A 57,671-nucleotide genomic window follows, 5' to 3' on the forward strand; every position below is an offset into this window, starting at 1 on the left:
TAATAAAAACATCGTCCATTTTGAACAGGTTAAATAACAGGAAAGCATTATGCTGTTAAATCTTGAAAACTCGAAACACCCTATGAAAATTGTCTATCTTCTTTCAGAAGAACTCAGAGGGAACCCTGATCAAGTGGCTTTAACGCAGGCTCTGACTCTCGATCCATCAAGACCAGCCATGGGCCTGAAGGGAGCCAATGGTCTTTTTGGCTCATCCGAGTGGTGGAGTAGCATTGAACAGGGAAAAATGCGTTTACTGCACCGATCTGGCACGATCACAAGAACCTATGTAGCAGGACAAGATCCCTCTCCAGTAGATAACTGTTTCAGTTTGCGGCTGGATGATGGCTCTGTCATTGAAGAAAGCATTTATAGCCATATCGATGATGAAGATAAAAAGCTGTTCCGCCCGGGAGCCAGGGTAGATATCGTTTATGCACTTGATGAACTTAAGAGAACATCAGCCAACGGCGATAAATGCTATTCTGATATCGTGCTGGAAATAGCGATTTCTTTACAACCAATTAAATGATAACGAAATACGCTAATTAAAATAATGACGCCTTTATCATATTGCACTCCCCACCTCTGGTGGGGAGCTGTTAGTCTTAAAAAACTAAGCGCAGCGTTACTGTAAAATACTCATTACTTTTCAAACCCATTAGGAATGAAACAAGTGAAAAAGTTACTGCGAAATAATCTGGCAATGATAACACTCCTCTCTTCAGGCTGTTCGATTATGCCAAACAACTCTTTTTTCATTCCGCCCCATGAAACCAATAACTCCCCGTGGGTACGTATCGTAGATAACACAGAACAGACGAGTATTTACCAGACGTTAAACGGCAAACGCACTGGCGGTCTTATTCGTTCCAGTGAATGGGTATTACAAAACACCCAGGATCGCGGAATGCCGAAAGTATCTGGAGAGAAATACGATATTGACTACTACGAAACACCATTAGTGCCCGATGTTGAAACAGCAATTATCAACGTTTATGTTGAAAGCAAATACACCTGCCTTATTACCACCCGCTTTATTCCGGAAAAAGGCAAAAAATATGAATTCCAGCTGGAGACCGATACGCTGCATTATCAATGTCGTGCGATTGCCAGCGAAATCGTGCAGGACAGCAATGGCCAGTGGCAGCGCATACCACTGCAAAACGTGCGCTACAGCGCGAAAGAAGGAAATGGCTGGCATCCAATGCACAGTGGGATCGGATCATAGAGATTGCAGCGAAAAAACAGCGCGACATTATCCACTCTCGACTCAAGTCGTACGGTGGATAATGTCAGCGAAAGCGTATAACCGATGACAAATTACAGGTGACGAAAGCGGTTTTGGACGCCAAACGTATCCGAGGTGACATAGCGTTCAATGTTGCGCAGGCGCTGTTCGCTGGCCTGCAACGTCGCATCAGCTTCATTTAGCAATTGGCTAGGGGTACGAGCCGTCTTTTCATCCTCAAATTCCATTCCCGCTGGAGCCGGATCGAGCATAAAAGTCAGGATGATGTAAGCCACCACGGTGAAAAAGAACAGGCCGAAAAATATCGACAGCACCGTAATCAGCCGTACGAGCTTCACTGGCACGTCAAAATAGCGTGCTAAACCAGCGCAAACCCCCTTCAGCATACCTTCTTCCGGCAAACGGTATAATTTTTTACCTGACCACGTATTTTTCATTACGATTTTCTCCAGTCCGGGTGTTCTGCATCCAGAATGTCTTCCAGCGCTCTGATACGCTCGCGCATACGGGTAGACTCTTCCGTTAAACGCGTCAGACGTTGTATATCGTTTTGTCCCAGTTGAGCACTGTTTTTACGCTGACTGTAATGTAGCCAAAGCCATATCGGTGCCACAAACAACATGAAAATGGTCAGCGGAATGGCAAGAAACAACGCACTCATTGTGTCTCCTTAGTTATTATTTACACGCCCTATGGCGGCTGCCGTTTTCTCACGACAGCCATCCGATGGCGTTTACGCGCTTATGACTCTTTACTCTGCTGGCTTAACTTTAGCCTTAAGTGCCGCCAGCTGCGCGCTGATTTCATCGTCCGCTTTCAGCTCGGCAAACTGCTGATCCAGCGATTTTTGTTTCCCCAGCCCGTGGCTTTCCGCTTCCGCCTCCATCGTGTCGATACGACGTTCGAACTGATCGAAACGCGCCATGGCTTCATCCAGCTTACCGCTATCCAACTGGCGGCGTACATCACGTGACGATGCCGCAGCCTGATGACGCAGCGTCAGCGCCTGCTGGCGAGCACGGGTTTCGCTTAATTTGTTTTCCAGCTCGCCGATTTCACGCTTCATGCGCTCCAGCGTTTCATCCACGCTTTCGGCTTCATACTGCAACACCGCGATCAGGTCGGTCAGCTTCTGCTTTTCAATCAGCGCCGCACGGGCCAGATCGTCTTTATCTTTACGCAGCGCCAGCTCGGCTTTTTCCTGCCACTGCTCCTGCTGACCGTGCGCTTGTTCAATACGACGGGCAATCTGTTTCTTTTCTGCCAGCGCCCGCGCCGAGGTTGAACGCACTTCAACCAGCGTATCTTCCATTTCCTGAATCATCAGCCGCACCAATTTCTGCGGATCTTCAGCCTTATCCAGCAATGAATTGATGTTGGCGTTCACGATGTCGGCAAAACGAGAAAAAATACCCATAATTACATCCTCTTCATGATTTCCAGCGTCTGATTACGCCTGATTTATCACCGGGACCAGCCGAGCCAGTCGCGATCTCCCTATAGGTATATCAATAAGCATGCCAACTTTTAATCCTATTTAACTCACTGAAAATAAAAGAATAGATAATTTTGACTATTTTTCCCTTTCCGTTAGATTAGTCAAATACGCTAACAGTTAGTAAAAATAACACGGTGGAACATCATGCTTCAGGAAAAAGAGAACCTGCTCGGCGAAGCCAACAGCTTTCTGGAGGTACTGGAACAGGTGTCGCAACTGGCACAACTGAATAAACCCGTGCTGGTGATTGGCGAACGCGGTACCGGTAAAGAGCTGATCGCCAGCCGTCTGCATTACCTTTCCCCGCGTTGGCAAGGGCCGTTCGTTTCTCTCAACTGTGCGGCGCTCAACGAGAATCTGCTCGACTCCGAGCTATTTGGTCATGAAGCTGGTGCCTTTACCGGAGCGCAGAAACGCCATCTTGGGCGCTTCGAACGCGCCGACGGCGGAACGCTGTTTTTGGATGAGCTGGCTACCGCACCGATGCTGGTGCAGGAAAAATTATTGCGGGTGATCGAATACGGCATGCTGGAGCGCGTCGGCGGCAGAGATCAGCTACAGGTTGACGTGCGCCTGGTGTGTGCGACTAACGACGATCTGCCTGCGCTTGCCGCCAGCGGTAAATTCCGTGCGGACCTGCTCGACCGTTTGGCTTTTGACGTTGTCCAGCTCCCGCCGCTGCGGGAACGCCAGCAGGACATCATGTTGCTGGCAGATAACTTTGCGATTCAGATGTGCCGCGAATTGCATCTGCCGCTCTTTCCCGGTTTTACGCCAGCCGCGCGCGAGACGTTGCTGAATTACGACTGGCCGGGCAATATTCGTGAGCTGAAAAACGTGGTTGAACGCTCGGTGTATCGCCACGGCGACAGCGATCGGCCCCTTGATGCCATCATTTTGAATCCTTTCCGCCGCACTCCCGCCGTTCAGGAAACACCGCCGCGTGCGGCAACCGGCCAGCCGGATTTACCGCTGGAGATGAAACCGTGGCTGCTGGAACAGGAGAAAAGCTTGATCGATCGGGCATTGAATCAGGCAAAATTTAACCAGCGTAAGGCTGCCGAACTGCTGGGATTAACCTATCACCAACTGCGTGGATTGCTGAAGAAACACGATATTGCGGTGAATGAGTGACGGTCTGGAAAGAAAATGCGGGCGAATTAACGCCCGCACGATAATCAATAGCTTAATAAGTTAACAACTCACGATTACGGTTCCACACCCCATACCAACGTGCCTTTATCGTGCACGGTGATCTTATCCCAGTTAGCGTAGCTCGTGACGTTAGCGCCGTATGAATAGTCATTCGTTTCATTCACGTTGCTCCAGTCACCCGCGTGGATACGCACCTGCACTTCACCGGTTTCCGCGCCCGGCTGAAGGGAGCCGGCTCCGCTGCTGAAGGTCACCAGAACATAGCGATTAGCCTTATCAGTGCTGGCGGCTGGCGTCCCCGTGCTGGTCACGATGTTGTTAGGGCCGACGTTTGCCCAGTCAACAAAGAGGTTCGCGCCAGGTTTGCCATCATCATGGAAGTAGTAACGTACTTGCAGATCGCTCAGTTTGATCGGTGTACTTCCGGTATTTTTGATGTTGACGGCCATACGAATCGCATCATCGGACGGGTTGTTATCCACATTGCGATATTGCAGCACGACGTCACCCGTTGTTCCGTTACCCGGGTTGGTCGGTTCCGTTGGTGTGGTCGGGGTAGTCGGCGTATCGCCATTACTCAGATCCGCACCTGCACGAATCTGCTCTCTGACAAATTTCCCTGACGTAGACAGATTTTGCTCCGTCCAGCCGCCTGATTTGCTCGCCCCCGGTGCCAGCGCGGCGGACGCCTCTGACTTATCGGTAAGCGACCAGTTCACCCAGCTTACGCCACGGTTATTCAGGAAATCGATCCAGGTCTGCGATTCTGGCAGGAACGGTCCGCCGTTGCCGGACGCATCGCTGGTGCCCCACTCGCTGACGAAAATCGCCGCGCCGCGACTTTGTGCATAATCAATGCGGTCGCGCAGGAACTGCCCGTGCGTACCCGCATAGAAATGCAGCGCGTACATCGTATTCGGATCGGGCAGCTGATTATCCGCTGCATCGTGGATATCCTGACTCCAGGTACCCGTACCGACGATGATGAGGTTATCGGGATCTTTGCTACGGATGGTGTCAGTCACTTCCAGCGCATAAGGCCGAATCTGCCCGTTCCAAGTCACGCCGCCGTTTGGCTCATTGGCGATTTCATAAATCACGTTCGGTGAGCTGCCATACAGCCCAGCCATTTCGGCAAAGAAGGTTTTTGCCTGTGCTTTATAAATATTAGGATCGTTATCCGACAAGATATGCCAGTCGATGATGATGTAAACGCCGAGGCTTTGCGCCGCCGCAACGGCCTCTTTTACCTTATTGGCGAGGGAGGGATTGGAAATATAGCCATCCGCCGCCGTGTACATGGCGACGCGGAATACGTTAATCCCCCAGTCATCACGCAGCCACTTCATCGAGTCTTTGTTGACATAGTCGCCAAACCACTGCAAACCGTGCGAACTGACCCCTCTCAGTTGCACCCTTTTCCCCTGTTCATCCACCAGCCGCCCGTTTTCGATGGACAGCTGACCATGCGTTTCTACTGGCGTGGCGGATAATGCTGAAAAACTGAGTGACATCCCCAGCACTGTTGTTACCACACCTAACGTCAATTTCCTGACGATTTGATTCCTTCTCATCCACATATTCCTTATCTCCATTGTGAACCCATGATCTTGGGTATAGGCATGATAAGGGAGATTTATGTTCCCGCAAACAATTTAGGACATATCCCAACCATATTGATTTTATTAATTATTTACATGGAAATAGAAAGCAAGGTAAGTATCTGGCGAGGTCATTTTTCAGGCAAAAAAAAGCCAGCACATCGGCTGGCTAAAATAATACTGGAAGCAATGTGAGCAATGTCGTGCTCTCCTTCAGTGCCTGCGAGAAGCCACTGCCGAAGTGCGAAAGTGATGATAATAGTTATCAGTATCATCTGTAAAGCACTTTGTTGAGAATTTTTCTCATTACCATACTGACTATGGGGTTCCTGTCATTGCAATCCACAGCGAAAATGCCGTTCAGGATACGATGATCTCTGCTAATCACCTTTCTACTGACACATCGGATGCCTTAAGCGGTTGGAAAGTCGCCAGACGCGCATAACAAGAGTGGGGAGGATGCCAAGAGTGCGATACACTCTGTATATAACCGTCTTGACTGAAAAATCCCGTATGTTCGGAAAAACCTGTTTCGCACTGGCACTCACCTGGCTGGCTTTGCCTGCACTGGCCGCACCACCGTCCGTGCCAACGCCGCCTGCTCCGCTGGAAAATATTCGCCAGAGCGGTTTTGTCTATTGCGTCAATGATGTCCTGAACACGTTTAACCCGCAGATGGCGCGCAGCGGTGTCACCATTGATACGCTGGCGGCGCAGCTTTACGATCGCCTGCTGGATGTCGATCCTTATACCTATCGTCTGATGCCAGAACTGGCTCAGCGTTGGGAAGTCTTGGACAACGGTTCGACATACCGTTTCTACCTGCGCCGCGATGTGCCGTTTCAGCACACCGCCTGGTTCAGCCCAACCCGCAATATGAACGCCGACGACGTGATATTCAGCTTCCAGCGCATGCTGGACGAAAAGCACCCGTATCATGATGTCAACGGCGGCGAATATCCCTACTTCGACAGCCTGCAATTCGCCGATTCGGTGCAAAGCATCCGCAAGCTGGGCGAATACAGCATTGAGATCCGGCTCAACAGCCCAGATGCCTCTTTCCTCTGGCATCTGGCCACGCACTACGCGCCGATTCTGTCCGCAGAATACGCGCAACGTCTGACGAAAGAAGATAAGAAAGAGCTGCTGGATCGCGAGCCGGTCGGCACCGGCCCTTATCTGCTCAATGAATACCGCAACGGGCAATATATCCGGCTGACGCGCAACAGTGATTATTGGCGTGGCCTGCCACGCATGCAGCAGGTAGTTGTCGATCTCGGATCCGGCGGTACGGGCCGCTTATCCAAACTGCTGACCGGTGAATGTGATGTCCTCGCTTATCCGGCGGCCAGCCAATTGACGATCCTGCGTAACGACCCGCGTCTGCGTCTCTCGCTACGCCCCGGCATGAACGTCGCCTATCTGGCCTTCAACGTGCGAAAACCGCCGCTGGACGACAGGCGTGTGCGGGAAGCCATCGCGCTGGCGATCAATAACGACAGGCTGATGCAGTCGATCTATTACGGTACAGCGGAAACGGCGGCGTCTATTTTGCCCCGTGCGTCGTGGGCGTACGACAATGAATCGCAGATTACGGAATATAACCCGCAAAAAGCGCGACAAATTTTGCAGGAACTGGGGCTGACTAACCTCAACCTGCGCCTGTGGGTGCCCAGCGCGTCACAGTCCTACAACCCCAGTCCGCTGAAAACGGCAGAGCTGATACAGGCCGATTTGGCGCAAATTGGCGTCACCGTGACCATCGTCCCGGTGGAAGGTCGTTTTCAGGAAGCGCGGCTGATGGAACTCAGCCACGATTTAACGCTGGCAGGATGGGCAACGGACAGTAACGACCCGGACAGCTTTTTCCGACCGCTGTTAAGCTGCGCGGCTATTCGCTCCCAGAGCAACTACGCGCACTGGTGCGATCCTACGTTTGATGAAGTGTTGCAAAACGCGCTCTCGTCACAGCAGCTTTCTAAGCGGATTGACTATTATCAGCAGGCACAGCGTATTCTGGCAGAACAGTTACCCGTTCTGCCGCTGGCGTCGTCATTACGGCTGCTGGCCTACCGCTATGACATGAAAGGGCTGGTCTTGAGTCCATTCGGCAATGCCTCGTTCGCGGGCGTCTTCCGCGAGGACCAACAGGCGCAGCAGAAGCCTTCTGCACCGGAAACCGTGGAGGAAGCACAGCCGTGATTATCTTTACCTTGCGACGTCTGGTGTTACTGATAGTGACCTTGTCACTGCTGACGCTGGTTGGCTTTAGCCTCAGTTACTACACGCCCAACGCTCCGCTCAACGGCGCGGCGCTGTTTGATGCCTATCACTTTTATCTCACCAGCCTGCTTCAGGGAGATTTCGGTCGCTCCAGTATTAACGGACAGGCTATCAGCGAATTGCTGAAAGAAGTGTTCCCGGCCACGATTGAACTTTGTCTGCTGGCGTTTGCGCTCTCGCTGCTGGTCGGCATTCCACTGGGGATTACCGCTGGCGTAATGCAGAATCGCGGCGCGGACATTGTGATCAGCACGCTGGCGCTCATCGGTTTTTCCCTGCCGGTGTTCTGGCTGGCACTACTGCTGACGCTCTTCTTCTCGCTGCACCTCGGTTGGCTGCCCGTTTCAGGCCGCTTCGACCTGCTCTATCAGGTGAAAACCGTCACTGGGTTTGCGCTGATTGACGCCTGGCTGTCAGATTCGCCACATCGCGGCGAAATGATCGCCAGTGCCATCCGCCACCTGATTCTGCCGATTACCGTGCTGGCCGTCGGGCCGACCACCGAAGTGATTCGCCTGATGCGCGTCAGTACCACGGAAATTATCAGCAAAAATTACATTAAGGCAGCGGCAACGCGTGGGCTATCACGCTTTACGATCATTCGTCGTCACCTGATTCACAACGCGCTACCGCCGATTATTCCCAAACTGGGATTACAATTTTCCACCATGCTGACGCTGACAATGATTACCGAAGTGGTCTTTAACTGGCCGGGCGTCGGTCGCTGGCTGGTGAACGCTATTCGCCAGCAGGATTACGCGGCCATTTCTGCGGGCGTGATGGTGGTTGGCGCGATGGTCATCACGGTCAACATCCTGTCCGATATTTGGGGCGCTATGGCAAATCCGTTGAAACACAAGGAATGGTATGCCCTTCGATAACGTTTATAGCGAAAAGCGGCTGCCTAGCCGACTAGGCGATACCTGGCGGGCATTCCATCAGGATATGCTGGCGATGATCGGACTATACGGCTTTCTGATCCTGATCGGCCTGTGCCTGTTTGGAAAGTTTCTCGCGCCTTATGAAGTTGACCAGCAATTTTTGGGCTATCAATTGCTGCCCCCCTCTTGGTCACACTACGGTGAAGTCTCGTTCTTTCTCGGCACCGACGATTTAGGTCGCGACCAGCTAAGCCGCCTGCTAAGCGGTGCGGCACCGACCGTTGGCGCGTCGCTCATCGTCACCTACGCAGCAGCACTGTGCGGCATCGTGCTGGGCGTTTTCGCGGGCGTCACACGTGGGCTTCGCTCTGCGATGCTCAATCATATTCTGGATACGCTGCTGTCCATTCCGTCGCTGCTGCTGGCGATTGTGGTCATCGCTTTTATTGGCCCTAAGCTCGAACACGCCATGCTCGCCGTCTGGCTAGCGCTGTTGCCGCGTATGGTGCGCACCATCTACAACGCCGTACACGATGAAATGGATAAAGAGTACGTGATCGCGGCTCGCCTCGACGGCGCTTCCACGTTTTATTTGGTCTGGTACGTGGTGCTGCCCAACATCGCCGCGCTGCTGGTTTCCGAATTTACCCGCGCGTTGTCGATCGCCATTCTGGATATCGCGGCGCTGGGCTTTCTCGATTTGGGCGCACAACTGCCGACCACCGAATGGGGTGCCCTGCTTGGCAACTCGCTGGAGCTGGTTTATGCGGCACCGTGGACCGTGATGCTGCCCGGCGCGGCTATTGCACTGAGCGTGTTAATCGTCAACCTGCTGGGCGACGGCATCCGCCGCGCGCTCGTCGCGGAAACGGAATAAGAGGCGACGACTCCCTATGCCATTACTTGATATCCGTAACCTGACGATTGAATTTCTGACTCCCGACGGCGCCGTTAAAGCCGTTGACCGCGTCAGTATGACGCTGAGCGAAGGCGAGATTCGCGGTCTGGTGGGCGAATCCGGATCCGGTAAAAGCCTGATTGCTAAAGCCATCTGCGGGATCACCAAAGAGAACTGGCGCGTAACCGCCGATCGCTTCCGCTTCGATGACATCGACCTGCTGCAACTGTCGTCGCGCGAGCGACGTAAGCTGGTCGGCCATAACGTCTCCATGATTTTCCAGGAACCGCAATCCTGTCTCGATCCGTCCGAAAGTGTAGGTCGGCAACTGGTGCAGGCGATCCCCGGCTGGACGTATAAAGGCCGCTGGTGGCAGCGATTTAACTGGCGCAAGCGCCGCGCGATCGAACTGCTGCACCGCGTCGGAATTAAAGATCACAAAGATATTATGGGTAGCTATCCCTATGAGCTGAGCGACGGCGAGTGTCAGAAAGTGATGATTGCCATCGCGCTGGCAAATCAGCCGCGCCTGCTGATTGCCGATGAGCCGACCAATGCGATGGAATCGACCACGCAGGCGCAGATTTTCCGCCTGCTGTCGCGCCTGAACCAGAACAATAACACCACAATTCTGCTCATCAGCCATGACCTGCAAACCATGAGCAAATGGGCTGATAGGATCAACGTACTCTATTGCGGTCAAACGGTGGAAAGCGCCACCAGTGAAGATCTGATCACCGCACCGCATCATCCTTATACGCAGGCGCTGATTCGCGCAATGCCCGATTTCGGCCGTTCGCTGCCGCACAAAAGCCGGTTAAACACCCTGAACGGGGCGATTCCCTCACTGGAACATCTGCCGATTGGCTGCCGACTGGGCCCGCGCTGCCCTTATTCACAAAAACAGTGTATGCAAACGCCGCCGCTGCTCTCCGTTAAGAACCACTTATATGCCTGCCACTTTCCGCTCAACATGGAGGAACCGTGATGGTTGAGATGCTGCTTGAAGCCCGCAACCTGACCAAGACGTTCCGCTACCGGACCGGGCTGTTCCGTCGTCAGCATGTTGAGGCGGTAAAATCCGTCAGCTTTACGCTGCGTGAGCGGCAAACGCTCGCCATCATCGGCGAGAACGGTTCAGGGAAATCGACGCTGGCTAAAATGCTGTCAGGCATGATTGCCCCGACGTCCGGCGAGCTGGTTATTGACGATCATCCGCTGCACTACGGCGATTACCGCTACCGCAGCCAGCGTATCCGCATGATCTTTCAGGATGCGAGCAATGCGCTCAATCCGCGCCAGCGCATCGGGCAACTGCTGGATGTCCCGCTGCGACTGAATACCGATCTCAGCGCCGAAGCGCGTGAAAGAGCGATTAATCAGGCGCTGCATCAGGTCGGGCTACGTCCCGATCACGCCTATTACTATCCGCATGCGCTCGCGCCGGGGCAAAAACAGCGCGTCGGTCTGGCGCGTGCGCTGATCCTGCAACCGAAAGTGATTGTCGCCGATGAGGCGCTGGCGTCACTGGATATGTCTATGCGGTCACAGATTATTAATCTGATGCTGGAGTTACAGGAAAAGCACGGTATCTCTTATATTTACGTGACGCAGCATCTGGGCATGATGAAGCACATCAGCGACCAGATTCTGGTGATGCAGGCAGGCGAAGTGGTCGAACGCGGCAGTACCGCCGATGTATTGTCCGCCCCGCTACATGACCTGACGAAACGTTTGATTGCCAGCCACTTCGGCGAAGCGCTCAGCGCCGACGCCTGGCGACGCGACGGCGCACAACGTTAATCTCCGCGCACCACGGCGGTATCCTCTCGACAGCCACAGGGCTGTGGAAAAAGGCGGATACTGCTCGGAGTACCCCTACCGTCCCCAACATGGTAGAATCGCGCGGTTTATTCATCTCGGTCGTCACTTGCCGCGTACGTTTACGGGCACAGAAGTGGCGATCGCAGCAACAATGATCACAAGGATTACTGCTATGGGTTTTCTTACCGGTAAGCGCATTCTGGTAACAGGTGTTGCCAGCAACCGTTCTATTGCCTACGGTATTGCACAAGCAATGCAGCGCGAAGGTGCCGAACTGGCCTTCACGTATCAGAACGACAAATTGAAAGCACGCGTTGAAGGCTTTGCCAGCGAACTGGGTTCCAGCATCGTTCTGCCGTGTGATGTCGCTGAAGATGCCAGCATCGAAGCACTGTTTACCGAACTGGCTAACGTATGGCCGAACTTTGATGGCTTCGTGCACTCCATTGCTTACGCACCGGGCGACCAACTGGACGGTGACTACGTTGATGCCGTTACCCGTGAAGGTTTCAGCATTTCTCACGATATCAGCTCTTACAGCTTCGTCGCGATGGCGAAAGCCTGCCGTAAGATGCTGAACCCGAACTCTGCGCTGGTTACCCTGTCCTACCTGGGTGCTGAGCGTGCTATCCCTAACTACAACGTGATGGGTCTGGCAAAAGCGTCTCTGGAAGCGAACGTACGTTACATGGCGAACGCCATGGGTGCTCAGGGCGTGCGCGTCAACGCCATCTCTGCGGGCCCGATTCGTACATTAGCTGCATCCGGCATCAAAGACTTCAAGAAAATGCTGTCTCATTGCGAAGCCGTTACGCCAATCCGCCGTGTCGTTACCATTGAAGACGTGGGCAACTCTGCCGCGTTCCTGTGTTCCGATCTGGCAGCCGGCATCTCCGGTGAAGTTCTGCACGTTGACGGCGGTTTCAGCATCGCTGCAATGAACGAGCTGGAACTGAAGTAAGTCATCAAAAGTAGCCTATCATTGATAGGCTGCTTTCTTTTTTTCGGGGTTTAATTAGGTTATTAATTAAAATAAAAAATTATATTAAATATAAAATCATTACAGTTAAAATAATAATAAAAAATAAAATAACTCGGTTAATAATGAAATTCTCTTATTAGATAAACACATAAGATACTCTAATTTCATTCTTGTAAAAACAAAACAACATAATTACTATCAATGGCTGAGTAAGTTAAGACTTGCTCTAAAAAACCATCACCTGCTATGCAGTTATTTACATATTCCATTTATTATTAAAAATAAGGATATTTCATGAGTAACATCAATCAACTCAACTCGAGCAATAACGTCATTAACGTTATTGTCATTATTGATACAGACCGTATTATCAATGACCCCTCAATCAAATCTGTTAGTAAAGATCAAGCCCACCCGACGCCGATTGGCCACCAATACTCTTACATGGTTGCACCAAGTCAATCAGCCATATCAGGAGAGGGAACGGGCGACCTCAATATTAGAGCAAACCGTGATGATGTTATTCGCTGGACAGGTATTTCAGAATCTGCCAACTCCGACTCAAGCGTTTTAATTTATGGGCTACCTCGATATGCAGGTGATACCGTTTTTACCCAAGTTGAATTCGTTAATAGCGGCCGTTTAGAAGCAGAACCTGCACCAACGAATAACACCTCACCGTTCCCTGTTACGTTCACCGAACAAAAACATTGGTACACTCAGGCAACTATAACTAAATTAGGAACAGAGCAGTATCAGGTACAGTTCGCGTTGTACCATAGACCACACGGCGGAAATCAAGAACTCTATGGTTACTTCCAGTGGGATCCGACAATTACAGTCAAAGAGTAATTATATAATTAGTTAGATAATACAATGGCTCAATATCATCATTGAGCCATTGTATTTTAAATACCTTTATTGATTAACTATATTCGAAAGCACCAACACGCACATCATTAATCTATTGCACTCAGTTTTCACTCTCTGGAAACTGATTTTCATTAGTCATCATTCGCGTTTACATGATGCTTCCGACGTGAACTAAATAGCTATCATCCAGCAATTCAAACCTATAATGCCGCTGCGAAGAAAAAATAATCTCTCGGTTTTTCGTCACAAAGATGGCTTCAATGTCCGGTTGATGTTGTAGAAACTCAATACCCGCGTTCACGCCCATGCCATAGAGCAGCGTGGTGTAGATATCGCCATCGAGAGAGTCATTCGAGATAACCGTCACGCTGTGCAATTCATTATCCAGCGGATACCCCGTCCGGGGATCGAGAATATGGTGATAGATCTGGTCATCCACGGTAAAAAAGCGTTCATAGACGCCGGATGTCACCACGGATTTATTCTTCACCTTAATGATGCCCAGCAGGCTATCACGATCCGCGAAAGGCTTCTGTAACCCGACGCTCCATAGCCCTTGCTCATCCGTCAACGCGCTGCCGATAGCCAGCACGTTACCCCCCAGATTGATCAGCGCATCCTGAATTGCATGTTGATGCAGGACGTCTCGGACGATATCGGCAATATACCCTTTCGCAATCGCCCCCAGATCGATCTCCATTCCCGCGCTTTCCAGCATCACGGCGCAGTCCTGCTCTCTGAGAATAATGCGTTCGGGATGCGTTAATGCCAGCGACCGCTGTATCGATGCCTGATCAGGCACCGTGCTGCCGCTAAAACCGATTTTCCATAGCTTGACGACGGGACCAATCGCCACGTTAAAGCCGCTGTTTTCAATCAGGCTCACCGCTTTGGCGCGTTTAATCAGTTCAAAGACAACCGGGCTGACCGATACATAATCGTTACCCGCCGCGTGGTTGATGCTCATGACTTCTGAATGGGCCCGATTAACGGTCAGCAGGTCTTCGAGCTGCTTGATGCGTTGGAAAACCTGCCTGACGGCGGTTTCATCATGGATAAACAGTTTGAGCAGGATGGGGCTGCCCATCAGATGAACAGAATAGACATAAGCGTTATCGACAGAAGGCATACGGTGACTCCTATGATCGAATGGCGGTACAGAGAGGAAACGGCCAGACAATGGCGAGCGCCCTTTCAGACGCCCGCCATCAGCCTTACCCTTTTATCACGTTATCTTCTATCACTTACTCTTCTACCAGCATGGGTTGATTTTCAGCCGTTTTCACCACGGCTTTCGCGAACTTTGCCTTGCGCGCCTTCGTTGGAAAAACATTAGAATGACGCGGTGCTCGCGCATAGGTCGCTGCCTGAATCCCCGCCTGAATACCGAAGATAATAATATCCGCGACAGCGTTGCCACCAATGCGGTTCGCCCCGTGAATACCGCCGACCACTTCCCCTGCGGCATAAGTCCCGGAGATCGTCTCTTTATGGCGATTCAGCACTTCCGCTTTTTCGTTAATGGTCACCCCGCCCATCGTATGATGCACGCCCGGTGCCACCTTAATCGCGTAGTAAGGTGCCTGATTCAACGGATCGCGCATCCCCGTGGTTCGGCCAAAATCTTCATCATGTTTGTCGGCAATAAAGCCATTGTAACGTTCGAGCGAGGCGTGCAGCGCCGCCTGTGGTATGTCGAGCGTGTCGGCCAGTTCAGCGATACTGTGCGCGCTGACGGTCAACCCTTGTGCGACATACTCTTCAACTGCCCGATTGCGATTTCTTACCTGCTCATCGAACAGGATGTACGCGTACTCTTCCGGCAGGTTGACGATGGCAGACGAGACGTTATCCCGCGTCTCCATTTCGTTAAAGAAGCGTTTCCCGTGCTGCGATACCAGAATGGCTCCGCCGCCGCGAATGGATTCGGAGATCAGATAAGAGGTGGTTTGCTCAACCGTTGGATGGGTTTGAATTTCGCCCATGTCCACCGTATCCGCGCCGATCTGTTCCAGCAGGCGAATGCCGCCGCCCGTCGCGCCTTTGTGGTTGGTGGTAACGAAGCCTTTCAGGTCTGGACGGTATGACTCCACCATCGCCTGATTGGCACTAAAACCGCCCGTGGCGACAATCACCGCTTTTGTCGCAATCAGGCTTTCTTCGTGATCATCATTAACGACTCTGACGGCGGTCACTTTACCCTTCTCTTGCACAATTTCGGTCACCGACGTTTCCAGCAGCACCTCAATATTGTATTTATTAAGGTTCTTAATCAGCCCGCTGACCAAATAGCCGCCCACCGCTGCGCCATTGGCAGGGCGATGTGTTCTGTCAACGCTCATGCCGCCCGTCGTGGTGATATCGCTCAGCTCAATATCGTGCTGCGCCAGCCAGTTAATCGCGTCAGACGCGTGGTCGACAAAATATTGCACCAGCGCTGGGTTATTTTTCTGCTTTCCGCTTTTCAGGGTTTCGTTATAGAACAGCGCCTGGCTATCTTCGATGCCCCTGTTTTGTTGGAAGACGGTTCCCGCCGCGTTCATACCGGCAGAGGCTTTGATGGTGTTGCCGCCAATGACTGGCATCTTTTCAATGACGATAACGCGCGCACCCTCTTCGCTCGCCTGAATCGCCGCCGCCAGCCCCGCGCCGCCGCTACCAATCACCACCACGTCCGCCTCGCGGCGCGCATCCGGGTTACCGCCATCGGCGATAATAGCGTCTTTGCTCGATTTCACCATCGCCTTGGTGACGGCCTTTTTAATCGCCTCACTCTGCGCCGTTGCGCCCGTTACCGCATCGACGTGTGGGCTATTGGTATCCAGAATGCGTTCGCGGATAATCTCAAAACTGATTTTCAGTGAATCATCAATATCGCTATTATCCAACGCAATGTCGGCGACCCGATTCTGCTCAAAATGAACATGAATTCGCAGTTCGCCACCTTCATCCTGAACGCGTTCCTGATAAACCCCGGATTTAAATTTCTTGCCCGTTAAATTCACGTCCCGAATCATGGCTTCAACTAATGAAAAACGCCACAGCGGTTCAGGAATCGTTAATGTTTCGCGTTTATCGCTGGCAATATAAAGCTCAAGTTTTTCCTGCTCGGCAATGCGATCCGTCCAGTCTGGATAAGCAATACAGGCTCTGCCAACAGCAATCAGGTCATAGCCATTCTCTAACGCCGCGTCTGCATCTGCCTGGTTGACAATATCCCCTACGCCAATTACCGGAATCGCGGCTAATGTCGCAGAACGACGGGCAACATATTTTTTAATCAGCGGCGTCGGATCGTTTGTTTCGACAATCGATGAACGCAGAATATTTCCCATAGAGAAGTGGACATAATCCAGCCCGCGCGTCGCCAGTTTTTCCAGCAGATAGAGCGAATCATCAAAATGAATGCCGGGTTCTTCGATCTCTTCCGGTGAGAAACGATAGCCGATGATAAACGAAGGATCGGCGTATTTATCCGCGACCTCGTGGGTGATATCCAACACCGCCAGCGGGAAGGCGGCACGTTTGTCACGGCTGCCACCCCATTTATCTGAGCGCTGATTAGAGTGGGGGGAATAGAATTGCTGAATCAGATAGGTGTTCGCACCGTGAATTTCCACACCATCGAAACCCGCCTGAATGGCGCGATGGACGGCATCGCCAAACTTGCCGATCATGGCGTCAACCTCATCGCCCGACAGGGCAACAGGAACGATGGCTCCCGCACGCGGCGCGGCAATCGCGCTCGGGGCAACCGGCGTCGCACCACCGATAAAACGGGGTTCGACCATACGGCCGCCGTGATAAATTTGCAGGATCGCCGTCGACCCTTTTTCTTTAATCGCCGTCGCTATTTTGGTCAATCCGGCAATTTTGTCGTCGTTGTCTATCCCTATCGCGCCGGGAAAAGCCAACCCTTTGTCATCAATAAAACAGCATTCCACAATCACGGTGCCGATGCTGCCAGCTCTGGCCTGATAATATTCCACCAACTCTTTGGTCACGCTCCCATCGTAAAAACCGCTACAGGTGGTCATGGGTGCCATCAATACCCGGTTTTTCAGCGTCGCGCCGTTGGGGAGAGTAAAAGCAGCAAATAAATCATGGTGACTATTCTTCATAATGAATACTCCACTTAAAATAAAATCCTGTTCGAAAAGGCCATGTTTTTCTTTTAATCATTAATTCTTCTGGCTGATAATTTGCGAACTTATTACTTACCAAGTATCTATTTTTTTTAATGTTATAAAATGTTTTCTTACTATTTAAACTATTTTGTAGATCCGCTTTTATTAGGGGTATTGGTACAACTCTTTTTTATATTTAATATTCCATTCACTTCATTAACATCTCCTTATCCTTAAAATAACCAATCGGATATTATTTATATTCTGCATAACAAAAAAAACGCCCCGGTAAACAAATAAGACCGGGGCATCAGACCGTTGACAAACCTATTTTCTGAACGAGAACGGGAGTAACGGAATAGAAGAGTAAAGCGTTTGCGCCATGGACAAAAGCGTCAGGAACGCTTTTGAACGTCGCTAGCGACGGCCCTGAAAGGGTGAATCTCAGGGATGAGATTCATATCTGCGCAATCCGAGCGTACATGGATGTATTTACAGCGTCTTTACGATCTATCCGTTACCCCCGCCCTGCGGACTTCGTCAGCAACCTCACGCCCCAGTAAACAATAAAACCGGGGCGCAACAGGAAGAAATAGGATGACTATTGGTGTTGATAGGTCGCCGTGCGGACACCGTTAATGTACAGCTGGCGCTGCTCACCCGCCGGCAGGCGTAGCGTCGCGTGCTGCCAGGCGGGCTGATATCGCCCTTCTGACGTAAACATCACGTCAATCCGTTGGTTATCCGCACGGATTTCCCAGCGCAGCCACAGCGCGTGTCCTTCACGCCATTGCCACGTCTCACCATCGTCCTCAAACAGCAGCCCGCGATCTGTACCGCCTGCGACAGGCGGAAAAAGCAGGAATTCACGCTGGTCATCTTCATGCGGACTGACGTGCGCCGTTCGTCCCGACAGCGGAATCATCGCACCCGCTCTGACCAACAGCGGGAGACGTTCCAACGGCGCATCCAACACGATCGTCTGTCCACCGCTGAACCATTGGCCGGAATGAAAATCGTACCAGCCCGATGTATTCGCTGGCAGGTACACCGTACGTTGACGCTGCCCTTGCTCGACCACGCTGGCGACCAGAATGTCTCGCCCCAGCATGAAATCGTCGGTTTCTTCCAGCGTCGCGCTGTCCTGTTCGTGGTCGAGGAACATCGGGCGCAGCATCGGCTCATCGTCCGCGCTGGCCTGCCACAACAAGGTATAAAAATACGGCAGTAGACGGTAGCGCAGCGCAATAGCACTGCGTATCGCGGACGTTACCGCAGGATACATCCACGGTTCATTTACCGTCTGGTCGTCATTCCAGGAGTGAATGGTGAAACGCGGGTGCATCACGCCGTTCTGAACCCAGCGCACAAAAAGTTCGGCATCCGGTTTGTCGCCCGAAAATCCGCCGACGTCGTGCCCGACATTAAACAGGCCGGACAGGCTCATCCCGACTCCCATCCGAGTGTTGTAGCGTAGCGTCTGCCAGTTGGTGCGGTTATCGCCGCTCCAGGTCTGCACATAGCGCTGCATTCCCGCACAGCCGGAACGAGAGATCAGATAAGGCCGCAGCGTCGGGGCAAAGCGCTGCTGCGCCTCCAGCGAGGCGCGCATCATCAACAGTGGCATCAGCGGGCGAATGTGTTTGATCGCCATCGTTTCGCCGAATCCGTGACAGCGGGCTTCACCATCCCAAACTTCATACTCGTTATTGTCATTCCACGTCGAATCAATCCCTTTCTCCAGCAACTGCCGGGTGACGTTCTCCTGCCACCATGCCACCGTTGCCGGATTGGTGAAATCAAGGTGCGAACCTTCATCGTCCCAAAAGCTGGAACGCTCTGGTACATCGGATTCAGAATCACGGATAAATAGCCCCTGCGCCGACACCTCGTCGTATTTCGAGTGATCTTGCAGTAAACAAGGTTTGATATTGGCCGCCAGTTTGAGGCCCGCCTCGTGGAAAGCCTGCGACATCACCTCCGGCTGAGGGACTTTGTCGTAATTCCAGTTAAACACATAGCGCTTATTGTTGATCGACGTGTAACCCGACGAGAGTTGGAACGAATCACACGGGATATGATGTTCTCGGCACAGCGCGATAAATTTCATCAGCTGCTGCTGCGCATCGGGCGCATCGGTGTAATGCATGGTGGAACCGCTGTAGCCCAGGCTCCATTTTGGCCCAAAGAGCGTTTTCCCCGTCAGGCGCACGAACGCTTTCGTCACATCCAACACCCGCGGCCCGATGAACAGGTAATAATCGAGATCGCCCGCCTCCGCCTGATAGCGCCGATAAGCCAGATGGTAATTATCGATTTCATTGCCGAGATCGAGCCAGGTCGTGCTCAGGTTATCGTAAAACAGGCCGAAACTGACATCGTCGCGCCGGGTAATGGTAAAGGGAACATGCTTATACAGCGGATCGGTGCTCGCCGCGTTGTAGCCCATCGCGTCCAGATTGCGGAACTCAAACCGGCGTCCGGTGCGTTCAAGGTCGCCCGCTTTCTCGCCCAGCCCGTAATAACGCTCAGTCGGGAAACGGCGCTGATAGTGCGCCACACCGTCACCGTGTGGGTTGAGCAGATAGGCGCTGGTGGGGCGATCGGCGGCAAACGGCTGCCATTCGCCCTGTTCATCGCAATATTCCCACGCCAGCCACAACGGTTGATGAATCGTAATACGCATCCGCGCGGTGCTGATACGCAGCGCATCGTCCAACTGTTCCAGTGAGAATCCCGGCAGGCTGAAACCGTCACTACTTTCGCGGCTGCGCCCCTGCCAGGGGACATCCTGCTGCGGCGCGATGCTCCAGGTGCGGTTCAGCTTCAGCTCGTCATTCTGTTTAACCAGCACGCGGGCCAACATCGGTTCCAGCACGTACAGGCGAAACACATGTTTGTCGTCCACCAACAGTTCAACATGGTCGGCGCTCTGATGACGGAACACCCAATTTTTCAACGTTTTCATACAGCGTCCTTTTCAGGAAAAGATAAATGAGCCGTTATGCCTGCGACCGCGTTTTCCCACGACGTTCAGCAATAAATGCGATCAGGAAGATGGCACCGATCAGATCGAAGAATCCCATCGCGACAAACAGCGGGTTGAACCCGATTTTGTCGGCGGTGACGCCAATCAACAGCGAGAACAGGAAGCTGGCAATCCAGGCAAATGAACCACGCATCCCGTTCACGGTTGCCATCTGGCCTTTATCAAACGATTCCACCACCAGTGCGCTCAACATGCAGGAAATCACCTGATGGCCAAATCCACCGATGGAAATCAGCAGAATCGCCACCCACGGATCTTTACTGACGGCAACCAGCGCCAGCGATAGCATCAGAAACGCCCCCGTGACCGAACTCGCCACAATCGAGTTGACGCGAGAGCAGCCGAACCAGCGAACGTAGAGCCGGGTGAGGTAGCCGCTGGCGATGCTGCCGAGATCGGCGGCAAGAAACGGTAGCCACGCGAACATCGCGATTTGTTTCAGATCCATACCGCGTTCATTCGCCAGATAGAGCGGCACCCAAAAACTGAGCACGGCCCACGCGGGCTCCGCCATAAATGCTGGGATCGCGATACCGTAAAAGCGTTTGTTTTTTGAGACGGTTTTCAGCGCGGTGAAGAAAGGCAGTTTGACCGGAGGCGCCTCGTTGTCCTGACGGATAAAATCCAGTTCCTCGCGGCTTAAATTCGGGTGATCTTCGGGGTTGTGATAGAACAGCCACCACAGCGCCACCCACAGCAGCGCCAACCCACCGGTGAACATAAACGCGCCTTGCCAGCCCAGATAGGCGTGCGCCACAACGATAATCGGCGGTGCCAGCATCGCACCGATGGAAAAGCCAACACCGGCCCAACCTGCCGCAATCGGTCGCTCCTTTTTAGGGAACCACTCGCCCAGCGTTTTGGCATTCGCCGGTGTCGCTGCCGCTTCGGACGCGCCCATAAAGAAGCGCAAAATCGCCAGGTGCAGCCAGCTTCCCGCGCCCGCGTGGAAGATGCACATCAGCGCCCAGATCACCGCGCAGATCATAAAGCCCATTTTCAGACCGATAACATCGATCAGCCAGCCGCAAATCGGCTGAAAAATGGTATACGCCAGCTGGAATGCACCGACGATCCAGGAATATTGCTCGGTGGTGATGCCCATGCTGGTTTTCAGTTCTGGTGCCAGAATACCCAGCGAATTACGGGTGATGTAATTCACGGTAACGCCGAGCAGGAACAGGCTCAGCACCCACCAGCGCAGATTTCTGAATGTCCGTTTACCTTTGGTAGCGATGGAGGACGAATTGATGTCGAGACTCATGGTGACTCCTTTACAGGAAAGTAGGGTTACATTGGTCTGATATCTCGACGGCGTTTTTGTATTTATAGCCTATCGAACAATCAAACCATTTTCATATCATTGTATTTATTGAATTAAATCCTGTTTCACTACATCTCATCACTGAAATTGGTTTACCAAATCGAGAGTAGAACAATTGAAAATCGTGAAACACTCACTTTTTTGAAAACATTTTCATGCTATGGTCAAAATGCAGACAAAAGCCTGTCTATAGCGCCTGAAAACAGGTCACAGATAACAATGAAAACTTTGTCATTTTTGAAGGTGAACGAGATCACAAAATGAAAGGAAACCTGAAAATACGTGAAATTGCGCAGCGGACGGGCTACTCGATCAGTACGGTCTCACGCGTGTTGTCTGGTCAGTCCAATACCAGCGAGCAGGCAAAAGCGGACATCCTCAACTGCGCCCGCCAATGCGGCGTACTGGCCGATCTCGCGAACGGCCGCCTGCTCTTGAACGGGCTAACTATTTTCGCCCCGCCGCGCGCGTTTGATATTCGGTCCGACATCTTCTATCACAAGGTGGTACAGAGCATCATTGATGCCCTGAAGCCACACGATGTGCGAGTGCGCTACTGCGGGCTGGAGGAAAATGACAGCGATGCGGCGCTATTTTTAGACAAAATGCGCGATCCGGCTACGGAAGCGGCGCTGCTGATCGGCATCGACGATCCCTATATTCACGCGCTGGCGGCGGACAGCGGTAAGCCCTGCATATTGATTAACTGCATCGACCGCAAGATGCGCTTACCGGGTGTGGCACCCGCACACCGGCTGATTGGCGAGTTCTCCGCCCACTATCTCTTTGAGCAAGGTCACCATAACGTATTGACGCTGCTGTGCCTGCGTCGCTACACGATGGAACTGCGCCTGGACGGGATTCGGGATGCCTATCAGCACCATAATCTGCCGTTTTCCCCCGAGGACAACTTGCTGGCATTAGATAATTTCAGCACGACGGATGCCGAACAGACGATGACGGCCTTTTTAGCCCGCTGCCCGCAGGATAAGCGACCTACAGCGATTTTGGCAGGCGGTGATTTCATTGCGGTTGGGGTGGTGAATGCGCTGCATAAGGCGGGATTACGCGTACCGCAGGACGTCTCGGTGATGAGCATGGATGGGTTCAACCTCTCGGCTATTCACGACGTGCCGCTCACGTCGGTACATGTGCCGCGTGAAGCGCTGGGCGAAGAGGCCGTCAGGCTGTTGCAATATCGCCTGATCCGCCCCGAAGCCCCCGTGGGCAACCTGCTACTAAACGGTACGCTGGTGGTTCGTCAGTCCGTCAGGCGGCTACGCGCCAGTAAATCAGTTGCGCCGATACAGGATGAAAGCCTCTACGACTAAGAACCTATCCCAGTAGGCGTTATTGGTGCAGTCAGTTTGGACGCGGACAGCGCGCAGAAACCGGAGCGTACACGTAGTACGTGAGGATTATTCGCTACGCTCACCCTACGGGCCGCCCCAAGGGGCGTTCAAACGCAATAGCGTTTGTGTGAGCACTGCCCAGGTTCAAAATGGCAAATGAAATAGCCCTAATGGGATAGGTTCTAAGCCTGCAACCACGCCTGCGCAGCATCAAAGAAGTTCTGCGCCAGCGGCGTTGCTCTGCCAGCCTGGGCGACAACAACAGCCGCACGACGACGCATCGGCGGGAATTGCAGCGGCCGTAGCGTTAACGCGGGCGTCATTTCGGGGATCAGGCTGCCGTGAGGGACTATGCTGCACCCAAGCCCAACATAGGCGCTTTGGATCAGTTGCAGGACAGAAGCGCTTTCCACCTTGACCCACGGCGAGACGCCCATTTCACGGAAATGGCTATCCAGATAGCGACGGAAATAGCGGCTGGCCTCCGCCAGACAGAGCGGAGTCTCAGAAAGCGCATCGAGAGGCAGCGGCGTCTCTCCCACCAGTTGTGGAAAATGGTGCGGATGGAACAAGAGATCAACGCCCTGCTCCTTCAGCGGCGACGCCTGAAAGTGCAGTTCCTGTAGCGTCGAAAATTCAAAAAAGCCGATACCGACATCCACCGAATGCGCATTCAGCGCTTCCAGCAGCTGATCCGCACTAAACAGCGAGATCTGAAAATCCAGCTGCGGGTAAACCTTGTTCACCGCCGCCAGCATGCTCGACAGCGCGATACTGCTTTGCGGCACCGCGCCGATGCGCAATACGCCGCTCACGCCACGTTTCAGCGACGCAACCTCCAGCTTTAACCCCTGATAAACCGAGACGATTTCCCGCGCCCAGGCCAGCACGCGTTCCCCTTCCGCTGTGAAGCCTTCAAAATTATTACCCCGATTGATTAACGCCAGATCCAGCTCTCTCTCCAGATTTTTCAACCGCATGGAGAGCGTGGGCTGACTAACAAAACTGGCTTCCGCTGCCCGGCCAAAATGGCGCTCTTTCTCCAGATTGCACAGGTATTGCAGTTGCTTAATATCCATCGTCAGGCTCAATCGTCAGACACAGTAGTGGGTAAGCCCCGAGTATACCATCGATAAATACCCTCTATCCCACCATAGCCGCATTTGATTAGACGCGATCGCTGGCGGCACCTAAACTTCCCTTAAGAGCAAATATTTAAAATTTTGTTCACATAAAAAAAACAAAACCCTAAATAATTCGAGTTTCAGGCCGGCGGCAACGCAGCGAGTCCCCAGGAGCTTACTCAAGTAAGTGACTGGGGTGAGCGAGGCTGCCAACACACCTGCAACTTGAAGTATGACGGGTTTATTCACCTGCGGAACGTATATGAAATTCAAACCATCCATCAAGCCATACCGCAATGCGGCTGGCGGCTGGGGCTCGTTGGAAGCCACCACGCGTTTTGTTCTCGACAGCAAGCAAGCGCTGAAAAATATCCGAAACTTGTTGCGGGTCAATAAATCGAAAGGATTTGATTGCCCCGGCTGCGCCTGGGGTGATGACAACAGCAGCACGTTCAGTTTCTGTGAAAACGGCGCGAAAGCGGTCAGTTGGGAGGCAACGCGCAAAGCGGTCGATCTGGATTTTTTCGCCGCTCACAGCGTCACGACGCTACGTCAGCAAAGTAACTATTTCCTTGAGTATCAGGGGCGCTTAACCCACCCGATGCGCTACGACCGCGCCAGCGATCGCTATGTCCCTATCGAATGGGACGCCGCGTTTGCGCTGATCGCTCACCACATCGGTAACATGGCACACCCCAATCAAGCGGAGTTTTATACGTCTGGGCGTGCCAGCAATGAAGCGTCTTACCTGTATCAGCTTTTTGGCCGCATGCTGGGCACCAACAATTTCCCTGACTGCTCGAATATGTGTCATGAGGCCAGCGGAATCGGTCTGAAACAGAGTATCGGCGTGGGTAAAGGCACGATCCGGCTGGATGATTTCGAACACGCTGATGCGATTTTTGTCTTCGGGCAGAACCCTGGCACCAATCACCCACGCATGCTGCACAGCCTGCGTCATGCCGCCGATCGCGGCTCGCACGTCGTCTCGTTTAATACGCTACGCGAGCGCGGTCTGGAACGTTTTGCCAATCCGCAAAATCCGCTGGAGCTGCTCACGCCGCTGTCTGGCACCATTAGCGAAACCTATCTGCAACCCAATCTGGGTGGCGATATGGCTGCCGTGCGCGGGATGGTAAAAGCCCTGCTGGAAACGCATCGCCAGCGCCTGTCTGCCGGGGAAGCCGGTTTATTCGATCAGGCTTTCCTGTCCACGCATACCCAGCAGGTGGACGACTATCTTACTGTGGTTGATGCCACAAGCTGGCAGAAAATTGAACAGCAGTCCGGCCTGACCGAAGCACAATTGCGCTATGTCGCGGCAATTTATCAGCAGTCGCCGCGTGTCATTTGCACCTGGGCAATGGGGATTACCCAGCACAAACACTCTGTCGCCACCGTACGGGAAATTGTGAACCTGCAACTGCTGTTCGGGCAGTTAGGAAAACCGGGTGCGGGGCTGTGTCCAGTACGCGGTCATAGTAATGTGCAGGGCAATCGCACCATGGGGATCGATGAGAAGCCGACGGCCGCGTTTCTCGATCGTCTGGCAGCGCATTATGACTTCACGCCGCCTTACACCGCAGGCCACAACACGGTAGAAGCTCTGGAAGCGATGCTGCGCGACGAGATAAAAGTGCTGATCGCGCTGGGCGGTAACCTCGCCGCCGCTGCACCCGATTCGGCCCGCACTGAAGAAGCGCTCAGCCGCTGCGATCTGACCGTACACATCAGTACCAAGCTCAACCGCAGCCATCTGATTACCGGCAAGGTCGATGCATTGATTCTGCCAACACTCGGCCGTACCGATCTCGATATGCAGGCCAGCGGTGCGCAGTTTATTACCGTCGAAGATTCCTTCAGCATGGTGCATGCATCACAGGGCGTCGGGCAGCCGCTTTCGCCATTGCAGCGCTCAGAAACGGCGATTGTTGCGGGGATTGCCAATGCTGTGCTCGGCCATGAAAAACTCGACTGGCTGGCGCTGGCGGACGATTACTCACGCATCCGCGACCATATTGCCGCCACCCTTCCCGGCTTTACGGATTTCAATGCCAACTGCGACCTGCCGGGCGGATTCTATCTCGGCAACGCGGCCGCTGAACTGCACTTCAATACACCCAACGGCAAAGCGCAATTCAGCCATGCCGCGCTGCCCGACACACTGTTTCCGCAGCTACAAGGCAGCGACGTGCCTTTTACCCTGCAAACCCTGCGTTCACACGACCAGTACAACACCACGATTTATGGTCTGGATGACCGCTATCGCGGCGTGTATGGGCAGAGGGAAGTGCTATTCATGCACCCGGATGATATCAGCGCGCTGGGGCTGGAAGACGGTGATAGGGTCGATATCGAAACGCTGTGGAACGACGGCATTACCCGCATCGTCAACGGTTTCAAGCTAGTGAGCTACGCGATTCCGCGCGGTAATCTGGCCGCCTATTATCCCGAAACCAACCCGCTGGTGCCGCTGTCCAGCTTTGGGGATGAAACGCACACGCCAACCTCTAAATCCGTGCCGGTTAGCGTTCGTCGTAGTACGCAAGCGGAGTCTCTGCTGCGTATCGCCTAAGAATCTGTCCACTAGGCTATTTTATTTGCCATTTTGAACCTGGGCAGTGCTCACACAAACGCTATTGCGTTTGAACGCCCCTTGGGGCGGCCCGTAGGGTGAGCGTAGCGAATAATCCTCACGTACTACGTGTACGCTCCGGTTTTTCCGCGCTGTCCGTGTCCAAACTGGCTGCATCAATAACGCCTAGTGGAATAGATTCCGCTTCATAACTCGTGCCGTGAGATCAATCGCGTGCATGGCAGGTGGATACATTCGAATCAGCGTTGACTTTACTCGTATTTATCCGCGCTTCTGCTGCCGATCTGCGCCTACGCCACCCCCGATTATTCTTGCCGCAAGCACCCGATTCGAGTAAAACTGTGAACTGCTAATTAAGCTACTCACAACCGTATTTCTGGACGCTATGTTTCAAGATAATCCGCTGCTTGCACAGCTAAAACAGCAACTTCACTCTCAGACACCGCGTGTTGAAGGTGTCGTCAAAGGTACCGATAAAGGATTCGGCTTCCTTGAAGCTGACGGACAAAAAAGCTATTTCATTCCCCCTCCGCACATGAAAAAAGTGATGCACGGTGACCGGATTACCGCCACCCTGCATACGGAAAAAGAGCGGGAAATTGTCGAGCCAGAAACGCTGATCGAACCCTTCCTTACCCGATTTGTTGGGCGCATCCATAAAAAAGACGATCGTTTATCCATCACGCCTGACCATCCGCTGCTGAAAGATGCCATCCCTTGCCGCGCCGCGCGCGATGTCACGCACGATTTTCAGGAAGGTGATTGGGCCGTAGCCGAAATGCGCCGTCACCCGTTGAAGGGCGATCGTGGATTTCATGCTGAACTGACGCAGTACATCACCACGGGCGATGACCCGCTGGTGCCGTGGTGGGTGACATTGTCACGCCATAATCTGGAGCGTTCAGCCCCAGAAGTTGAGACGACTGAGCGCCATGACGGTGAACTCGTTCGTGAAGATCTCACCGCACTGAGCTTTGTCACTATCGACAGCGCCAGCACTGAAGATATGGACGATGCGCTGTACGTGAAGGACAACGGTGATGGTTCACTACAATTAACCATCGCCATTGCCGATCCGACCGCCTATGTCGCGGCGGGTAGCGAGCTGGATAACATTGCACGCCAGCGCGCCTTCACCAACTATCTGCCCGGCTTCAATATCCCGATGCTGCCGCGCCCGCTGTCGGACGATATCTGTTCCCTGCGCCCGGACGAGCGTCGCCCTGTTCTCGCCTGCCGCGTGACGATTGCCGCCGACGGTGCGCTGGGTGACGACATTCACTTTTTTGCCGCCTGGATCGAGTCCAAAGCCAAATTAGCCTATGACAACGTCTCTGACTGGCTCGAAAATCAAGGCGAATGGCAGCCGCAAAACGACGCGATTGCCGAACAAATTCGTTTGCTGCACCGCCTCTGTCTGGCACGCAGCGACTGGCGCACCACCCATGCGCTGGTATTTAAAGATCGCCCGGATTACCGCTTCCTGCTGGGTGAAAAAGGCGACGTGTTGGATATCGTGGTTGAACATCGCCGTATCGCCAACCGTATCGTTGAAGAATCCATGATTGCCGCCAACGTCTGTGCGGCCATTGTGCTGCGCGATAAGCTGGGCTTCGGCATCTATAACGTGCATAACGGCTTCGATCCTGCCTCGATTGAACAGGCGGTTGCTGTGCTGGACACCCACGGTGTTCAAGCTGACGCGCAAGTGCTGTTGACGCTGGAAGGCTTCTGTACGCTGCGCCGCGAGCTGGATGCCCAGCCGACGCAGTTCCTGGACAGCCGTATTCGCCGCTTCCAATCTTTCGCGGAAGTGAGCACCACGCCGGGACCGCACTTCGGTCTGGGGCTGGAAGCCTATGCCACCTGGACATCGCCGATCCGTAAATACGGCGATATGGTGAACCACCGTTTGTTGAAAGCGGTTATCACCGGACAGGCCGCGGAAAAACCGCAGGACGACGTCACGGTTCAGTTGGCAGAACGCCGCCGCCTTAATCGTATGGCTGAGCGCGATGTCGGTGACTGGCTGTACGCCCGCTACCTTAAAGATAAAGCCGGTACGGATAGCCGCTTCAATGCGGAAATCATTGACGTCACACGCGGTGGCCTGCGCGTTCGCCTGCTGGATAACGGCGCAATGGCATTTATCCCGTCCTCCTTTATCCACCCCGTACGCGATGAGCTGGTGTGCAGTCAGGAAATGGGCACCCTGTCAGTGAAAGGCGACGTGGTTTATCGTCAGGGGGATACGCTGGACGTCGTCATTGCTGAAGTTCGTCTGGAAACCCGCAGCATCGTGGCAAAACCTGCCGCCTAAGTGCCATGCCGCCGAGCCATCTCGGCGGACGTGCAACCCTCATCACAGGAGTGTTCCCGATGAAGAAAATGACAATCGGTACATCCGCAATACAGGCTTCCAACATTGCGTTGGGCTGTATGCGAATGGCGAAGAAAAGCACGAGTGAAGCAGCCGACATCCTCAATGCCTCCGTCGAGGCAGGCATCGATTTCTTCGATCACGCTGATATCTATGGCTCAGGTTTGTCGGAAGAGATTTTCGCCGCCGGTTTACAGAAGACCGCCATCCGCCGGGAATCAATCTTTCTGCAATCCAAATGTGGCATTCGTCAGGGCTTTTTTGACTTCTCGAAGGCGCACATCATCGCGTCCGTCGAAGGTAGCTTGCAGCGTTTAAAAACGGACTATCTTGATACGCTCCTGCTGCACCGCCCGGACACGCTGTTTGAACCCGATGAAGTCGCCGCCGCCTTTGATGAGCTGGAAAGCAGCGGGAAAGTGCGCCATTTCGGCGTCAGTAATCAGAATCCGTTGCAGATTGAGCTGCTAAAGAAATCCGTACGCCAGCCGCTTATCGCCAACCAATTACAGTTCAGCATCATGCACACGGGCATGATTGATGCCGGATTTAACGTGAATATGACGAATCCAGCATCGGTGAATCACGATGGCGCGGTTCTGGAATACAGTCGTCTGAATACGATGACGATTCAGGCCTGGTCGCCCTTCCAGTACGGCTTTTTTGATGGTGTATTCCTCGATAACGAGAAGTTCCCCAAACTGAACGCCACTCTTGATCGCCTCGCTGAGCAGCATCGCGTCACCAATACCGCGATCGCCACCGCGTGGATCTTGCGTCACCCTGCTGCGATGCAGGTGATTATCGGCACCATGAGCCCGGAACGTATCCGCGACATCGCGGCGGCGTCTACCCTGTCACTCAGCCGCGAAGAATGGTACGAAATTTACCGCGCCGCTGGGAACGTTCTGCCTTAAGTAAACGTTTTGTCTTAAACGCTCAGACTCTGCCATCCTCTGAATTTCCCCCGGCAGAGTCTGTCATATTTTCACGCTAATTTTACTGCTCGACTACGTTAGCCATTGTTTACCCTTTAAGTTTCTTTACAGAAATTCACGTTCGCTCACATTTTCTCATCCATTCCCTTCTCTTCGCCATTAAACCCACTATTGTTAAATTGCATTAACACCCGCGCTATACCTTTTCTGAATAACGAAGGAGCCGTTGTTATGAGTAACGTAAAGAGCATTGTGATCTGGCTGCTAGTCGGCCTGGCGGGCGCCTTTTCGTTCGCCACGCTGGCGCTAAGTCGCGGTGAACACGTCAATGCCGTGTGGTTAGTTATCGCTGCGGTATCGTGTTACAGCATCGCCTATCGGTTTTACAGCCTGTTTATCGCCAAAAAAGTGTTTGAGCTCGACGATCGCCGACTGACACCGGCTGAGCGTCATAACGACGGTCTGGATTACGTTCCCACCAACAAATGGGTACTGTTCGGCCACCACTTCGCCGCCATCGCCGGGGCCGGGCCGCTGGTCGGGCCGATTCTCGCCGCACAGATGGGCTTCCTACCCGGTACGATCTGGATTCTGGTCGGCGTGATGCTGGCGGGTGCCGTGCAGGATTTTCTGGTGCTGTTTATCTCAACCCGCCGGGACGGTCGTTCTCTGGGTGAGATGGCAAAACAAGAGCTGGGCACGTTCGCGGGTATTATCACCATGCTCGGTGCGCTGGGCGTGATGATCATCATTCTCTCGGCGTTGGCGCTGGTCGTCGTTAAGGCGCTGGCAGAAAGTCCGTGGGGATTGTTCACGATTGCCGCCACCATCCCTATCGCGCTCTTCATGGGCGTTTACATGCGCTTTTTACGTCCGGGCAAGATTGCTGAAGTCTCCATCATCGGTTTTGTGCTGATGATGCTGGCGATTGTCTACGGCGGCAACATCGCTGTGCACCCTTACTGGGGGCCGTTCTTCACGCTGAAAGGGACGTCACTCACTTGGGTACTGGTGATTTACGGCTTCGTGGCATCAGTCCTGCCCGTCTGGCTGCTGCTGGCACCGCGTGATTATCTCTCTACATTCCTGAAAATCGGGGTGATTGTCGGGCTGGCCTTCGGTATTGTATTCGCGATGCCGGAAATGAAAATGCCTGCCGTTTCTCGTTTTATTGACGGCACCGGCCCCGTCTTCTCCGGTACGCTGTTCCCCTTCCTGTTTATCACCATCGCCTGCGGCGCAATTTCCGGTTTCCACGCACTGGTTTCCAGCGGCACCACGCCGAAACTGGTTGAACGTGAAAGCCACATCCGCTTCATCGGCTATGGCGCCATGCTGATGGAATCCTTCGTAGCGATTATGGCGCTGATTTGTGCCTCGGTTATCGAACCGGGTATCTACTTCGCCATGAACTCACCCGCCGCCTTGATCGGCACCACGGTTGAAAGCGCCTCGTTAGCCATCAATAACTGGGGATTTGTGATTACCCCGCAGGAATTGAGTGCCATTGCCAATGATGTTGGCGAAGCCTCTATTCTTTCCCGCGCCGGTGGTGCACCGACCTTCGCGGTGGGTATGGCCTACATCATCACGGAAATCTTTAACAGCCGGGCGATGATGGCATTCTGGTATCACTTCGCGATTCTGTTTGAAGCGCTGTTCATTCTGACCGCGGTTGACGCCGGAACGCGCGCCTGTCGTTTCATGGTGCAGGATCTGGTCGGTATTGCGATTCCGCGATTAGCGAACAGCCATTCCTGGCTGGGGAATCTTGCTGGTACGACCGTTGCCGTTTCTGGCTGGGGATTCTTCGTCTATCAGGGCGTGATCGATCCGCTGGGCGGCATCAATACACTCTGGCCGCTGTTCGGTATCGGTAACCAGATGCTGGCCTCGATGGCGTTGATTCTCGGCACCGTGGTGTTGTTTAAAATGAAGAAACAGCGCTATGCGTGGGTGACTATCGTGCCTACCGTCTGGCTGTTTATTACGTCGATGACGGCGGGTTGGCAGAAAATTTTCCATGAAAAACCGAGCATCGGCTTTCTGGCTCAGGCGAAACGCTTCGCGGCGGGTATTGAGCAGAACACGCTGATCGCACCGGCCAAATCGATTAAAGACATGGAAACCATCGTCTTCAGTAATCAGATTAACGCCGCGCTGTGCGGGTTCTTCATGCTGGTGGCGGTGACAATGCTGATTTCCGCCTTCTTCGTCATTCGTCGTGCGATGAATAGCGATGTCCCAACGGCAAAAGAGAGCCCAATTGTCTTACGAGACGGCGCTCAGCCTTAAACGCCATCGGCGTATATCACTCAATCCCTCCCTCACGGAGGGATTTTTTATGGCCGCTACCCTTACGGATTTAGCACGGAACTCGTGCCGTTCAGGAGAGAGGTCATCAAGCCCCACAAATAACAATAGCGCCGTATTTGCGGCGCTACGTGGCTTAAAGGTAACGTGAAGGAATCGCTGCGGTTTATTGCCCGTAATAGGCGTTCTTGCCGTGCTTGCGTAAGTAGTGTTTATCCAACAGCGTTTGCTGCATCTCGCCCAGTTGAGGCGTTAACTGGCGCGAAAAAATCCCCATGTAGGCAAGCTCTTCCAGAACAACGGCGTTGTGCACCGCGTTGTCTGCATCTTTCCCCCAGGCGAAGGGGCCATGTGAGTTAACCAATACGGCAGGAACATCCACCGGAGAAATGCTACGCTGGCGGAAGGTTTCGACAATCACCCTTCCCGTTTCCCACTCATAGCGACCGTTGATTTCCCCGTCCGTCATCAGACGTGTGCAGGGAATCGGGCCATAAAAATAGTCCGCATGCGTTGTTCCCCAAGCGGGGATATCTTTACCGGCTTGCGCCCAGATCGTGGCATGGCGGGAATGGGTATGCACAATACCGCCGATATCGGCAAATTCCAGATACAGCACGCGGTGGGTATCGGTATCTGACGACGGTTTCTTCGTCCCCTCCACCACCTTGCCACTTTCCAGCTCAACGACAACCATGTCCTCCAGCGTCATGGCAGAATACTCTACGCCGGAAGGTTTGATCACCATCAGGCCACGCTGTCGATCCACCGCGCTGACATTTCCCCAGGTAAACGTCACCAGATTGTGCTGCGGCAAGGCCAGATTGGCTTCCAACACCTGTTTTTTTAGCGTTTCTAACATAACAGCCCCCCTCGGCGCGATAACACCATTCTCGCGGCCTGACGAGTTCGTCGCTATGGGCTAAATCGCTAAAGACCTAGCGGTGTTCTGCTATGGGAAAAAGAAAGAGACACCCCACAGATTTGGTTAAAAAACAGCCAGACTTATCAATTGTTGCTATCGTTAACATAACGCAGGGGAATTAAGATTTTTTACCTGTTGCCGTTTTTCCCGATGATTATACTTGTCATCAAGCGGTAAAAGGCTCGGTTTCTTTATTTAATACCGCAAAAAGTACGTTGTTCGATATTTCCTCACAAGAAACGTGAGACCAAGAGCAGAAAGGGGAAAAAGATGAAATTAAACAAACGTTTTGCAACAGCCGCTCTGGCAATTACGCTTGCTGTAACGCTTGCAGGCTGTTCAAACATGTCCAAACGTGACCGTAATACCGCGATTGGTGCCGGTGCGGGTGCAGTAGGTGGGGCTATCTTAACGGATGGCGGAACATTAGGAACACTGGGCGGTGCGGCTATCGGCGGGCTGATTGGTCGTCAGGTCGATAAATAACGAATTTGTGGGCAGCAGGTTAACGGGAGTAAACCTGCTGCTTTATATGCTTTAGCCGCCAGCCAGCTTAACCTTCATTCCTTTCGCTTCCAGCAGCTGTTTTAGCAAGTCGCGTTTATCTCCCTGGATTTCGATCACGCCGTCTTTCACTGAACCACCGCAGCCGCATTTCTTCTTCAACTCAGCCGCCAGCTTATCCAACGCAGCATCGTCAAGATCGAGGCCGCTAATCAGGCAGACACCTTTTCCTTTGCGCCCGCTGGTCTGACGCTGGATACGCACGATACCGTCGCCTTTTGGCCGAGCTACTTGTTCTTCTTCCGGCTTAATACGTCCGGTTTCCGTGGAGTAAACCAGTTGGCTATTTTCGTCACGACGCATGTTCATAATGCCGCACCGTTTAACAATGACGCGCGAATCTCACGCAGTGTCTGTGCGGGGTCTGCTGATTGGGTGATCGGACGCCCAATCACCATGTAATCCACACCCGCCTGCTGTGCCTGAATCGGCGTCATGATGCGGCGTTGATCGCCAACGTCACTGCCTGCGGGACGAATTCCCGGCGTGACCAACTTAAATGCCTGCCCGCATACCTGCTTCAACCGCTGCGCTTCATGCGCGGAACACACCACGCCATCCAGCCCGCTGTTATGCGTTAGCACGGCCAGCTTTTCCGCCTGCTCCGCCGGGCTAAGCGTAATGCCAAGCCCGCGCAGGTCATCTTCGTCCATGCTGGTTAACACGGTTACGGCAATTAGCAGCGGCGCATCTTTACCAAACGGCACCAGCGCTTCTTTCGCCGCGGTCATCATGCGCGAACCGCCGCTGGCGTGGACGTTAACCATCCACACGCCAAGATCGGCCGCAGCCGCAACGGCGTGAGCGACGGTGTTCGGAATATCGTGGAATTTCAGATCGAGAAACACATCAAAGCCGCGCTGTTGTAGCGTCTGCACGAACTGTGGGCCGAATAAGGTAAACATCTCTTTGCCTACCTTCAAACGGCAATCCTGCGGATCGATACGGTCAACAAACGACAGCGCCGCCTGCTGATTGGCATAGTCCAGCGCGACCACAATCGGGGATGATACCGTTTGATTCTTTTGCTGTAGATTCTCGTTTTTCATTCGTCACCCAGTCTCTTGCGAAGCCAAAATTCCCGCCGCATTCTACATGCCCCGCCCCTGAAATCCCAGCCGCCTGAAGACCAATGCCGTTAAAGAAGCCTGCTGAAACGGAAATCACGCACAGTTATTAGTATGTTGTAACTAAAATATGTTAAAGAACATCCGTGCGATACCGAGTGAGACGTTACTGGCCATCGAGCCCACGGATTGGCTTTATGCTGGCCCAAGTGCGGCAGGAAGGACATTGCCAATAGAGTGATTGTGACGTGAAGCCACATTTGCGGCAGCTGTAGCGGGGTTTGGTGCGAATCTGTTCACCCACCATGTCGCGCAATCCCTGAAGATTTTCTTTTGTTCGTCCGTCTTCCGCTTCATGCAGGTGAAAATCCATCAGGCGATGGAACACGCGCATCGTGGGGTGGCGTTGAAGCTGGCGGTTAATATAAGCCTGTGCAACTTCGGCTCCCTCTTCTCTTTCGAGGATGTCGACCAGCATCAATTCGGCCGTCGCACCGGTATTTTCTTCTACGCAGCGTCTGAGGAAATTCGCCCAATCCAAAGGGTTATCTAAATGCTGATAGCACTCTTGCAGCATCGGCAGCGTTTCGCTAACCAGCTCTTTATCCTGATCGAGAACCTGTCGCAGGGCCTCCACGGCACGCGAATAATCCTGCTGCGCCATGTAGATGCGCCCCATCATGATAGACGCACGTGCGCATTGACTGTCCGCCGTCGCCCCTTTTTTCAGGAGCGTTAGCGCCTTATCCAGATCGTCGCTGCCCATCGCCAACAGCGCCAATTCACAGTAAAAATGCGCGATGTCCACGCGAAGCTGGTCTTTTCCCATCTTGACCAGTTTTTCCGCCACATCGATTGCCGTCGGCCAATCGCTGGTCGCCTGATGAATTTGCAAGAGCTGCTGTAAGGCGCTGCGCCGAAAATCCTCTTCATCCACCAACTGGTTGAAACTTTCTTCAGCGCGGTCATACAGCCCGGCGGCCATGTAGTCACGGCCCAGCTGTTGCACCGCCAGCAGACGTTGTTCAAAGGTTAACGATGCGCTTTCAGTCAGCGCCTGATGGATGCGAATCGCACGGTCAACTTCGCCGCGCGAACGGAACAGGTTACCGAGCGTGAGGTGGGCTTCAAAGGTGTTGCTGTCATCCTTGAGCATGTCGAGGAACAGCTCAACCGCCTTATCCTGCTGGTTGGACAACAGGAAGTTAACCCCAGTGACATACTCACGGGACAGGCGGTTGGATTCCTGCTCTTTGTCCTGCTGCGCACTTCTGCGACCCATGTACCAGCCGTACGCGGCGGCCACGGGCAGCAACAGAAACAGCAGTTCTAACATAGAGCAAATTCCTTAGTGGGTGACCGTCTGCACTGGCGCCACATTCTCCTCGGTAGAGGTAGAAAGCTGTTGTTCCAGACGCTTGATTTTACGCTGTGCACGGCCAAGCGCAATGCGCTGACGTAGATAAAACAGACCACAGATAACCCAGCCAAGGGCAAAACCCAAGGCAAACAGCGTGGCGAGCAGCGTGGAGATACGATACTCCCCCTGTGCCAGCAGGTAGTTAAATGTCACAACCTGATCGTTGTGCGCACCCAGTGTGACAGAAATGATGAATATCGCCAGCACGAGTAAAAAAATCAGCAAATATTTCACATTGTCCTTCCTGTGATATCCATTAACCGGATGAATTATGCCAAATTTTGGCGACAAACCCCATTAAATTACCATGTCCGATGCAGACAAGGAAATCAAGAACCGCGCTCTACTGCCGTCTACGCTTGTTATTTATTCTGTGCTGAATAAAAATGACAGCAGCAAGCCAGCAAGGGGAAAAGTCATGTCAAAGCAGGACGAACAGCGATTATTGGTCAAGATCGCTACGCTCTATTATAGCGAAGGGATGAAACAAGCAGAAATTGCCGCCTCACTCCATTTGTCACAGTCTTTTGTCTCCCGCGCTATCACGCGCTGTGTTAAAGAAGGTGTGGTCAAAATCAGCGTAATTCAACCCCCGAACATGTTCATGGGGCTGGAAGCGGCAATTCAGAAGCGCTACGGCATCGATCAGGCTATCGTGGTGGATGTCGCCGATAACGCCACGCTGACGCAAATCAAGCAGGCGATTGGCTCTGCGGCCGCGCACTATGTCCAAACCAGTATCCGTCCTGACGATCTGGTGGGTATCTCATCCTGGAGCAGCACGCTGCGGGCGATGGTAGACAGCCTGCATCCGCAAAGCGTCAAGGCTCAGGGCGTCATCCAGCTGTTAGGTGGCGTGGGGCCAAACGGCAACGTGCAGGCGACGATTCTGACGCAAACCTTAGCCAATCAGCTCAGCTGTCCCGCTTACCTTTTGCCCGCGCAGAGCATCGAGCGGTCGGTAGAAGATCGCGCTCGTTTGGTGACCAGCGATGAGGTTTCCAACGTGGTCGATAAATTCAGCGAGGTGAGTCTGGCACTTGTGGGGATCGGCGTGCTGGAACCGTCGCAACTGCTGAAAAATTCCGGTAACTACTATCACGAAGCGATGCTACAACAGCTGGCGGAACGCGGCGCCGTGGGCGATTTATGCCTGCATTACTACAATGCGGAAGGCGAACCGGTGTTGCAGGACGACGAAGATCCGGTGATTGGTATGGCATTGCAGCAGCTACGTCAATGTCCGCGCGTAGTGGCACTGGCGGGCGGTGTCGAGAAAAGTGCGGCGATTCGCGGCGCGTTGACCGGCCATTACGTTGATGTGTTGATTACCGATCGATTAACCGCCGAGACGCTGATCTAACGTACTCATCACTCGTGGTGAGCAATAAGAGTAACGTCAGGCGCAGGATAACTCCCCCCTGCTCCGCGCCTGACGAACCGTGACGAAATTACTCGTTAACGTTAATGGATGACAGCAGCGCATCCTGCACAATCCGCTGCGCCTGTAACGGATTCTGTGCTTCCTGCGCCGCCTGAAGCGCCGGGATGTCCAGCTTATCCAGCGCGCGATAGATGTGTTTCAGGAAACGGATAGACAACTGGGCCGCCTCAACGTGGTTCTCACGGAACGGGAACTGATCGAGCTGCCAGACGCCCTGCCAGTTGTTGATTTTCAGCACGTAGAAGAATTCGAAAATCTCGGTCATATGCACGGTGCCGACCACCAGATCGTCATCCCAGCCGCGCAGGTTATCATTCACATCCATGCCGAACAGCCGGCCGCGATCGATAATCAACTGGGCAGAATCGGCTGGGGATTCGCCGCCATACAGCGCATGGCCGAAGTCCAGCAGCACGCCCACATTATCCAGCCCGATATCTTCAATGCCCAGCAGCGTTCGCGCAGCAGAATCCCAGGTCATTTTCACGCGCGGTTCACGCGGCTTGTACTCAATAGCGAATTTCACATCGGGGTTAGCCCCCGCCAGATCGCGCATGCCATCAACCGCCAGCTTCCACAGGTTTTTATGGCTGACCTGGAACGGATAATCCCAGCCATCCTGACCTGGCCAGACTTTGACGTAATTCGCACCGAGCTCACGTACAATACCGGCAGATTCGTGCATTAATTCAAACGCCGCCGCTCGGGCCGCTGGATCGGGGTTGGTAAACGCACCGCGCGACCATTTTTGCAGATAAATTTCCGGCGTGATGCCAATCGCCTTCAGTCCCGCATCTTTCAGCGCATCTTTCACTTCACTGAGCGTCACGCCCGGCGTGAAGGGATAAGGCAAGTCGACATAAGAAAGTTCGCCAACCTCTTTCGCCGCTTTGATCTGATCGATCGTGCTCAATGCTGGGCCGTAACCGTCAACAGCATAGCGGTCGATATAATTCGCAAAATGCCACAAACCGGCACCAAATTCTGGATAGGTATACGTTGCCATAAAAGTCACCTCATTGATTTGTAATGGTATTGAGCTGCTTATACCCTAAATAATTCGAGTTTCAGGAAGGCGGCAAGCGAGGGAATCCCGATGAGCTTACACAGGTAAGTGATTCGGGTGACTGAACGCAGCCAACGCACATGCAACTTGAAGTATGACGGGTATATCTTTCTTGCGTATCGGATAGGTTCTTACTGCTAGCCTTTCTTACTGCTAAAAATGTCTTACGGTTAAAAATGGTTATGAGGCCGCAGACGCGCACGCGCCACCGCCGTTCGCCACTGTTGATAGCTTTCCAAAATGGCGTGATTAGTCGTCGACGGCTCGATGATCTCGACTTCTCTGGGCAGCGCGGCAATCTGTTCGCTGTGTTCCCACCACCCCAGCATTTTTCCGCCCAGATAAGCCGCACCCAGCGCCGACACTTCCGCGTTATGGTTGCGAATCAATGGGCGTTGTAAGAGATCGGCTTGAAACTGCATCAGCCAGCGGTTTTGTGTCGCGCCGCCGTCGACGCGCAGCGCGGGTAACGCGGCCTGCGACGCCTGCTCCATCGCGAAAAAGACATCGGCAATCTGATACGCGATAGCTTCCAGCCCAGCACGAGCGATGATGGCGGGTGTGGTGGCGTCGCATAGGCCGCACAGCAGGCCACGCGCTTGCACATCCCAATAAGGCGCGCCCAGCCCAGATAACGCAGGAACGAAGAAAACGCCCTGATTAGACTCAGCGCTGAGCGCCAGTTCGGTCAGTTGCGTAACAGAAGGGATGCCCAGCATCTGGCCAATCCAGGCAAATCCCGACCCAGTGTGGGTAATGTTGCCTTCCAGTGCGTAGCGCACTTCACCATCGTGCCAGGCAATCGTGGTGCTAAGCCCTTCAGCCTGTTGATGTGGCGTGTTGATGGTCGTCATTAGCGACGAACCGGTGCCGTATGTCGCCTTGATTTCACCGCTTTGGGTGATACCCTGACCGTACAGCGCCGCATGAGAATCGCCAATCAGCGCCACAATCGGTACACCAGCGGCAAGCCCGCTAATGCCCGTCACACCGGTGTGACCGTGTAACGCCGAGGACGGCGTAACGGCAGGTAGGCACACACTGGGAATACCGAACAGCGCCAGCAGATCCTCATCCCAGCAGCCACGGTGGATATTGAACAACTGGGTTCTCGCCGCATTGGAATAGTCGGTGGAATACGCTCGTCCGCCGCTAAATTGCCAGTTAAGCCAGCAATCCACCGTTCCGATGCACAGTTCCCCCTGCATCGCGCGGGCAACGCCGTCCGGCAATTCCGCCAGCATGGCGTGAAGTTTGGCGGCGGGAAAAAGCGGATCAACCTGTAGCCCGGTGCGGGATTCAATCAGGCGCGCCTCCGCACTACCCTGCAAGGCCTGACAGAATTTCTCCGCGCGACGATCTTGCCAACTGACTAACGGCGTCAGCGGCTTTCCGGTTCGCCTGTCCCAAATCAGCACCGACTCGCGCTGATTACTGATCGCCACCCCCACCACCTGAACCCGGTGTAATGACGACAGGCAGGCTTCTGCCGCCTGACAAACCGCACGCCAGATCGCCATCGCATCCTGCTCGGCTCTGCCCGGCTGCGGGTGCGTCACCTGCAAAGCGACCGCCGCTTTAGCCAGAATGTGCCCCCGCTCATCGACGGCAATCGCTTTAGCGTTCGTCGTCCCTTCATCGATTGCCAAAATAACCGGCGTAAACATCATCAGCCTCCCGGGCAAAGACGCAGTGCCGCGTTGACAATGCCCGTCGCGTCCAGCCCGTGATGCGCCCGCATCGCGCTCCGATCGGCGGCAATCGCGTATTGACCGTCGGGAATACCTAACCGTACGAGAGGAATTCCGCTGCCCGCTTCTGCCAGCACTTCCGCTACCAGACTGCCTGCACCGCCGTTGACGTTATGTTCTTCTACTGTGATAACGCGAGGTGTTTCACTCAGAATTTCAAGCAATTGCTGAGTATTACACGGGCGGATAGAGGAAAGATTAACCACCGTAGCAGCGAGTCCTTTTTCTGCTAATAATTCAGCCGCCGTCACAATTTCATGCACGGTCGACCCCAGCCCAACCAGCGTGATATCGCGCCCCTTGCGCAGCACATCGATCTGCCCCGGCACAAAGCGGTACTGCTCATCGTGCAAGGCAGGCAGCGGTTTACCATCGAGGCGGATATAGACCGGCCCCTGATGTTCAAACGCATAGTCGATAATCTGGCGGCACTCTTCCGGGCTAGACGGCGCGTAGATCTCAATATTGCCAAACCCTCTCAGCACCGCGATGTCGTCAATACTGTGGTGCGTGCTGGCGAGCGGACCATAGCTACAGCCCGCATTCAGCCCAAACAGTTTGACGTTGCTGTTGTTGTAACAGACGTCGACTTTGAGCTGTTCATTCGCGCGGGAGATCAAAAACGGGGCTGCGTTACAGGTCACTGCAATCTTGCCACCGATAGACAGCCCTACCGCCGTCCCCACCATGGTTTGTTCTGCAATCCCCACGTTGACAATACGGTCAGGAAAACGCTGTATGAAAGGCGAAATCTTCGCCGTTGAGCTTGAATCCGCCAACACCGGGACTAAATCAATCCCCTGTTCGACGGCCTTAATGAACTGCTCGACCATGACGGTTGCCAGATGTTCTGCGTTACTCATCTTTTAATTCCTCCAGCGCCAGTGCAATTTCCTCGCCTTTCGGCACCCGGTGGTGCCATTCAGCCCGTCCCTGAATAAACGACACGCCCGCGCCTTTCTCCGTATTCGCAATCACCACGTTCGGCTTGCCGTTGCGCGGCAGATTCTCCAGCGTTTCCACCACCGAACGCATGTCATTGCCCGCGCATTCCGTGACCTCTAAACCAAAAGCCTGCCACTTCTCCGCCAGCGGATCGGTGTTCATGATGGAACTCGTCGGCCCTGCCAGTTGCAGCTTGTTCTTGTCATTGATGATGATCAGGTTATCCAGTTGGTAATGCGCTGCCGCTAGCGCCGCTTCCCAGTTGCTGCCTTCCGCCAGCTCACCATCGCCCGTCAGAACGAACACCCGGCGCGGGCTGTTATCGCGCTTCGCCGCCAGCGCAATACCGACGGCAACCGGCAGCCCGTGCCCCAGCGCACCGGTGTTCAGTTCAATCCCCGGCGTCTTGTGCTTAACCGGATGCCCCGGCAAATGCGAATCGGGGTGCTGATAGGTCTCCAGCCACGCTTCTGGGAAATAGCCCGCTTCCGCCAGACAGCAGTAATAACCGCCGACCGCATGACCTTTTGACTGAATGTAAATATCCCGCTGCGGATCCTGAAGGCGATCCGGTGCACAGTTCAGAATGCGAAAATACAGCGCCGTCAGAATCTCAACCTGTGACAGATCGGCACCCGTGTGCCCGCCAGCCGGGCTATTGGCATTCAGATGAATAATGCGGCGACGAATGGCGCGGGCTTTATGCGTCAACGCCTCCACCGATAATGCGTACGGATTCATACTTCACCTCGCTTGAATTTTTACTCAAAAACGAATATTTATTCATATCAAATCAAAAAAAATTGCGCTCAAATCGGGCCTCGGTATGCCTACCGACATCGCTCTCGCCACAACTCAACGCCCCCGTGCTCGTTACGCTTAACCGCTGCTATTTACGCTTAACTATGTCCCTTCCACCGCGGCCTTCTGTGACACAATGGCGGCCTTGTGCTGCATCCGGTTTTGCATCTGGTCGATAATCACCGCCACAATGATGACGATACCTTTAATCACCATCTGCCAGAATTCACTCACGCCCATCATCACCAGCCCGTCGGCAAGAATCCCGATAACAAACGCGCCAATCAGCGTGCCCAGAATCGTGCCGCGCCCGCCCGCCAATGACGTTCCGCCGAGTACCACGGCAGCGATCGCGTTCATTTCAAAGGCGGTGCCGGTTGCCGGATGGCTGGCGACCAGTTGAGAGGACACCACGATGCCCGCGATAGCCGCACAGAAGCCGGAAATGGTGTAGACCCAGACTTTGACCTGACGCACTTTGACGCCGGAAAGTTCAGCGGCACGTTCGTTGTCACCAATCGCATAGACATGGCGACCGAACGGCAGGCGACGCGCCACATAGGCAATCACCACAGCCAGCACCAGCATCAGCCAGATAGCCAGCGGTAGCCCCAGGATCGTGGCAGAACCAATCAGCTCAAAGCCGGTGTTGCCCAACTGCGGGTTACCGCCCAAGCCGGGGAACGTCTCCCCGCCGGAAATCAGCATCGATGCCCCGCGCACGATGTACATCGTTCCGAGCGTGCAAATAAAAGGCGCAACGTTATACCGCGTGATAATCCAGCCGTTAATGGCCCCGATGAGCGCGCCAATCAGCAGCACGACAGGCACGATGACCCACACGCTGGGGAAAATCGCGACGCCGAACATCGGCAGCACAATTCCCTGAGTAATCATGTAGCCCGCCACCATGCCGCACAGCCCCAGCGTGGCGCCGATCGACAGATCAATCCCCGCGGTGATGATGACAAACGTGATCCCCAGCGCCAGAAACGCATTGATGGCAATGTGCTTCACCATGATGATCAGGCTACCCGTCGCCAAAAAACCGGGCACCGTGAAGGCAAAGAACCCCAAAATCAGGAACAGCGCGATAAACGTGCGCAGCCTGAGAATCAACAGCAGGATGCTCTCTCGTGAGCGTACAAACTTACCCGGTGATAGCGCGCCTGACGCCGCCGGAAGGTGAGTCGTTTTCATGTCAGAACCCTTGTGCACTTGCCGAAACCAATGCCGACTCGCTGGCCGCTTGACGCGAAATATTCGCCGTCAGTTTGCCATTCGACATCACCAAAATGCGGTCCGATACCGCCATAATTTCTTTCAGATCCGAGGTGGAAAACAGCACGCCGATGCCCTGTTCGGACAGCCCAACCATCATTTCAAACACATCGGCCTTGGCACCGACATCAATGCCCCGCGTTGGCTCGTCCAGTAACAGCACTTTGGGGCTGGTCAGCAACGAGCGACCAATCACCACTTTTTGCTGATTGCCTCCACTGAGTGCCTGAATTTCGACGTCGGGTGAAGACACTTTGATCGCCAACTGCCCAATCGTGCTGGCAACCACTTCCTGCTCCTGGCGCTGGAAGATCGCCATGCCGTATTTCAGCCGCCGCCACAGGCTGGCGATGGTGAGATTGGAGGCCACCGACGAGAGCGGAAAGATGCCGGTTTTTTTGCGATCTTCCGGCACCAGACTCATGCCCATACGAATGCGCTGAGCGGTAGAAAGACGCGGATTCACCGGTTTGCTATCGAGATAAATCTTGCCCAGATAATCATTCTGAATACCCAGCAGACACTCAAAGAGTTCGGTGCGTCCCGCGCCCATCAGCCCGTAAATGCCGACAATTTCCCCTTCACGCACCATCAGCGACACATCATTAACCACCTGATGCCCGGCATCGTTGAGACAGGTAAGGTGCTCCGCTTCCAATATCGGCGCACCGAACGTCCTGCCCGGATGCAGGAAGCTGGTGACAGGGTCACCGCCGAGCATTTCCCGCACGATCCACGGCACGTCGATATCGCTGACCGCAGCTTCCGCCTGAAAGCAGCCATCTCGCAGGATGGTGATGTAGTCACCAATCGCCATCAGTTCTTCCAGCCGGTGCGAAATGTAGATGATGGAAACATTCTGGCGAGTCAGCTCGCGGATCACGCGAAACAGAATCTCCACTTCGGTTTTGCTTAGCGCGGAGGTCGGTTCGTCCAGAATCAGAATGTCAGCCTGATCCGCCAGCGCTTTAGCAATTTCCACCAGTTGTTGCTGGCCGACTTTCAGGCTGGCGACCTCGGTGCGCGGCGAAATATCCTGATCGAGACGCGCCATCAGCTCCGCCGCAATCCGCTCCTGCGCCAGATAATCGATAGGCGCAACGCCCTTTTGCAGTTCCCGTCCCAGGAAGATGTTCTCCGCCACGCTCAGGTTCTCGGACAGGTTAAGTTCCTGATGCACCATGCCGATGCCTTTCGCTGCCGCATCGCGGGTATCTGCTATACGTACGGCTTCGCCATTCAGCAAAATCTGGCCGGACGTCGGCTGCTGCACGCCGGCCAGAATCTTCATCAGCGTCGATTTACCCGCCCCGTTTTCACCAATGATCACGTTGACCTTGCCGCGATAAACGTTGTAATCGACGTTATCCAGCGCTTTGGTGCCGGGAAACAGCATGGTGATGCCGCGGGTCGCCATGACGATATCGGGTCGGCTCACTGCGTCTGGCTGTAGCGAGACGTCTGGTTTTTCCATCATTTCGCCCCTCCGCTACGCGTGTCGGTCAGGTTTAACGTCATCGGCACCGCCTCGCTGATGCCCTGTTTGGTCACCACCAGCGCCGCCAGGACGTTAACGGGCTTACCCTGCACGCCCGCATCCAGCTCCGGCAACGATGCCAGCGCTTTGTTATTCAACGCGCGAGCCAGTTGGGCAAACTGAACCTGATTTTTGAAGTCATCAAAGCGAATAAACCCAGCGGCATCGCGGATGGCATTGCCTTTGACGATGGGCCCCAGTTGGAGCGTGACGGCGTCACCTTGCACATCAAGCATCAATTTCCCTTCACGACTTGCCCGGTCAATCCCGCTGACCGTGCCCTGAAGTCGTGCGTAGACGGCTTTACGCGCTGAATCCTCCAGTGCTGCCTGCGTTTGCTTCACTTCATCCCAGGACAATGCCTGCTGCTGCGCTGCTGGCAACAGCGTTGGCTGCCACAGCGCTGTCGCGATGTTCTCTGGCGTCATGGTGCTATAGCCCGGCACAGAAGCCGGGTCGACCGGAATGATCGGCTTACCGTTCTCATCCAGATCGACCACCGTACAGGCGGATAGCAGCAAGGCGCAGAGCCCAACCCAGCAGGCGCGATATCGTTCATCGAACAGCATAACGACTCCTCTATCAGCAGGAGCTTACGCTCCTGTCGCCTTAATTACGGTTTCAACGCAAAGGTGTTGAGTTTGGTCGCGTTAGATTCGTCGATCAGAATGCAGTCCATCAGCTGTTTTTCTTCGTGCTGTGCCTTGCCGTTCTTCAGGTAGTAATCCGCCTGTTCGACCGCCATCTGCGCCTGTTGCCAGCCGGGTTGCAGCACCGTGGCCTTGATATTGCCTTTATTGATAATGGAATCACGCACGTAGTCGCTGCCGTCAAAGCCCACCACAATCACATCGTGACGCCCCGCCGCTTTCAGCGCCGCTTCGGCACCTAGCGCCATGGTGTCGTTGCCGGAAATCACGCCAGTGATATCAGGGTTTGCCTGCAAGATGGCTTCCATACGGGTAAAGGCTTCCGTCTGGCTCCAGTTCGCCGTTTGTCTGGCGACTCGCTTCATGTCGCTATATTGGTCGATTACATCGTGGTAGCCCTGCGAACGGACGTGCGCATTGGTGTCTGACTCACGGCCAATCAGCTCGACGTACTTGCCTTTCTGCCCCATCAGCTCGACGAATTTCTCCGCACCGAGTTGCGCGCCCTGATAGTTATTGGAAACGATCTGCGCCACGGCCACGCCGGTTTCATTGATTTCCCGGTCGATCAGGAAAGCGGGAATACCAGCGGCTTTCGCCTTTTTCAACGGGCCAATGGTGGCATCGGCTCCAGCATTATCCAGAATGATGGCTTTCGCCTTGCGGGCAATGGCGGTTTCAATCAGCTGATTTTGTTTGCTGACGTCATCGTCATGCGATGCCACCAGCGTGGTGTAACCCAGTTCGATGGCTTTGGTTCTGGCGCCTTCGGCTTCCGCTTTAAAGAACGGGTTGTCGTGTGAAGGGGTAATAATGGCGATCAACCCGTTATCTGCGGCAAACGCACCGGCAGAGAAGGAAAGCATGATAGCCAGCAGGGAGGATTTCAGACGGTAAGGTTTCATTGTTATTCTCCTGTTTGAATATATATTCAATATTGAATTAACATTCAAATGAAGTTTTACAACCAACCGAAAAATTGTCCAACAGCAAAAACAGGAATAGCGAAGCAGCTCACAAATTGTTTACATTTTGCGCGAGGCGATAGCGGTGAGAATCGGGAAGAAACAGAGACAGGAGAAATTTTTAACGTTGCGTCAGCAACGGCCCACGGGGTGACCGACAAGGAGTTCCGACATAAAAAATGCGGATGACGAATGCCATCCGCAGGGTACGTGCTACAGGGGATTATCTATGGCGTACAACCTACAACGGGAACCACAACTCACGGGCTACGAGGATTTATTTTCGGCGGCATCCTCCTCCGCCTGTTCTTTGATTTCTTCATACTGGAGCGAGAGCGGGCCGCACCAGCGCTGCGCCAGCCAACTGGCCACCACCACCAGCAGCCAGCTAATTAACGTCGCCACCACCAAATCCTGCGGCCAATGCATGCCGAGTACCAGACGGCTGCCCATCACGCCGCTGGCCCAGAGCATCAAGATCACCACCGTTTTATAATGCCGACGCGCCCACAACAGCCCGACGCCCAGCAGCGCCCAGGTTGCGGCAAACATGGTGTGGCCGGAGGGGAAAGCAAAGCCGGTTTCAAACTGCCAGTGGCTGCGCAGCCACTGTGGAATCTGCGTTTGGTCCTGCAATTGCGTTTTCACCAGTTCCGAGCGCTCCTTGCGCGGCAGCGAATAGAAATAGCTGTCGTCCACCTGATGATTTTTCTCCAGCCAGACCACATAGGGCCGTGATTCCTGCACCCACTCTTTAATCGCCGATTTGATTCCCTGCCCAATCAGCACCGTAATCGCCATGATGACCAGCAGGCCGAGCGCAGGTTTCAGGCGAAAACGCAGACACCAGAGAAACCAGATACCCAGCACGATGCTGGTCAAAATTCCCCACGGCGATGTCACCGTTTCTGTAATCCAGAAGAGTACACGTAACCAGAGCCCGTCGTACTCCGGTTGCCACTGCCAACCGCTCATCCAGATAATCATTGGCATAATCAGTAATAGCGCTGCACCAATGGTGGTTCGTTTGGCAATTTCGTACATAATTTCTTCCCATAATTCAGCATGATGCCTTGCAACAAAACTTTCACAATTCTATCAGAAAATCCGACATGAACTGTCAGTATGGCGTAAAATAGCGCTCAGTTCTGTCAACGAACCTGAAACCAAACCGCGGTAAGGCCACGTTGTAATTCAATTTTTGTGATGTTCTTAAGCAGGCTTTTTTGCTGGTCAAGCGCGATAGGCAGCAGTAGGATTCGCCTCAGCATTCTTGTTTTTTGAACATGGTTTTTTGGACACAGCTTTTTTGGATACAGATTTTTTGGAGAAAAGTATGCAGCTAAAACGGGTGGCGGAAGCCAAGTTACCCACCCCGTGGGGCGATTTTCTGATGGTAGGTTTTGAAGAGATCGCCACGGGTCACGATCACCTCGCATTGGTCTATGGTGATATTTCCGGTTCAGTTCCCGTACTTGCTCGCGTGCATTCCGAGTGCCTGACAGGGGATGCCTTGTTTAGCCTGCGCTGTGATTGTGGTTTTCAGCTTGAGGCTGCATTGGGCCACATCGCCGAAGAAGGTCGCGGCGTGCTGCTATACCACCGTCAGGAAGGCCGTAATATTGGGCTGCTCAATAAAATCCGCGCGTATGCGTTGCAGGATCAGGGTGCCGATACGGTGGAAGCCAACCATCAGCTTGGGTTCGCCGCTGACGAGCGCGATTTCACGCTGTGCGCTGACATGTTCAAGCTGCTGGATGTTGATGAAGTTCGCCTGCTGACCAATAACCCGCAGAAAGTGAAAATACTCAACGAAGCAGGCATTAATATCGTTGAGCGCGTGCCATTAATCGTCGGGCGCAACCCGAAGAATGAGAACTATCTGGCGACCAAGGCCGCCAAAATGGGGCACCTGCTGGATATGAAATAACGATCCCGTTTCGCGTCAGGATCGTTTCTTTCAATGCTCACAGCCGGTTTTTAACCGGCTGTTTTATTGGGATCAGTGCTTGAGGATGTACATGTCTTGCGTGTAATAATCACCACGCACATTGGGAGAAAAACCGCCAATATAGGTCTTAACCATCTGTGGCTGAACATAGTAGTAGATGGGCAGTAATGGAACCGTGTTATCTAAAATATCCGAGGCCTGTTGATAAATCGCCTCTTTCTCCTGCTTATCCTTCACCGTCAGCGCTTTTTTCAACAACGCATCATACTGTGCATTACTGAATTTACCGTTGTTGTTGCTGTCATTCGTTTCCAGAGTATTCAAGAACGTACTGGCTTCATTGTAATCCCCCGTCCAGGACTGTCTGACCACCTCAAAGTTACCGGTACGTACGGTATCCAGCATCGTTTTCCATTCCTGATTTTGCAGCGTCACTTCCAACCCAAGATTCTTTTTCCACATTGAACTGGCAGCAATCGCCACGCGTAAATGCGATTCGGAGGTGTTGTAAAGCAGGTTGAATTTCAGCGGATGTTTTTCATCAAACCCAGCCTCTTTCAACAGTTTCTTCGCTTCCTCATTACGCTGTTGCTGTGTCCAGTTTGCCCACTCAGGATCCTTGCGCTGAAAGCCACTTACATTTTTAGGAATCAAACTGTAAGCGGGTGTCTGCCCCATACCGAGTACGTTGTTTGCGATGATATTTTTATCCAAACTGAGATCCAGTGCGCGACGGACGCGGGGATCGTCAAAAGGAGCTTTTTTCATATTGAAGCGATAGAAATAGGTAGCCAGCAGCGGCGAAACTTTCACCTCCTGTGGGTACTCTTTTTGCAACGATGCAAATTGAACCGGCGACAAGATACCCGTGACATCAATTTCGCCGGATTTATAGCGATTCAACTCCGCCGCCTGCGAGCTGATCGGCAGGTACGTCACTTTGTTAATCACGGTATGCGCGTTATTCCAATACTGGCTATTGCGCTTGCCGACGATCCGTTCGTTAACCACCCATTCGCTCAGCGTATAGGGGCCGCTGCTGACAAAATTCCCGACCTGCGTCCAGTTATCAGGGTGTTTTTCGAGAACCGCTTTCGGCAGTGGGACCAGAATATGGTACGCCGACATTTCCAGGAAATACGACAGCGGGTGTTCCAGCGTGACTTCAACCGTGCGACTATCCAAGGCTTTCACACCCAGCGAATCCGGCGCTTTCTTGCCCGCCAGAATATCCGCCGCGTTCTTCACATACATACTGGCAACGTAGGTGCCGTAAGGCGACAGCGTTTTAGGGTCGCTAAGGCGTCGCCAGCTATAAACCACATCATCCGCAGTAATTGGTGAACCATCGGACCATTTGGCATCAGGCCGCAGGTGGAATGTCCACACCGTATTGTCTTTATTATCCCAGCGCTCGGCCAATCGCGGCTGAATGGTACCGTCATCGCCCACACGTACCAGATTATCGAAGAAGTCATTGATAATGTGGCCTTCGACATCGCTTTCCACCTTATGCGGGTCCAATGAGGCAGGTTCTGACCCATTGCCTCGCACCAGCTCTTGCTTTTCCGCCAGCGCCGTCCCAGCAGGGACCTGTGCCGCAAAAGCCGATGTCATCGCCCCTGTTGCACACAGCGTGAGAAGCAGCAGCGAATGTTTAAAGCGTTTTTTGATCAACTCATTCATATAACCTCCTGTTATATCTCTGTCATCCTTCAAGCTACATTGGCAAGAGTGCCTCGCTCGTCTCGTCTGGGGCTTGCTCATGGAAAGTCCACGCGGCACCGAGTCAAGACGACGGCGTGTTGTCTTGCAACCTGAACGATGAGGACATGGCTGGGCAATAATTTTTACTTATTCCCCATGTAGTTAGCATCACTACAACATAACCATAATTCGCCTGAGGATACAAGAGTTTAATGTGGGAAAACGTGCGCTGGTGCGGAGGAAAGCATGCACCAGCGCGGCAGGGCTCAGAGAGAAAGTAGTTCTACAGCATATTGCGGATAACGTAGTGCAGAATGCCGTCGTTCTGGTAGTAGGTCAGTTCGTTGCGGGTGTCGATGCGGCAACGGGTCTTGATCGTCTGCGTATTGCCATCAGCATCAGTGATGTTCACCTCGACCGTTGCCCCCGGCGTCAGCTGATTTAATCCCGTAATTGAAATCTGCTCGTCCCCGGTGAGTTTCAGCGTTTTACGCGTCACGCCGTCAGGAAACTCCAGCGGCAGAATCCCCATCCCGATCAGGTTAGAACGGTGAATACGTTCGAACGATTCGGCAATCACCACGCGGACACCCAGCAAACGCGGACCTTTCGCGGCCCAGTCACGGCTGGAGCCGGAGCCATACTCTTTACCAGCAAACAGCGCCAGCGGGACATTGTCGTCCTTGTAACGCATCGCCGCATCATAGATCGTCATCTCATTCTGCGACGGGATGTGGCGGGTATAGCCACCCTCTTTACCCGGCACCATTTCATTACGGATACGGATGTTGGCAAACGTCCCGCGCATCATCACTTCGTGGTTACCGCGCCGTGAACCGTAAGAGTTGAATTCCGCCGTTTCGACGCCGCGCTCCAGCAAATATTTTCCTGCCGGGCTATCGCGCTTGATGTTGCCTGCTGGTGAGATATGGTCCGTTGTGACCGAATCGCCCAGCATCGCCAGAATACGTGCATTGTGGATATCCTGAACTGGCTCAGGTTCTTTTCCCATGTCCAGGAAGAAAGGCGTCTGGCGAATATAGGTCGACTCTTCCGGCCATTGATAGGTGGGGTTGTTGTCGACCTCGATATCTTGCCACTCCTGCGTGCCTTCAAACACGGCGGCATACTGTTTGTGGAACATGCCAGCGCTGACGTTCAATACTGCGTCCGCCACCGCTTTAGTCGACGGCCAGATATCTTTTAGGTAGACGGCTTTCCCGTCACGATCTTCACCCAACGGTTCTTGCGTCAGATCGACGTTCATATTCCCCGCCAGCGCATACGCGACCACCAGCGGCGGCGATGCCAGCCAGTTCGTCTTCACCAGCGGATGAATACGACCTTCAAAGTTGCGGTTGCCTGACAGCACGGCGCCAACTGTCAGATCGCCTTCTTTTATCGCCGCTTCAATCGCATCCGGCAGCGGGCCGGAGTTACCGATACAGGTGGTACAGCCGTAGCCCACCAGATTGAACCCCAGTTCGTCGAGGAACGGCGTCAATCCCGCTTTGGCATAGTAATCCGTTACGACCCGCGAGCCCGGTGCCAGCGAGGTCTTAACCCACGGCTTGGTTTTCAGACCGCGCTCGACGGCATTTTTCGCCAGCAGTCCGGCCGTCATCAGCACGCTCGGGTTGGAGGTATTGGTGCAGGACGTGATCGCGGCGATCACGACGGCACCCTGCTGTAAACGGTGCGTCTCGCCTTCCAGCGTGAATTCTTCATAGTCAGAACGGTTCTTCACCGTGCTGACTTCCAGCTCCCGGCTGGCTTTAAAGGCTTCCGGTACACCCGCTAAAGGCACACGATCCTGCGGGCGTTTCGGCCCTGCCAGGCTGGTTTCCACCGTTGCCAAATCCAGCGCAAGCTGGCTGGTAAATACCGGTTCATCACCCGCATTACGCCACAGCCCCTGCTGCTTACTGTAGGCTTCCACCAGCGCAATTTGTTCTTCTGCACGGTTGGTCAAGCGCATGTAATCCAGCGTAATTTGGTCGATAGGGAAGAAGCCACAGGTCGCGCCATATTCCGGTGCCATATTGGCGATGGTCGCACGATCCGCCAGCGGCAGCGAATCCAATCCATCACCGTAAAATTCCACAAACTTACCGACCACGCCGTGTTTACGCAGCATCTGCGTGACCGTCAGGACCAGATCGGTTGCCGTGATCCCTTCGCGCATCTTGCCGCTTAGCTTGACGCCGACCACATTGGGGATCAGCATCGAAACAGGCTGCCCCAGCATCGCTGCCTCAGCCTCTATCCCGCCGACGCCCCAGCCGAGCACGCCTAAACCGTTAATCATCGTGGTATGCGAATCGGTTCCTACCAGCGTATCAGGATAGGCAAACTGTTTGTCGCCCTGCTTTTCGTACCAGATGGCCTTGGCGAGATATTCCAGATTCACCTGATGGCAAATCCCGGTTCCCGGTGGCACGACGCTGAAGTAGCTAAAAGCATTTTGCCCCCAGCGCAAAAACTCATAACGCTCACGGTTACGCGCCATTTCGAGCTGCGTGTTATCTGTGAGCGCCTGACGATCGCCGAAGTGGTCCACCGTCACCGAGTGGTCAATAACCAGATCGACCGGCGACAGCGGGTTCACCTTATTCACATCGCCGCCCAGCCGTTTCACCGCCGCTCGCATCGCCGCCAGATCGACCACGGCAGGCACGCCGGTAAAGTCCTGCATCAAGACGCGCGCGGGACGATAGGCAATTTCCCGGTCAACGTGACCCGTTTTCAGCCAGTCGACGACCGCCTGAAGATCGTCCTGCTCTACCGTGTCGCCGTCCTGATGACGCAACAAATTCTCCAGCAGCACCTTGAGCGATTTCGGTAATTTATCGATGTTCCCAAGCGTTTTCGCCGCCTTCGGCAGGCTGTAGTAATGGTAAATCTGCTTCTGTACCGTCAGTGTGTCCAGACAAGTGTCGCGAAGGTGTGATGACATGCTTCCTCCCAAATTAACTTGCTATTCGTTATTCTGCATCGGGCGATTAATGAATAACCAGCCTGAGCTTGCGGTCTTATTTAAAGATAACACAAACAAAAAATAACGTTTTTGCAACAATGCGATATGAATGCAGCGATAGCCGTTAGCTATTGAAAAGAGGCAAATCAGAATGAATGCCAATGGGGACGTGCAGGAGATGGAAAGCAGTCACGATAACGTACGGAAGAGAGCGAGGAGAAGAGAGAAGAGAGAAGAGAGAAGAGAGAAGAGAGAAGAGAGAAGAGAGAAGAGAAAAACGGCCCGAAGGCCGTCTGTCCCAGTGTATTAACCTGACGTTAATTTAGACATTCCCGGCTGCCATCACCGGTGCTTCTTCGTCGGCATGGTCATGGTCTCGCTCTTCCAGGTCATGGTTTCGTTCCAGTTTGGCAACAACTGCGGTCGCCATACCGTTACCAATCACATTGGTCGCCGTGCGGCCCATATCCAGGAACTGATCGATACCAATAATCAGCAAAATGCCCGCTTCGGGTAAGCTGAACATCGGCAAGGTGGCAGCGACCACCACGACCGCGGCGCGTGCCACGCCGGCCATACCTTTACTGGTGATCATCAGCGTCAGCAGAATCAGAGTCTGCTCCGTCAGGCTTAAATGGATATTGTAAGCCTGCGCGATAAACAGAATGGCGAAAGCCTGATAGATCATGGAGCCGACAAGGTTAAAGGAATACCCCAACGGGAGTACGAAGCTGGTGATTTTTTTGGGAACGCCGAATTCGCTCAGCGCTTCCATCGTTTTCGGGTAAGCCGCTTCGCTACTGGCGGTGGCAAATGCCAGCATACTGGGTTCGCGCAGCAGTTTGATCAGGCCCCAGGTTGCTTTCTTACCGAGGAACAGCGCGCCAGCCCCGAACATAAGTCCCCATAGCAACGCCAGCCCAAGGTAGAACTCACCAATCACCTTGCCAAAGTCGAGGAGCAGCCCCAGGCCTTCGGTCGTAATAGACGACGCCAACGAGGAAAATACTGCAAGAGGCGCTAACCGCATGACATAGTCCGTCACTCGGAACATCACTTTCGCCAGTTCCTCTATCATCGATTCCATCGTGACGGCATGTTTATTCTGGCCTTTCACAAAAGCCAGCGCGGAACCGAAGAACATAGAGAACACCAAAATCTGCAATATTTCGTTATTCGCCATCGCTTCGACGATGCTACGTGGAAATATATGGGCAATGAAACTTTTCAGTGTAAAGCCACCGGTATTCACGCCGGTCTCTACCGCTATTGGCGTACTGGGAATGGCGAGATTCATTCCAACGCCTGGCTCGAAGATATTGGCTAACATCATGCCAATAAAAAGGGAGACCACGGAAGAACAAATAAACCACACCATCGCCTTCAGCCCTATTCGGCCGACAGAAGAAGAATTCCCCATGCTAGCAAGTCCGGAGACCAATGTGGCGAAGACCAATGGCGCAATGATCATTTTTATCAGGCGCAGAAAAACATCGGTCACTAAATTAAAGTAGGATACGACCTCTTTGGCTTCCTGCGCCGTTAATAAAGCATGACAGGCCCCGCCGACAATAATCCCAAGAAGAATAGCCAAGGCTATAAAAAACAATAACCTGTTCTTTTTCATAGTAACCTCATGATAATGAATAGAATCAGACAATACGCATTATTAGCAAACATGAGTCGCCTAACGCAATGGCGTAAGCAACTTATGGCTTATCCGATTTTTTTCGGCGTATTCTCTGTGTCTTGATGTGATGATAATAGTTACTCGGGAAGCGTATTTACTTTTCTATCCGTGATGGAAGAAATGTCGACGAGACGTAACGTATAATTGGAAATATCGCCATGCATTAATATTGCGTACGCGCTACGGAAACCTTTTGACATAACTACCCCTCCTTTATTACATGCGATAAATAAAGGGGTAGTGTAATCAACTTCACTTTGAAATAATTCCCCTTCATACCTTTTCCTATTTTTCTTTTAAATATCCATTAGACGCTAACCATGGGGAATAACTTAAATCGACGTTATCATGAAAAATACGAAATCAGTCACTAATGAAATTTTTCTTATCAAGAGATTTAGTAATGATTAATTAACCGCTATAAATCATGCGTCGAAAAACGCCTCCCAGACCTATCCTTTCTCCCCTCTGCCTATCGCGCCCAGAAGTTGTCCTCACAATCCGTAACGCTGCTGTTTCTACCCCAGCCAAAAGCGGCCTAGGTCACATGCTACATAGCTTTATCAATCGTCTTCGTTAAAATCAGCAAGATCGCCCCAGAATGACGTATAAAAATTTGGTTTTGCACCGCAAAAATCGCCAAAATTTCACGCGGAAATCATACATAAGGAGTATTTTGCAAGAGGCCTCACACTCTCCCGTTACGTTTTGTTGTAAAAAAACCACATGCCGTTATTCAACAATCATCAGCGCATGTGTTGATGGAAAAATAATAATAGGAAGGGGTTTCCATGAAACTGTTTTACAAAGCTGAAAGCAGTTCTCTTTTTACACACATTGTTTTGATCGAATCCAAATTGGAATTCAAGCTGGAGAAGGTCAATCTGCGCACGAAAAAGACAGAGCGTGGCACCGACTATACGTTCATCAACCCGAAAGGGATGGTGCCCGCGTTAGAGCTAGATGACGGGTCTGTTCTGACTGAAGGTGTCGCTATCGCCGAGTACATTGCCGATCTGGTTCCACACTGTAACCTTATCGCTCCTACCGGCAGCATGGCGCGCTACCATACACTCGAATGGCTGAATTACATCTCTGCGGAACTGCACAAAACGTTTACGCCGCTCTTCCGTCCTGGTACGCCGGAAACGTATAAAGAGCTACTGATGGAGTATTTGCAGGTCAAATTCCGTTATATCAATCTGGTGTTAAGTGAACAGAACTATCTGGTCGCCAACCGCTTCAGTATCGCCGATGCGTATCTGTTTACCGTAATGCGCTGGGCGCAGTCGCTAAAACTGGATATGTTCCGCTACCCTGCGCTGGCGGCTTACCTCGACCATATTGCCGAGCGCCCTTCCGTCGTTACCGCGCTTAAGGTTGAAAGGTTGAAAGGCTAACATGCAATAACGCCCCGGTATTCGGGGCGTTATACGTTTTACGACAGGCGAATCGCCTGGAAGTGATGACGCGGATTGGCAATCCCATCCTGAGCCGCAACCAGCTGTAGCTCATACTCATTCATCTCTTTCGTCACCAGCATGACTTCATAGACCGCCGCCGTGGTGTGCTCCAAGGCTTTATCCAACGCTACACCCTTCAGCAAGTTCACCAACAGTAATCCACTGGTCAAATCGCCCACGCCTACTGGTTGACGTTCAAACTCTACCAGCGGGCGGCTGATGTGCCAGGCATCCGTCGGCGTCACCAGCAGCATTTCAAAGCTATCTTCACGCGTGGCCGCTCGGCTAAGGTGCTTCACCAGAACGATTTTTGGCCCTTTTGCACACAGCGCACGCGCAGTCTCTACGGCTTCCGTCACGTTATGCACGGTACGACCGCCAAGCAGTTCCAGTTCAGGCAGATTCGGCGCAATAATGTCGGCCGCTAGCAGCGACTGCTGGCAGTGGAAATCAGACACGCCGGGCGCAACGATACAACCTTTCTCCGGCGTACCCATCACTGGATCGCAGAAATACAGCGCATCAGGATTAGCCGCTTTCACCTGACGAACAATACCCAGAATATGTTCCCCTTGCTCGGCGGAGCCGATATAGCCGCTCAACACCGCATTACAGGTCTTCAGTTTGTCGATATTCGCAATTCCCTGCACCACGTCGGTCAGGTGGCTGGCTGGCATCACACACCCTGTCCAGTGACCGTATTGGGTATGGTTAGAGAACTGCACCGTATTCAACGGCCAAACGTTTGCGCCCATCCGACGCATCGGAAACTCTGCCGCGCTGTTACCGGCATGACCAAAAACGACATGTGATTGGATGGAAAGTATATTTTTCATTAGCTATGACTCAGATCCTTGCCAGCGCCTGTGCGCCTCAACTTACAAGAAGAAAGGGAGCTAACGCTCCCTTATCGGTAATGCTTATGCTTTCCAGCAGATCAGGCAGTAGTGCTTTTTGCCACGACGCAGCAAGGTGTAGCGATCAAACAGGCGGTCGGAATCGCTGAAGGTATATTCA

48 protein-coding genes (2 of these 48 cut by a window edge) are annotated in these 57,671 nt (G+C 53.3%); 20 read left to right on the top strand and 28 right to left on the bottom strand.

What is annotated here, in order from left to right; translation table 11 throughout:
• The 3 genes from BUB06_RS02995 to BUB06_RS03005 all read left to right on the top strand — a co-directional run.
• Window positions 1-37 carry the final stretch of a hemagglutinin repeat-containing protein gene (locus BUB06_RS02995; RefSeq protein ID WP_039471728.1) on the top strand. The gene continues 7,799 nt to the left of window position 1, outside the view, so only the last 37 of its 7,836 coding nucleotides appear in the window; the start codon falls outside the window, past its left edge; it ends in the stop codon at window positions 35-37.
• A 12-nt stretch (window positions 38-49) separates the two neighbouring features.
• Entirely contained in the window at window positions 50-532 is a 483-nt protein-coding gene (locus BUB06_RS03000; RefSeq protein WP_039471727.1) for a hypothetical protein, read from the top strand.
• Window positions 533-676: 144 nt separating this feature from the next.
• Window positions 677-1,231 (top strand): hypothetical protein, encoded by a 555-nt coding sequence (locus BUB06_RS03005; RefSeq protein ID WP_231051607.1) that lies wholly within the window; start codon window positions 677-679, stop codon window positions 1,229-1,231.
• A 92-nt stretch (window positions 1,232-1,323) separates the two neighbouring features.
• On the opposite strand, the gene pspC is transcribed toward BUB06_RS03005, so the two are convergent.
• The 3 genes from pspC to pspA all read right to left on the bottom strand — a co-directional run bounded on the left by pspC (window position 1,324) and on the right by pspA (window position 2,669).
• Window positions 1,324-1,689 (bottom strand): envelope stress response membrane protein PspC, encoded by a 366-nt coding sequence (gene pspC / locus BUB06_RS03010; protein ID WP_010295842.1) that lies wholly within the window; start codon window positions 1,687-1,689, stop codon window positions 1,324-1,326.
• Window positions 1,689-1,913 carry an envelope stress response membrane protein PspB gene (gene pspB, locus BUB06_RS03015; protein WP_039471726.1) on the bottom strand — a complete coding sequence of 75 codons (225 nt, stop codon included), beginning with the start codon at window positions 1,911-1,913 and terminating at the stop codon, window positions 1,689-1,691. The genes pspC and pspB overlap by 1 nt, the downstream gene beginning before the upstream one ends.
• Window positions 1,914-2,003: 90 nt before the next feature.
• The gene (gene pspA / locus BUB06_RS03020; RefSeq protein WP_039471725.1) at window positions 2,004-2,669 is read right to left on the bottom strand and encodes a phage shock protein PspA; all 666 of its coding nucleotides are present in this window, start codon (window positions 2,667-2,669) and stop codon (window positions 2,004-2,006) included.
• 225 nt (window positions 2,670-2,894) lie between these two features.
• Between pspA and pspF the strand changes: the two genes are divergently transcribed.
• Window positions 2,895-3,884, top strand: coding sequence for a phage shock protein operon transcriptional activator (gene pspF / locus BUB06_RS03025; protein WP_010295836.1), 990 nt, complete (start codon window positions 2,895-2,897; stop codon window positions 3,882-3,884).
• Between the two features lie 74 nt (window positions 3,885-3,958).
• On the opposite strand, the gene BUB06_RS03030 is transcribed toward pspF, so the two are convergent.
• Entirely contained in the window at window positions 3,959-5,485 is a 1,527-nt protein-coding gene (locus BUB06_RS03030; protein WP_039471724.1) for a cellulase family glycosylhydrolase, read from the bottom strand.
• A gap of 534 nt (window positions 5,486-6,019) precedes the next feature.
• On the opposite strand from BUB06_RS03030, the gene sapA reads away from it, so the two are divergent.
• The 7 genes from sapA (at window position 6,020) to BUB06_RS03065 (ending at window position 13,226) form a co-directional block, all read left to right on the top strand.
• Window positions 6,020-7,708: an ABC transporter substrate-binding protein SapA gene (gene sapA / locus BUB06_RS03035; protein ID WP_039471723.1), complete on the top strand. Its 1,689-nt coding sequence runs from the start codon at window positions 6,020-6,022 to the stop codon at window positions 7,706-7,708.
• A complete protein-coding gene (gene sapB / locus BUB06_RS03040) occupies window positions 7,705-8,670 on the top strand; it encodes a putrescine export ABC transporter permease SapB (RefSeq protein ID WP_010295825.1) in 966 nt (321 codons plus the stop codon). Before sapA ends, sapB begins: the two co-directional genes overlap by 4 nt.
• A complete protein-coding gene (sapC, locus tag BUB06_RS03045) occupies window positions 8,657-9,547 on the top strand; it encodes a putrescine export ABC transporter permease SapC (RefSeq protein WP_010295823.1) in 891 nt (296 codons plus the stop codon). Before sapB ends, sapC begins: the two co-directional genes overlap by 14 nt.
• Before the next feature lie 16 nt (window positions 9,548-9,563).
• Window positions 9,564-10,556: a putrescine export ABC transporter ATP-binding protein SapD gene (gene sapD, locus BUB06_RS03050; RefSeq protein WP_010295820.1), complete on the top strand. Its 993-nt coding sequence runs from the start codon at window positions 9,564-9,566 to the stop codon at window positions 10,554-10,556.
• Window positions 10,556-11,371 (top strand): putrescine export ABC transporter ATP-binding protein SapF, encoded by an 816-nt coding sequence (gene sapF / locus BUB06_RS03055; RefSeq protein ID WP_010276730.1) that lies wholly within the window; start codon window positions 10,556-10,558, stop codon window positions 11,369-11,371. The genes sapD and sapF overlap by 1 nt, the downstream gene beginning before the upstream one ends.
• 193 nt (window positions 11,372-11,564) lie before the next feature.
• Window positions 11,565-12,353, top strand: a complete 789-nt coding sequence (gene fabI, locus BUB06_RS03060; protein ID WP_010276729.1) for an enoyl-ACP reductase FabI — start codon at window positions 11,565-11,567, stop codon at window positions 12,351-12,353.
• A 315-nt stretch (window positions 12,354-12,668) separates the two neighbouring features.
• Window positions 12,669-13,226 carry an inclusion body family protein gene (locus BUB06_RS03065; RefSeq protein ID WP_039471722.1) on the top strand — a complete coding sequence of 186 codons (558 nt, stop codon included), beginning with the start codon at window positions 12,669-12,671 and terminating at the stop codon, window positions 13,224-13,226.
• Between the two features lie 169 nt (window positions 13,227-13,395).
• On the opposite strand, the gene BUB06_RS03070 is transcribed toward BUB06_RS03065, so the two are convergent.
• The 4 genes from BUB06_RS03070 to BUB06_RS03085 all read right to left on the bottom strand — a co-directional run bounded on the left by BUB06_RS03070 (window position 13,396) and on the right by BUB06_RS03085 (window position 21,687).
• Complete coding sequence (locus BUB06_RS03070) at window positions 13,396-14,376, bottom strand: FAD:protein FMN transferase (protein ID WP_039471721.1); 981 nt, start codon at window positions 14,374-14,376, stop codon at window positions 13,396-13,398.
• 115 nt (window positions 14,377-14,491) lie between these two features.
• Window positions 14,492-17,368: a flavocytochrome c gene (locus tag BUB06_RS03075; RefSeq protein ID WP_039471720.1), complete on the bottom strand. Its 2,877-nt coding sequence runs from the start codon at window positions 17,366-17,368 to the stop codon at window positions 14,492-14,494.
• A 607-nt stretch (window positions 17,369-17,975) separates the two neighbouring features.
• A complete protein-coding gene (locus BUB06_RS03080; RefSeq protein ID WP_039471719.1) occupies window positions 17,976-20,342 on the bottom strand; it encodes a glycoside hydrolase family 31 protein in 2,367 nt (788 codons plus the stop codon).
• Window positions 20,343-20,376: 34 nt separating this feature from the next.
• Window positions 20,377-21,687 (bottom strand): MFS transporter, encoded by a 1,311-nt coding sequence (locus BUB06_RS03085; RefSeq protein ID WP_010309508.1) that lies wholly within the window; start codon window positions 21,685-21,687, stop codon window positions 20,377-20,379.
• Between the two features lie 320 nt (window positions 21,688-22,007).
• On the opposite strand from BUB06_RS03085, the gene BUB06_RS03090 reads away from it, so the two are divergent.
• Window positions 22,008-23,078 (top strand): LacI family DNA-binding transcriptional regulator, encoded by a 1,071-nt coding sequence (locus BUB06_RS03090; RefSeq protein WP_039471718.1) that lies wholly within the window; start codon window positions 22,008-22,010, stop codon window positions 23,076-23,078.
• Between the two features lie 203 nt (window positions 23,079-23,281).
• On the opposite strand, the gene BUB06_RS03100 is transcribed toward BUB06_RS03090, so the two are convergent.
• Complete coding sequence (locus BUB06_RS03100; RefSeq protein WP_039471716.1) at window positions 23,282-24,178, bottom strand: LysR family transcriptional regulator; 897 nt, start codon at window positions 24,176-24,178, stop codon at window positions 23,282-23,284.
• A 307-nt stretch (window positions 24,179-24,485) separates the two neighbouring features.
• Here BUB06_RS03100 and BUB06_RS03105 point away from each other — a divergent pair, with 307 nt between their 5' ends.
• The 4 genes from BUB06_RS03105 (at window position 24,486) to BUB06_RS03120 (ending at window position 32,432) form a co-directional block, all read left to right on the top strand.
• Window positions 24,486-26,798 carry an FdhF/YdeP family oxidoreductase gene (locus BUB06_RS03105; RefSeq protein WP_039471715.1) on the top strand — a complete coding sequence of 771 codons (2,313 nt, stop codon included), beginning with the start codon at window positions 24,486-24,488 and terminating at the stop codon, window positions 26,796-26,798.
• Window positions 26,799-27,204: 406 nt separating this feature from the next.
• On the top strand, window positions 27,205-29,139 hold the full coding sequence (locus tag BUB06_RS03110) for an exoribonuclease II (RefSeq protein WP_039471713.1): 1,935 nt from the start codon (window positions 27,205-27,207) through the stop codon (window positions 29,137-29,139).
• Window positions 29,140-29,198: 59 nt separating this feature from the next.
• Window positions 29,199-30,116 (top strand): aldo/keto reductase, encoded by a 918-nt coding sequence (locus tag BUB06_RS03115; protein ID WP_039471711.1) that lies wholly within the window; start codon window positions 29,199-29,201, stop codon window positions 30,114-30,116.
• A gap of 252 nt (window positions 30,117-30,368) precedes the next feature.
• Window positions 30,369-32,432 (top strand): carbon starvation CstA family protein, encoded by a 2,064-nt coding sequence (locus BUB06_RS03120; RefSeq protein ID WP_039471709.1) that lies wholly within the window; start codon window positions 30,369-30,371, stop codon window positions 32,430-32,432.
• Window positions 32,433-32,616: 184 nt separating this feature from the next.
• On the opposite strand, the gene araD is transcribed toward BUB06_RS03120, so the two are convergent.
• A complete protein-coding gene (gene araD / locus BUB06_RS03125; protein WP_010306270.1) occupies window positions 32,617-33,312 on the bottom strand; it encodes an L-ribulose-5-phosphate 4-epimerase in 696 nt (231 codons plus the stop codon).
• A 333-nt stretch (window positions 33,313-33,645) separates the two neighbouring features.
• Between araD and osmB the strand changes: the two genes are divergently transcribed.
• Entirely contained in the window at window positions 33,646-33,861 is a 216-nt protein-coding gene (gene osmB, locus BUB06_RS03130; RefSeq protein ID WP_010276685.1) for an osmotically-inducible lipoprotein OsmB, read from the top strand.
• A gap of 51 nt (window positions 33,862-33,912) precedes the next feature.
• Here osmB and yciH read toward each other — a convergent pair whose 3' ends face one another.
• The 4 genes from yciH to BUB06_RS03150 all read right to left on the bottom strand — a co-directional run bounded on the left by yciH (window position 33,913) and on the right by BUB06_RS03150 (window position 36,660).
• On the bottom strand, window positions 33,913-34,248 hold the full coding sequence (gene yciH, locus BUB06_RS03135) for a stress response translation initiation inhibitor YciH (protein WP_010306267.1): 336 nt from the start codon (window positions 34,246-34,248) through the stop codon (window positions 33,913-33,915).
• Window positions 34,245-34,988: an orotidine-5'-phosphate decarboxylase gene (pyrF, locus tag BUB06_RS03140; RefSeq protein WP_039471707.1), complete on the bottom strand. Its 744-nt coding sequence runs from the start codon at window positions 34,986-34,988 to the stop codon at window positions 34,245-34,247. The genes yciH and pyrF overlap by 4 nt, the downstream gene beginning before the upstream one ends.
• Window positions 34,989-35,172: 184 nt before the next feature.
• A complete protein-coding gene (gene lapB / locus BUB06_RS03145; protein ID WP_039471704.1) occupies window positions 35,173-36,342 on the bottom strand; it encodes a lipopolysaccharide assembly protein LapB in 1,170 nt (389 codons plus the stop codon).
• Window positions 36,343-36,354: 12 nt separating this feature from the next.
• Entirely contained in the window at window positions 36,355-36,660 is a 306-nt protein-coding gene (locus BUB06_RS03150) for a LapA family protein (RefSeq protein ID WP_010276674.1), read from the bottom strand.
• A gap of 184 nt (window positions 36,661-36,844) precedes the next feature.
• On the opposite strand from BUB06_RS03150, the gene BUB06_RS03155 reads away from it, so the two are divergent.
• Window positions 36,845-37,789 carry a sugar-binding transcriptional regulator gene (locus tag BUB06_RS03155; protein ID WP_039471701.1) on the top strand — a complete coding sequence of 315 codons (945 nt, stop codon included), beginning with the start codon at window positions 36,845-36,847 and terminating at the stop codon, window positions 37,787-37,789.
• A gap of 88 nt (window positions 37,790-37,877) precedes the next feature.
• On the opposite strand, the gene BUB06_RS03160 is transcribed toward BUB06_RS03155, so the two are convergent.
• The 9 genes from BUB06_RS03160 to pgpB all read right to left on the bottom strand — a co-directional run bounded on the left by BUB06_RS03160 (window position 37,878) and on the right by pgpB (window position 47,910).
• Complete coding sequence (locus BUB06_RS03160) at window positions 37,878-38,876, bottom strand: sugar phosphate isomerase/epimerase family protein (protein WP_029368836.1); 999 nt, start codon at window positions 38,874-38,876, stop codon at window positions 37,878-37,880.
• A gap of 230 nt (window positions 38,877-39,106) precedes the next feature.
• On the bottom strand, window positions 39,107-40,603 hold the full coding sequence (locus BUB06_RS03165; protein WP_039471968.1) for an FGGY-family carbohydrate kinase: 1,497 nt from the start codon (window positions 40,601-40,603) through the stop codon (window positions 39,107-39,109).
• 2 nt (window positions 40,604-40,605) lie between these two features.
• A complete protein-coding gene (locus tag BUB06_RS03170; protein WP_039471699.1) occupies window positions 40,606-41,550 on the bottom strand; it encodes a transketolase family protein in 945 nt (314 codons plus the stop codon).
• On the bottom strand, window positions 41,543-42,373 hold the full coding sequence (locus BUB06_RS03175) for a transketolase (protein WP_010302336.1): 831 nt from the start codon (window positions 42,371-42,373) through the stop codon (window positions 41,543-41,545). The genes BUB06_RS03170 and BUB06_RS03175 overlap by 8 nt, the downstream gene beginning before the upstream one ends.
• Window positions 42,374-42,535: 162 nt before the next feature.
• Complete coding sequence (locus BUB06_RS03180; protein WP_039471697.1) at window positions 42,536-43,633, bottom strand: ABC transporter permease; 1,098 nt, start codon at window positions 43,631-43,633, stop codon at window positions 42,536-42,538.
• A 1-nt stretch (window position 43,634) separates the two neighbouring features.
• A complete protein-coding gene (locus tag BUB06_RS03185) occupies window positions 43,635-45,188 on the bottom strand; it encodes a sugar ABC transporter ATP-binding protein (RefSeq protein WP_039471695.1) in 1,554 nt (517 codons plus the stop codon).
• Complete coding sequence (locus BUB06_RS03190) at window positions 45,188-45,820, bottom strand: DUF2291 family protein (protein ID WP_039471693.1); 633 nt, start codon at window positions 45,818-45,820, stop codon at window positions 45,188-45,190. The genes BUB06_RS03185 and BUB06_RS03190 overlap by 1 nt, the downstream gene beginning before the upstream one ends.
• Before the next feature lie 44 nt (window positions 45,821-45,864).
• Window positions 45,865-46,806 carry a D-ribose ABC transporter substrate-binding protein gene (locus BUB06_RS03195; protein WP_039471691.1) on the bottom strand — a complete coding sequence of 314 codons (942 nt, stop codon included), beginning with the start codon at window positions 46,804-46,806 and terminating at the stop codon, window positions 45,865-45,867.
• Window positions 46,807-47,133: 327 nt separating this feature from the next.
• Entirely contained in the window at window positions 47,134-47,910 is a 777-nt protein-coding gene (pgpB, locus tag BUB06_RS03200) for a phosphatidylglycerophosphatase B (RefSeq protein ID WP_039471689.1), read from the bottom strand.
• Window positions 47,911-48,202: 292 nt separating this feature from the next.
• Here pgpB and ribA point away from each other — a divergent pair, with 292 nt between their 5' ends.
• Window positions 48,203-48,796, top strand: a complete 594-nt coding sequence (gene ribA / locus BUB06_RS03205) for a GTP cyclohydrolase II (protein WP_039471687.1) — start codon at window positions 48,203-48,205, stop codon at window positions 48,794-48,796.
• Window positions 48,797-48,868: 72 nt separating this feature from the next.
• Here the strand turns inward: ribA and BUB06_RS03210 are convergent, their stop codons facing one another.
• The 3 genes from BUB06_RS03210 to BUB06_RS03220 all read right to left on the bottom strand — a co-directional run bounded on the left by BUB06_RS03210 (window position 48,869) and on the right by BUB06_RS03220 (window position 55,128).
• On the bottom strand, window positions 48,869-50,503 hold the full coding sequence (locus tag BUB06_RS03210; RefSeq protein WP_039471685.1) for an ABC transporter substrate-binding protein: 1,635 nt from the start codon (window positions 50,501-50,503) through the stop codon (window positions 48,869-48,871).
• 304 nt (window positions 50,504-50,807) lie between these two features.
• On the bottom strand, window positions 50,808-53,480 hold the full coding sequence (acnA, locus tag BUB06_RS03215; RefSeq protein ID WP_039471683.1) for an aconitate hydratase AcnA: 2,673 nt from the start codon (window positions 53,478-53,480) through the stop codon (window positions 50,808-50,810).
• A 343-nt stretch (window positions 53,481-53,823) separates the two neighbouring features.
• Window positions 53,824-55,128, bottom strand: a complete 1,305-nt coding sequence (locus BUB06_RS03220; RefSeq protein ID WP_039471681.1) for a dicarboxylate/amino acid:cation symporter — start codon at window positions 55,126-55,128, stop codon at window positions 53,824-53,826.
• Between the two features lie 854 nt (window positions 55,129-55,982).
• On the opposite strand from BUB06_RS03220, the gene gstA reads away from it, so the two are divergent.
• Complete coding sequence (gstA, locus tag BUB06_RS03225) at window positions 55,983-56,591, top strand: glutathione transferase GstA (RefSeq protein WP_010276635.1); 609 nt, start codon at window positions 55,983-55,985, stop codon at window positions 56,589-56,591.
• Window positions 56,592-56,629: 38 nt separating this feature from the next.
• Here gstA and pdxY read toward each other — a convergent pair whose 3' ends face one another.
• Window positions 56,630-57,490: a pyridoxal kinase PdxY gene (gene pdxY / locus BUB06_RS03230; RefSeq protein ID WP_039471679.1), complete on the bottom strand. Its 861-nt coding sequence runs from the start codon at window positions 57,488-57,490 to the stop codon at window positions 56,630-56,632.
• 84 nt (window positions 57,491-57,574) lie between these two features.
• On the bottom strand, window positions 57,575-57,671 hold the final stretch of the coding sequence (gene tyrS / locus BUB06_RS03235) for a tyrosine--tRNA ligase (RefSeq protein ID WP_039471678.1). Its footprint extends 1,181 nt past the window's final position; only the last 97 of its 1,278 coding nucleotides appear in the window; the start codon falls outside the window, past its right edge; it ends in the stop codon at window positions 57,575-57,577.

It is taken from the genome of Pectobacterium carotovorum, assembly GCF_900129615.1.
Lineage (GTDB): Bacteria > Pseudomonadota > Gammaproteobacteria > Enterobacterales > Enterobacteriaceae > Pectobacterium > Pectobacterium carotovorum.

What these genes read in the sequence shown, in the direction of transcription:
- BUB06_RS03000 (WP_039471727.1), top strand. Translation starts at nt 50, where the DNA reads ATGCTGTTAAATCTTGAAAACTCGAAACACCCTATGAAAATTGTCTAT.
- pspC (WP_010295842.1), bottom strand. Translation starts at nt 1,689, where the DNA reads ATGAAAAATACGTGGTCAGGTAAAAAATTATACCGTTTGCCGGAAGAA.
- pspB (WP_039471726.1), bottom strand. Translation starts at nt 1,913, where the DNA reads ATGAGTGCGTTGTTTCTTGCCATTCCGCTGACCATTTTCATGTTGTTT.
- pspA (WP_039471725.1), bottom strand. Translation starts at nt 2,669, where the DNA reads ATGGGTATTTTTTCTCGTTTTGCCGACATCGTGAACGCCAACATCAAT.
- pspF (WP_010295836.1), top strand. Translation starts at nt 2,895, where the DNA reads ATGCTTCAGGAAAAAGAGAACCTGCTCGGCGAAGCCAACAGCTTTCTG.
- BUB06_RS03030 (WP_039471724.1), bottom strand. Translation starts at nt 5,485, where the DNA reads ATGTGGATGAGAAGGAATCAAATCGTCAGGAAATTGACGTTAGGTGTG.
- sapA (WP_039471723.1), top strand. Translation starts at nt 6,020, where the DNA reads ATGTTCGGAAAAACCTGTTTCGCACTGGCACTCACCTGGCTGGCTTTG.
- sapC (WP_010295823.1), top strand. Translation starts at nt 8,657, where the DNA reads ATGCCCTTCGATAACGTTTATAGCGAAAAGCGGCTGCCTAGCCGACTA.
- sapD (WP_010295820.1), top strand. Translation starts at nt 9,564, where the DNA reads ATGCCATTACTTGATATCCGTAACCTGACGATTGAATTTCTGACTCCC.
- sapF (WP_010276730.1), top strand. Translation starts at nt 10,556, where the DNA reads ATGGTTGAGATGCTGCTTGAAGCCCGCAACCTGACCAAGACGTTCCGC.
- fabI (WP_010276729.1), top strand. Translation starts at nt 11,565, where the DNA reads ATGGGTTTTCTTACCGGTAAGCGCATTCTGGTAACAGGTGTTGCCAGC.
- BUB06_RS03065 (WP_039471722.1), top strand. Translation starts at nt 12,669, where the DNA reads ATGAGTAACATCAATCAACTCAACTCGAGCAATAACGTCATTAACGTT.
- BUB06_RS03070 (WP_039471721.1), bottom strand. Translation starts at nt 14,376, where the DNA reads ATGCCTTCTGTCGATAACGCTTATGTCTATTCTGTTCATCTGATGGGC.
- BUB06_RS03075 (WP_039471720.1), bottom strand. Translation starts at nt 17,368, where the DNA reads ATGAAGAATAGTCACCATGATTTATTTGCTGCTTTTACTCTCCCCAAC.
- BUB06_RS03080 (WP_039471719.1), bottom strand. Translation starts at nt 20,342, where the DNA reads ATGAAAACGTTGAAAAATTGGGTGTTCCGTCATCAGAGCGCCGACCAT.
- BUB06_RS03085 (WP_010309508.1), bottom strand. Translation starts at nt 21,687, where the DNA reads ATGAGTCTCGACATCAATTCGTCCTCCATCGCTACCAAAGGTAAACGG.
- BUB06_RS03090 (WP_039471718.1), top strand. Translation starts at nt 22,008, where the DNA reads ATGAAAGGAAACCTGAAAATACGTGAAATTGCGCAGCGGACGGGCTAC.
- BUB06_RS03100 (WP_039471716.1), bottom strand. Translation starts at nt 24,178, where the DNA reads ATGGATATTAAGCAACTGCAATACCTGTGCAATCTGGAGAAAGAGCGC.
- BUB06_RS03105 (WP_039471715.1), top strand. Translation starts at nt 24,486, where the DNA reads ATGAAATTCAAACCATCCATCAAGCCATACCGCAATGCGGCTGGCGGC.
- BUB06_RS03110 (WP_039471713.1), top strand. Translation starts at nt 27,205, where the DNA reads ATGTTTCAAGATAATCCGCTGCTTGCACAGCTAAAACAGCAACTTCAC.
- BUB06_RS03115 (WP_039471711.1), top strand. Translation starts at nt 29,199, where the DNA reads ATGAAGAAAATGACAATCGGTACATCCGCAATACAGGCTTCCAACATT.
- BUB06_RS03120 (WP_039471709.1), top strand. Translation starts at nt 30,369, where the DNA reads ATGAGTAACGTAAAGAGCATTGTGATCTGGCTGCTAGTCGGCCTGGCG.
- araD (WP_010306270.1), bottom strand. Translation starts at nt 33,312, where the DNA reads ATGTTAGAAACGCTAAAAAAACAGGTGTTGGAAGCCAATCTGGCCTTG.
- osmB (WP_010276685.1), top strand. Translation starts at nt 33,646, where the DNA reads ATGAAATTAAACAAACGTTTTGCAACAGCCGCTCTGGCAATTACGCTT.
- yciH (WP_010306267.1), bottom strand. Translation starts at nt 34,248, where the DNA reads ATGAACATGCGTCGTGACGAAAATAGCCAACTGGTTTACTCCACGGAA.
- pyrF (WP_039471707.1), bottom strand. Translation starts at nt 34,988, where the DNA reads ATGAAAAACGAGAATCTACAGCAAAAGAATCAAACGGTATCATCCCCG.
- lapB (WP_039471704.1), bottom strand. Translation starts at nt 36,342, where the DNA reads ATGTTAGAACTGCTGTTTCTGTTGCTGCCCGTGGCCGCCGCGTACGGC.
- BUB06_RS03155 (WP_039471701.1), top strand. Translation starts at nt 36,845, where the DNA reads ATGTCAAAGCAGGACGAACAGCGATTATTGGTCAAGATCGCTACGCTC.
- BUB06_RS03160 (WP_029368836.1), bottom strand. Translation starts at nt 38,876, where the DNA reads ATGGCAACGTATACCTATCCAGAATTTGGTGCCGGTTTGTGGCATTTT.
- BUB06_RS03165 (WP_039471968.1), bottom strand. Translation starts at nt 40,603, where the DNA reads ATGTTTACGCCGGTTATTTTGGCAATCGATGAAGGGACGACGAACGCT.
- BUB06_RS03170 (WP_039471699.1), bottom strand. Translation starts at nt 41,550, where the DNA reads ATGAGTAACGCAGAACATCTGGCAACCGTCATGGTCGAGCAGTTCATT.
- BUB06_RS03175 (WP_010302336.1), bottom strand. Translation starts at nt 42,373, where the DNA reads ATGAATCCGTACGCATTATCGGTGGAGGCGTTGACGCATAAAGCCCGC.
- BUB06_RS03180 (WP_039471697.1), bottom strand. Translation starts at nt 43,633, where the DNA reads ATGAAAACGACTCACCTTCCGGCGGCGTCAGGCGCGCTATCACCGGGT.
- BUB06_RS03185 (WP_039471695.1), bottom strand. Translation starts at nt 45,188, where the DNA reads ATGGAAAAACCAGACGTCTCGCTACAGCCAGACGCAGTGAGCCGACCC.
- BUB06_RS03190 (WP_039471693.1), bottom strand. Translation starts at nt 45,820, where the DNA reads ATGCTGTTCGATGAACGATATCGCGCCTGCTGGGTTGGGCTCTGCGCC.
- BUB06_RS03195 (WP_039471691.1), bottom strand. Translation starts at nt 46,806, where the DNA reads ATGAAACCTTACCGTCTGAAATCCTCCCTGCTGGCTATCATGCTTTCC.
- pgpB (WP_039471689.1), bottom strand. Translation starts at nt 47,910, where the DNA reads ATGTACGAAATTGCCAAACGAACCACCATTGGTGCAGCGCTATTACTG.
- ribA (WP_039471687.1), top strand. Translation starts at nt 48,203, where the DNA reads ATGCAGCTAAAACGGGTGGCGGAAGCCAAGTTACCCACCCCGTGGGGC.
- BUB06_RS03210 (WP_039471685.1), bottom strand. Translation starts at nt 50,503, where the DNA reads ATGAATGAGTTGATCAAAAAACGCTTTAAACATTCGCTGCTGCTTCTC.
- acnA (WP_039471683.1), bottom strand. Translation starts at nt 53,480, where the DNA reads ATGTCATCACACCTTCGCGACACTTGTCTGGACACACTGACGGTACAG.
- BUB06_RS03220 (WP_039471681.1), bottom strand. Translation starts at nt 55,128, where the DNA reads ATGAAAAAGAACAGGTTATTGTTTTTTATAGCCTTGGCTATTCTTCTT.
- gstA (WP_010276635.1), top strand. Translation starts at nt 55,983, where the DNA reads ATGAAACTGTTTTACAAAGCTGAAAGCAGTTCTCTTTTTACACACATT.
- pdxY (WP_039471679.1), bottom strand. Translation starts at nt 57,490, where the DNA reads ATGAAAAATATACTTTCCATCCAATCACATGTCGTTTTTGGTCATGCC.